The 57259-nt window shown below is 68.7% G+C and carries 58 protein-coding genes (1 of these 58 cut by a window edge); 16 read left to right on the forward strand and 42 right to left on the reverse strand.

Annotation, left to right across the window (positions count from 1 at the left end):
* On the forward strand, positions 1-1187 hold a 1187-nt coding region (locus A8G18_RS19960), incomplete at its 5' end, for a molybdopterin molybdotransferase MoeA (RefSeq protein WP_064065251.1).
* Between the two features lies 1 nt (position 1188).
* On the opposite strand, the gene A8G18_RS19965 is transcribed toward A8G18_RS19960, so the two are convergent.
* From A8G18_RS19965 to A8G18_RS20000, 8 genes are all read right to left on the reverse strand, one after another.
* On the reverse strand, positions 1189-1941 hold the full coding sequence (locus tag A8G18_RS19965; protein ID WP_064065252.1) for a sirohydrochlorin chelatase: 753 nt from the start codon (positions 1939-1941) through the stop codon (positions 1189-1191).
* A complete protein-coding gene (locus A8G18_RS19970) occupies positions 1938-3077 on the reverse strand; it encodes a uroporphyrinogen-III synthase (RefSeq protein ID WP_064065253.1) in 1140 nt (379 codons plus the stop codon). The genes A8G18_RS19965 and A8G18_RS19970 overlap by 4 nt, the downstream gene beginning before the upstream one ends.
* Complete coding sequence (gene nirD, locus A8G18_RS19975; protein WP_064065254.1) at positions 3074-3508, reverse strand: nitrite reductase small subunit NirD; 435 nt, start codon at positions 3506-3508, stop codon at positions 3074-3076. The genes A8G18_RS19970 and nirD overlap by 4 nt, the downstream gene beginning before the upstream one ends.
* Before the next feature lie 90 nt (positions 3509-3598).
* Complete coding sequence (gene nirB, locus A8G18_RS19980) at positions 3599-6115, reverse strand: nitrite reductase large subunit NirB (RefSeq protein ID WP_064065255.1); 2517 nt, start codon at positions 6113-6115, stop codon at positions 3599-3601.
* A gap of 30 nt (positions 6116-6145) precedes the next feature.
* A complete protein-coding gene (locus A8G18_RS19985; RefSeq protein ID WP_064065256.1) occupies positions 6146-7600 on the reverse strand; it encodes a nitrate/nitrite transporter in 1455 nt (484 codons plus the stop codon).
* Between the two features lie 122 nt (positions 7601-7722).
* Positions 7723-8577 (reverse strand): TIGR02569 family protein, encoded by an 855-nt coding sequence (locus tag A8G18_RS19990; protein ID WP_006550248.1) that lies wholly within the window; start codon positions 8575-8577, stop codon positions 7723-7725.
* A gap of 75 nt (positions 8578-8652) precedes the next feature.
* Complete coding sequence (moeZ, locus tag A8G18_RS19995; protein WP_064065257.1) at positions 8653-9885, reverse strand: adenylyltransferase/sulfurtransferase MoeZ; 1233 nt, start codon at positions 9883-9885, stop codon at positions 8653-8655.
* Between the two features lie 85 nt (positions 9886-9970).
* Complete coding sequence (locus A8G18_RS20000; protein WP_425337713.1) at positions 9971-11029, reverse strand: DUF3152 domain-containing protein; 1059 nt, start codon at positions 11027-11029, stop codon at positions 9971-9973.
* Between the two features lie 194 nt (positions 11030-11223).
* On the opposite strand from A8G18_RS20000, the gene fasR reads away from it, so the two are divergent.
* Positions 11224-11880 (forward strand): HTH-type transcriptional activator FasR, encoded by a 657-nt coding sequence (fasR, locus tag A8G18_RS20005; protein WP_006550245.1) that lies wholly within the window; start codon positions 11224-11226, stop codon positions 11878-11880.
* 145 nt (positions 11881-12025) lie between these two features.
* Here the strand turns inward: fasR and A8G18_RS20010 are convergent, their stop codons facing one another.
* Positions 12026-12256, reverse strand: a complete 231-nt coding sequence (locus A8G18_RS20010) for a DUF3107 domain-containing protein (protein WP_006550244.1) — start codon at positions 12254-12256, stop codon at positions 12026-12028.
* Positions 12257-12313: 57 nt separating this feature from the next.
* Entirely contained in the window at positions 12314-13018 is a 705-nt protein-coding gene (locus A8G18_RS20015) for a ferritin-like fold-containing protein (RefSeq protein WP_064065259.1), read from the reverse strand.
* 207 nt (positions 13019-13225) lie between these two features.
* Here A8G18_RS20015 and A8G18_RS20020 point away from each other — a divergent pair, with 207 nt between their 5' ends.
* Together A8G18_RS20020 and A8G18_RS20025 are read left to right on the forward strand one after the other, a co-directional pair.
* The gene (locus A8G18_RS20020; protein ID WP_064065319.1) at positions 13226-14896 is read left to right on the forward strand and encodes a DEAD/DEAH box helicase; all 1671 of its coding nucleotides are present in this window, start codon (positions 13226-13228) and stop codon (positions 14894-14896) included.
* A gap of 4 nt (positions 14897-14900) precedes the next feature.
* On the forward strand, positions 14901-16112 hold the full coding sequence (locus tag A8G18_RS20025; protein WP_064065260.1) for an Rv3212 family protein: 1212 nt from the start codon (positions 14901-14903) through the stop codon (positions 16110-16112).
* Positions 16113-16233: 121 nt separating this feature from the next.
* Here A8G18_RS20025 and A8G18_RS20030 read toward each other — a convergent pair whose 3' ends face one another.
* Positions 16234-17031: a ParA family protein gene (locus A8G18_RS20030; protein ID WP_026003545.1), complete on the reverse strand. Its 798-nt coding sequence runs from the start codon at positions 17029-17031 to the stop codon at positions 16234-16236.
* Positions 17032-17105: 74 nt separating this feature from the next.
* On the opposite strand from A8G18_RS20030, the gene A8G18_RS20035 reads away from it, so the two are divergent.
* Positions 17106-17591, forward strand: a complete 486-nt coding sequence (locus tag A8G18_RS20035; protein WP_064065261.1) for a GNAT family N-acetyltransferase — start codon at positions 17106-17108, stop codon at positions 17589-17591.
* A 5-nt stretch (positions 17592-17596) separates the two neighbouring features.
* On the opposite strand, the gene A8G18_RS20040 is transcribed toward A8G18_RS20035, so the two are convergent.
* Entirely contained in the window at positions 17597-18019 is a 423-nt protein-coding gene (locus A8G18_RS20040; RefSeq protein ID WP_371053706.1) for a hypothetical protein, read from the reverse strand.
* A gap of 47 nt (positions 18020-18066) precedes the next feature.
* Between A8G18_RS20040 and A8G18_RS20045 the strand changes: the two genes are divergently transcribed.
* Together A8G18_RS20045 and A8G18_RS20050 are read left to right on the forward strand one after the other, a co-directional pair.
* Positions 18067-19017 carry a diacylglycerol/lipid kinase family protein gene (locus A8G18_RS20045; protein WP_064065263.1) on the forward strand — a complete coding sequence of 317 codons (951 nt, stop codon included), beginning with the start codon at positions 18067-18069 and terminating at the stop codon, positions 19015-19017.
* A gap of 259 nt (positions 19018-19276) precedes the next feature.
* On the forward strand, positions 19277-19531 hold the full coding sequence (locus A8G18_RS20050) for a WhiB family transcriptional regulator (protein WP_006550236.1): 255 nt from the start codon (positions 19277-19279) through the stop codon (positions 19529-19531).
* A 91-nt stretch (positions 19532-19622) separates the two neighbouring features.
* Here the strand turns inward: A8G18_RS20050 and A8G18_RS20055 are convergent, their stop codons facing one another.
* Positions 19623-21098: a sensor histidine kinase gene (locus A8G18_RS20055; protein WP_064065264.1), complete on the reverse strand. Its 1476-nt coding sequence runs from the start codon at positions 21096-21098 to the stop codon at positions 19623-19625.
* A 34-nt stretch (positions 21099-21132) separates the two neighbouring features.
* Positions 21133-21348 carry a biotin/lipoyl-binding carrier protein gene (locus tag A8G18_RS20060; protein ID WP_026003384.1) on the reverse strand — a complete coding sequence of 72 codons (216 nt, stop codon included), beginning with the start codon at positions 21346-21348 and terminating at the stop codon, positions 21133-21135.
* Between the two features lie 95 nt (positions 21349-21443).
* On the opposite strand from A8G18_RS20060, the gene A8G18_RS23705 reads away from it, so the two are divergent.
* Positions 21444-21518: a 50S ribosomal protein bL37 gene (locus A8G18_RS23705; protein ID WP_022597109.1), complete on the forward strand. Its 75-nt coding sequence runs from the start codon at positions 21444-21446 to the stop codon at positions 21516-21518.
* 101 nt (positions 21519-21619) lie between these two features.
* Here A8G18_RS23705 and rsrA read toward each other — a convergent pair whose 3' ends face one another.
* Both rsrA and A8G18_RS20070 read right to left on the reverse strand, forming a co-directional pair.
* Positions 21620-21901, reverse strand: a complete 282-nt coding sequence (gene rsrA / locus A8G18_RS20065) for a mycothiol system anti-sigma-R factor (RefSeq protein WP_016934542.1) — start codon at positions 21899-21901, stop codon at positions 21620-21622.
* Complete coding sequence (locus A8G18_RS20070; protein ID WP_051017571.1) at positions 21898-22536, reverse strand: sigma-70 family RNA polymerase sigma factor; 639 nt, start codon at positions 22534-22536, stop codon at positions 21898-21900. The genes rsrA and A8G18_RS20070 overlap by 4 nt, the downstream gene beginning before the upstream one ends.
* Before the next feature lie 212 nt (positions 22537-22748).
* Between A8G18_RS20070 and ybaK the strand changes: the two genes are divergently transcribed.
* Positions 22749-23246, forward strand: coding sequence for a Cys-tRNA(Pro) deacylase (ybaK, locus tag A8G18_RS20075; protein ID WP_064065265.1), 498 nt, complete (start codon positions 22749-22751; stop codon positions 23244-23246).
* A 24-nt stretch (positions 23247-23270) separates the two neighbouring features.
* Here ybaK and A8G18_RS20080 read toward each other — a convergent pair whose 3' ends face one another.
* Positions 23271-24029, reverse strand: coding sequence for an SOS response-associated peptidase (locus A8G18_RS20080; RefSeq protein WP_064065321.1), 759 nt, complete (start codon positions 24027-24029; stop codon positions 23271-23273).
* Between the two features lie 79 nt (positions 24030-24108).
* Between A8G18_RS20080 and aroA the strand changes: the two genes are divergently transcribed.
* Together aroA and rsgA are read left to right on the forward strand one after the other, a co-directional pair.
* Entirely contained in the window at positions 24109-25395 is a 1287-nt protein-coding gene (aroA, locus tag A8G18_RS20085; protein WP_172506116.1) for a 3-phosphoshikimate 1-carboxyvinyltransferase, read from the forward strand.
* Positions 25362-26381, forward strand: a complete 1020-nt coding sequence (rsgA, locus tag A8G18_RS20090; RefSeq protein WP_064065266.1) for a ribosome small subunit-dependent GTPase A — start codon at positions 25362-25364, stop codon at positions 26379-26381. The genes aroA and rsgA overlap by 34 nt, the downstream gene beginning before the upstream one ends.
* A gap of 76 nt (positions 26382-26457) precedes the next feature.
* Here rsgA and A8G18_RS20095 read toward each other — a convergent pair whose 3' ends face one another.
* The 6 genes from A8G18_RS20095 to A8G18_RS20120 all read right to left on the reverse strand — a co-directional run bounded on the left by A8G18_RS20095 (position 26458) and on the right by A8G18_RS20120 (position 32704).
* Entirely contained in the window at positions 26458-27693 is a 1236-nt protein-coding gene (locus A8G18_RS20095) for a fatty acid desaturase family protein (RefSeq protein ID WP_016934711.1), read from the reverse strand.
* 63 nt (positions 27694-27756) lie between these two features.
* On the reverse strand, positions 27757-29037 hold the full coding sequence (locus A8G18_RS20100; RefSeq protein WP_064065267.1) for a fatty acid desaturase family protein: 1281 nt from the start codon (positions 29035-29037) through the stop codon (positions 27757-27759).
* Between the two features lie 30 nt (positions 29038-29067).
* Entirely contained in the window at positions 29068-30198 is a 1131-nt protein-coding gene (locus A8G18_RS20105; protein WP_064065268.1) for a ferredoxin reductase, read from the reverse strand.
* Positions 30199-30296: 98 nt separating this feature from the next.
* Positions 30297-30806, reverse strand: a complete 510-nt coding sequence (locus A8G18_RS20110; protein WP_064065269.1) for a DUF6912 family protein — start codon at positions 30804-30806, stop codon at positions 30297-30299.
* 3 nt (positions 30807-30809) lie between these two features.
* The gene (locus A8G18_RS20115) at positions 30810-32219 is read right to left on the reverse strand and encodes a WS/DGAT/MGAT family O-acyltransferase (RefSeq protein ID WP_064065270.1); all 1410 of its coding nucleotides are present in this window, start codon (positions 32217-32219) and stop codon (positions 30810-30812) included.
* Complete coding sequence (locus A8G18_RS20120; RefSeq protein WP_084421998.1) at positions 32216-32704, reverse strand: HAD-IA family hydrolase; 489 nt, start codon at positions 32702-32704, stop codon at positions 32216-32218. Before A8G18_RS20120 ends, A8G18_RS20115 begins: the two co-directional genes overlap by 4 nt.
* A gap of 325 nt (positions 32705-33029) precedes the next feature.
* Between A8G18_RS20120 and A8G18_RS20125 the strand changes: the two genes are divergently transcribed.
* A complete protein-coding gene (locus tag A8G18_RS20125) occupies positions 33030-33395 on the forward strand; it encodes an Rv3235 family protein (RefSeq protein WP_242496672.1) in 366 nt (121 codons plus the stop codon).
* A 60-nt stretch (positions 33396-33455) separates the two neighbouring features.
* Here the strand turns inward: A8G18_RS20125 and secA are convergent, their stop codons facing one another.
* From secA to A8G18_RS20205, 16 genes are all read right to left on the reverse strand, one after another.
* Complete coding sequence (gene secA / locus A8G18_RS20130; RefSeq protein ID WP_064065322.1) at positions 33456-36260, reverse strand: preprotein translocase subunit SecA; 2805 nt, start codon at positions 36258-36260, stop codon at positions 33456-33458.
* A 184-nt stretch (positions 36261-36444) separates the two neighbouring features.
* Positions 36445-37113 (reverse strand): ribosome hibernation-promoting factor, HPF/YfiA family, encoded by a 669-nt coding sequence (gene hpf / locus A8G18_RS20135; protein ID WP_064065273.1) that lies wholly within the window; start codon positions 37111-37113, stop codon positions 36445-36447.
* Between the two features lie 234 nt (positions 37114-37347).
* Complete coding sequence (locus tag A8G18_RS20140; RefSeq protein ID WP_064065323.1) at positions 37348-37992, reverse strand: ComF family protein; 645 nt, start codon at positions 37990-37992, stop codon at positions 37348-37350.
* A 75-nt stretch (positions 37993-38067) separates the two neighbouring features.
* Positions 38068-39852: an MtrAB system accessory lipoprotein LpqB gene (gene lpqB, locus A8G18_RS20145; RefSeq protein ID WP_064065274.1), complete on the reverse strand. Its 1785-nt coding sequence runs from the start codon at positions 39850-39852 to the stop codon at positions 38068-38070.
* Positions 39849-41498: an MtrAB system histidine kinase MtrB gene (gene mtrB / locus A8G18_RS20150; protein WP_064065324.1), complete on the reverse strand. Its 1650-nt coding sequence runs from the start codon at positions 41496-41498 to the stop codon at positions 39849-39851. The genes lpqB and mtrB overlap by 4 nt, the downstream gene beginning before the upstream one ends.
* A gap of 68 nt (positions 41499-41566) precedes the next feature.
* On the reverse strand, positions 41567-42244 hold the full coding sequence (gene mtrA, locus A8G18_RS20155) for an MtrAB system response regulator MtrA (RefSeq protein WP_006550216.1): 678 nt from the start codon (positions 42242-42244) through the stop codon (positions 41567-41569).
* A gap of 5 nt (positions 42245-42249) precedes the next feature.
* A complete protein-coding gene (locus tag A8G18_RS20160) occupies positions 42250-42915 on the reverse strand; it encodes a dTMP kinase (protein ID WP_064065275.1) in 666 nt (221 codons plus the stop codon).
* A gap of 31 nt (positions 42916-42946) precedes the next feature.
* Positions 42947-44416 (reverse strand): adenosylhomocysteinase, encoded by a 1470-nt coding sequence (gene ahcY, locus A8G18_RS20165; protein WP_016934217.1) that lies wholly within the window; start codon positions 44414-44416, stop codon positions 42947-42949.
* A 113-nt stretch (positions 44417-44529) separates the two neighbouring features.
* Positions 44530-45135: a TetR/AcrR family transcriptional regulator gene (locus A8G18_RS20170; RefSeq protein ID WP_064065276.1), complete on the reverse strand. Its 606-nt coding sequence runs from the start codon at positions 45133-45135 to the stop codon at positions 44530-44532.
* Positions 45136-45219: 84 nt separating this feature from the next.
* A complete protein-coding gene (locus tag A8G18_RS20175; protein WP_016694878.1) occupies positions 45220-45405 on the reverse strand; it encodes a rubredoxin in 186 nt (61 codons plus the stop codon).
* Positions 45402-45569 (reverse strand): rubredoxin, encoded by a 168-nt coding sequence (locus A8G18_RS20180; protein ID WP_064065325.1) that lies wholly within the window; start codon positions 45567-45569, stop codon positions 45402-45404. Before A8G18_RS20180 ends, A8G18_RS20175 begins: the two co-directional genes overlap by 4 nt.
* Before the next feature lie 2 nt (positions 45570-45571).
* Positions 45572-46816 carry an alkane 1-monooxygenase gene (locus A8G18_RS20185; RefSeq protein WP_064065277.1) on the reverse strand — a complete coding sequence of 415 codons (1245 nt, stop codon included), beginning with the start codon at positions 46814-46816 and terminating at the stop codon, positions 45572-45574.
* A gap of 208 nt (positions 46817-47024) precedes the next feature.
* The gene (gene manA, locus A8G18_RS20190) at positions 47025-48305 is read right to left on the reverse strand and encodes a mannose-6-phosphate isomerase, class I (protein ID WP_064065278.1); all 1281 of its coding nucleotides are present in this window, start codon (positions 48303-48305) and stop codon (positions 47025-47027) included.
* On the reverse strand, positions 48305-49390 hold the full coding sequence (locus A8G18_RS20195; RefSeq protein ID WP_064065279.1) for an SIS domain-containing protein: 1086 nt from the start codon (positions 49388-49390) through the stop codon (positions 48305-48307). Before A8G18_RS20195 ends, manA begins: the two co-directional genes overlap by 1 nt.
* 102 nt (positions 49391-49492) lie before the next feature.
* Positions 49493-50863 (reverse strand): phosphomannomutase/phosphoglucomutase, encoded by a 1371-nt coding sequence (locus tag A8G18_RS20200; RefSeq protein ID WP_064065280.1) that lies wholly within the window; start codon positions 50861-50863, stop codon positions 49493-49495.
* 77 nt (positions 50864-50940) lie between these two features.
* Positions 50941-51336: a DUF3499 domain-containing protein gene (locus tag A8G18_RS20205; protein WP_172506056.1), complete on the reverse strand. Its 396-nt coding sequence runs from the start codon at positions 51334-51336 to the stop codon at positions 50941-50943.
* 87 nt (positions 51337-51423) lie between these two features.
* On the opposite strand from A8G18_RS20205, the gene A8G18_RS20210 reads away from it, so the two are divergent.
* Positions 51424-51918, forward strand: a complete 495-nt coding sequence (locus A8G18_RS20210; RefSeq protein WP_064065282.1) for a metallopeptidase family protein — start codon at positions 51424-51426, stop codon at positions 51916-51918.
* Between the two features lie 123 nt (positions 51919-52041).
* Here the strand turns inward: A8G18_RS20210 and A8G18_RS20215 are convergent, their stop codons facing one another.
* Positions 52042-52308, reverse strand: coding sequence for a WhiB family transcriptional regulator (locus tag A8G18_RS20215; protein WP_167352118.1), 267 nt, complete (start codon positions 52306-52308; stop codon positions 52042-52044).
* Positions 52309-52642: 334 nt separating this feature from the next.
* On the opposite strand from A8G18_RS20215, the gene cofD reads away from it, so the two are divergent.
* Genes cofD through A8G18_RS20230 form a run of 3 tightly spaced genes read left to right on the forward strand, consistent with a single transcriptional unit; the run spans position 52643 to position 55556 of the window.
* A complete protein-coding gene (gene cofD, locus A8G18_RS20220; protein WP_064065284.1) occupies positions 52643-53632 on the forward strand; it encodes a 2-phospho-L-lactate transferase in 990 nt (329 codons plus the stop codon).
* Positions 53632-54999 (forward strand): coenzyme F420-0:L-glutamate ligase, encoded by a 1368-nt coding sequence (locus tag A8G18_RS20225; protein WP_064065326.1) that lies wholly within the window; start codon positions 53632-53634, stop codon positions 54997-54999. The genes cofD and A8G18_RS20225 overlap by 1 nt, the downstream gene beginning before the upstream one ends.
* A 2-nt stretch (positions 55000-55001) precedes the next feature.
* Positions 55002-55556 (forward strand): NUDIX hydrolase, encoded by a 555-nt coding sequence (locus tag A8G18_RS20230; RefSeq protein ID WP_064065285.1) that lies wholly within the window; start codon positions 55002-55004, stop codon positions 55554-55556.
* Between the two features lie 44 nt (positions 55557-55600).
* Here the strand turns inward: A8G18_RS20230 and A8G18_RS20235 are convergent, their stop codons facing one another.
* Together A8G18_RS20235 and manB are read right to left on the reverse strand one after the other, a co-directional pair.
* On the reverse strand, positions 55601-56365 hold the full coding sequence (locus A8G18_RS20235; protein WP_064065286.1) for an SGNH/GDSL hydrolase family protein: 765 nt from the start codon (positions 56363-56365) through the stop codon (positions 55601-55603).
* 14 nt (positions 56366-56379) lie between these two features.
* Positions 56380-57259, reverse strand: partial view of a mannose-1-phosphate guanylyltransferase gene (gene manB, locus A8G18_RS20240; protein ID WP_064065287.1) — the 3' portion only. The gene runs 206 nt beyond the window's last position; the window shows 880 of its 1086 coding nt (coding positions 207-1086); its start codon lies off the right edge, out of view; its stop codon occupies positions 56380-56382.

Raw genomic sequence — 57259 nt, forward strand, 5'->3', positions numbered from 1 at the left:
CGGCGCGCGCCGGATCCGCGACCGTCCAGGTCGCCACCGACCCCGGTCATGCGCGCAGGATGCTACGGGAAGCGCTGGTGCCGTTGCCGTCTCGTATCGCCGCAGTCGAGGACGCGCGGGGCACCACGCTGGCGGCGCCGCTCGTCGCGGCAGAGGCACTACCTCGGGTGCGGACCTCGGCCATGGACGGCTACGCGGTGGCCGGCGAGGGACCGTGGTTGCTGCGCAACGAGATCCGTTATGCGGGCGACGGCGGATCGCTCACGCTCCACGACGGGGAGGCGGCCCGGATCGCGACGGGTGCCCACCTGCCGACCGGCGCGACCGCCGTCGTGCGCGACGAATTCGTCCGTGTCGAGAACGGTCTCGTCTCCCGCCTGTCCGATGCGCCGATCCGCGACGACGCGCGTCGCCGCGGTGAGGACTGGGAGCCGGGAACGATTCTCGCCCCTGCCGGCACCGCTGTGAGCCCCGCAGTGGTCTCCGCGGCCGTCAGCGGTGAGGTCACGGAAGTGGAGGTGCGCGGTCCCGTGCGGGTGCACATCGCGCTCACGGGTGACGAGATCCGCCGCACCGGCCCGCTCCGCGAGGGGCAGACGCGCGACTCGCTGGGGCCGGTGCTCCCCGATTTCGTCCGCTGGTGCGGTGCGATGGTGGTCGGTGACGGGCATCTCCGCGACACCGCGGACGGATTCGACGCATTGTTCGCGGGCACCGATGCCGATGCGATGGTCATTGTGGGGGCGACGGGAGGGGGTGCCGCCGATCAGTTGCGGGGGGCGCTGGCGCGGGCCGGCGCGCAGGTGGTCGTCGAACGGGTCCGGTGCAAGCCCGGCGGGTCGCAGGTCGCGGCGACGCTGCCGGACGGCCGCGCCGTGCTGGGGTTGCCCGGAAATCCGGTGGCGGCGGTGTCGACCCTGCTGGTGATGCTGCCCGCGATCGCCGACGGCCGCACGCTCCGTACACCCGCCGCGGCCGTGACCGCGCCGCTGGCCAATGCCTCGGAGGTCGTCGGCGACATCACACGCCTGCTTCCTGCCCGCCAGGACGAACAGGGACGATGGTTGTGCGACAACATGATTCGCACAGCGCATCTGGCCGGTCTCATCGGGCGCACCGCGATCGCGGTGGTGCCGCCGGGAGCCGCGGACGGCGATCCCGTCGAGTTGTTACCGCTCCCCCACTGAGTCAGACGCGTGGCGAGCCGATCCCACATGCGCGGCGCGGCGCCTCGTTCGGCGCGACCGCGCGCAGCGCGTCGACCGCGGAGCGGTAGCGCCGGACGACGAGGTCGACGACGGGTTCGGCCACTCCGATCGGTGCGGCGACACCGTCTGCACCGACCTCGGACAGGCGACGATGGAACAGGCCGTCGGCGAGCAGACAGGACGCCACGAACACGCGGCGTGCGCCACGTGCGCGGACCTCGTCCACCACGGTCGCGACCCGCGGTTCGCCGGTGGCGATCCATCCGACCCGCACCGGGGTGCCCACGAGCGCGGAGACCATGCGAGCCGTGACATGGATATCGTGGCGGGCACGAGGATCCGACGAACCGGCTGCCGCGAGGACCACGTCGTCGCCCTCGGTCCAGCCGGCCTGCCGCAACCGCTCGACGAGAACGCGGGCGAGGGCCGGGTCGGGACCGAGTGCGGGGGTGATCGTCACCGCGTCGTTCCCACCCGCCGCGACCTCGCGCGGAACGTCGGTGTGCACGTGGTAGCCGGAGGCGAGGAAGGCCGGAACGAGCACGGTCGGACGGTGGGTGTCGCGCAGGACCTCGGACGGCGACGGCCCGAGGACGTCGACGAAGGCGACGCGGGTGGAACCGACGCGGGAGGAGACGGCGTCGGCGAGCGCTGCGATCATGTCGACACCGCGCGGATTGCGGGTGCCGTGGGCGACGAGCAGCAGGGCGGGGTCGGTAGGTGTACCGGTCACGGGTGCATTCCTTCCGGGTCGACGGCGAGGCGGTAACCGCGCTTGACGACGGTCTGCACGATCGCCGGTGCTCCGAGCGCCGAGCGCACCCGCGCGATCGCAGTTTCGACGGCGTGGGTGTCGCCGCCCCCGCCGGGCAGCGCCGCGAGAAGTTCCTCCCGGGAGACGACGAGGCCGGCGCGCGCGACGAGCGTGCGCATCAGGGCCATCCCGGCAGGGGGAAGGCACCGGACGGTGCCGTCGACGATCACGCAGCGTCCCCGCGGGCTGAGCACGTGGCCGCCGGCCTCGATGCGCACGGCCCGCCGGGGTAGTTCCTCGGCGATGTGCCGGGCGAGCGAACCCAGCCGGGAACGGGTGGGCATGCTCACGGGGACGTCGAGTTCGATGAGCGGTGCCGCGGTGACGGGACCGACGCACACGGCCGTGACGCCGGTGCGCAGCGACCGCAGCATCGGTTCGAGCCAACCGGTCTCCTTGGCCCGCATGAGCATCGACGCGACGGCCGGTGCGCTCGTGAAGCTCACGGCGTCGAGTCCGTGTTCGACGATCTGCTCGATCATCCGGTCGAGCGCCGTGAGATCCTCGGGGGGTGTCCACCGGTAGACCGGGACGGGGACGACGTCGGCACCCGCGGCGCGCAGTGCCTCGCACACATCGGTCCCGGGCTCCCATTCGGTGCGCTCACCGTGCAACTGCACGGCGATGCGGCGGCCGGTGACTCCCTCGTTCAGCAGGAGCTCGAGCACCTCGGCGGACGATTCCGAGGAGGGAGACCACTCCTCCCGGAGTTCGGCGGCCCGGATCGCGCCCGTGACCTTCGGGCCGCGGGCGAGGATCCGGCTCGTGCCGAGTGCCTGCGCGAGGCCGTCGGCGAGTCCCCATCCCTCCGCTGCGCCCATCCAGCCGCGGAATCCGATCGCCGTGGTGGCGATCGTGATGTCCGGGGGTTGCGCGACGATGCACCGGGTGACGCGTTCGAGTTCGTCGTCGTCGGACAGCGGGATGATGCGGATGGCGGGAGCATGCACGACCTCGGCCCCGCGCCTGGTGAGGAGAGTGGCGAATTCCTCGGCGCGTCGAGCCGCCGTCACGCCGATGGTGAATCCCCGCAACGGTGGGGTGTCGTCGTTCACGAACCCTCTCCGGTCGCGCCCTCGTGCCGCCGGTCGCGCGGGACGAGGCTGTGGATCTGGACGACTCCCGCCCACACGCGCACCTCGTAGACGGGCAGACGCACCGACGGATCGTCGAGGCAGCGACCGTCGTCGAGGGAGAAAACCTGCTTGAGCAGCGGCGACGCCACGGTGGGCTCGCCGGCACGGTCACCGACGATTCCGCGCGACATCACCGCGGCGCGGCCGAACGGATCGATGTTGCCCACCGCGCGCAGCGTTCCGTCGTCGAGCAGGAACAGGGCAACCTGCTCGCCGCCGCGCAGCAACACCGCAACTCCACGGCCCGGAATGAGATGGCTGAGCGGACAGGCCGAGGTCCATTCCAGTCGCCCGTCGAACACGCTCTCGCGCGTCGATCCCCCTACGGTGTACGTCTCGATGACGGTCATCGCTGTCCTCCCTTGACACTGCTGTCCTGAAGTGTGGGTGTCCGGTGTTTCGAGCGCATTACCCGCTCGTTCCCTCGGGGTAAGCGGTCGTCATGCCCCGGTTCCGGGTCCGATACCCGGCATACCCACGAGAACGGGGACCTTGCGCGGGCCGCTGTCGTCGAAGCGGACCGTGGGGTCGGGCTGCTCGGGCGCGTTGACGAACGACACGAACCGTGCCAGCTTCTCCGGGTCCTCGAGGACGCCGGCCCACTCGTCCTTGTAACCGCCGACATGCTTGGCCATGGCGGCCTCGAGGTCGTCGGCGATCCCGAGGGCATCGTCGCACACGACCTCCTTCAGGTGCTCGAGCCCGCCCTCGAGCGCCTCGAGCCAGGGGGCGGTGCGCTGGAGCCGGTCGGCGGTGCGGATGTAGAACATGAGGAACCGGTCGATGTAGCGGACGAGGGTCTCGTCGTCGAGACCACCGGCAAGAAGCTGCGCGTGCTTGGGCGACTGGCCGCCGTTGCCACACACGTACAGGTTCCAGCCGTTCTCCGTCGCGATGACACCGACGTCCTTGCCGCGCGCCTCGGCGCATTCACGGGCGCAGCCCGACACACCCATCTTGAGCTTGTGGGGCGATCGCAGTCCTCGGTAACGCAATTCGAGGGCGACGGCCATCCTGACCGAGTCCTGCACGCCGTATCGGCACCAGGTGGAGCCGACGCAGCTCTTGACGGTGCGCAGCGACTTGCCGTACGCCTGGCCGGATTCCATGCCGGCGTCGACGAGACGCTTCCAGATCTGCGGGAGCTGTTCGACGCGTGCACCGAACAGGTCGACGCGCTGACCGCCGGTCATCTTCACGTAGAGGCCGAAATCGCGTGCCACCTCACCGATGACGATGAGCTGCTCGGGCGTGCATTCGCCGCCGGGCATGCGCGGCACGACCGAGTAGGTGCCGTTCTTCTGGATGTTGGCGAGGAAGTGGTCGTTCGTGTCCTGCAGGCCGGCCTGCTTCGGGTGCAGGATGTGGTCGGAGTCGGTGGAGGCGAGGATCGAGGCGACCACCGGCTTGCAGATGTCGCAACCGTGCCCGGTGCCGTACTGCGCGATGAGCGCGGAGAAGGTACGGATCCCGGTGGCCTGGACGATCTGGAACAGCTCGGCGCGGGACTGTTCGAAGTGCTCGCACAGGGCCTTGGACATCTGCACACCCGACCGGGCGAGGAGCTGCTTGACGCTCGGGAGGCAACCGCCGCAGGTGGTGCCGGCGCTCGTGCACGACTTGATCTGTGCGATGTCGCAGGCCCCTTCGGCAATCGCGTCGCAGATCGCGCCCTTGGTCACGCCGTTGCACGAGCACACCTCGGCGTCGTCGGGCAGCGAACCGGCGCCCGGTTTCTCCCCCGCCGGAGAGATCAGCGTTGCCGGGTCACCCGGCAGCTCGCGGCCGACCAGCGGTCGCAGCGTGCCGTAGGCCGAGGCGTCGCCGACGAGGATGCCGCCGAGCAGGGTCTTCGCGTCGTCGGAGACGACGAGCTTGGCGTAGGTGCCCTTCGCGGAGTCGGACAGCACGACCTCGAGGGCGCCGGGCGTCGTCGCGTGGGCGTCGCCGAAGCTCGCGACGTCCACGCCGAGCAGCTTGAGCTTGGTGGACATGTCTGCGCCGGGAAACTCGGCGGTGCCGCCGACGAGCCGGTCGGCGACGACCTCGGCGGTGCTGTAGCCCGGGGCGACGAGTCCGTAGCAGGTGCCGTCCACGGCGGCGCATTCGCCGATGGCGTAGACGGCCGCGTCCGCGGTGCTGCGGCAGGAGCGGTCGGTGAGCACACCGCCGCGACCACCGAGTTCGAGTCCGGCCTCCCGGGCGAGTTCGTCGCGGGGACGGACACCGGCGGAGAAGACGACGAGACCCGCTTCGATGACGCTTCCGTCGGACAGGTTCACCTGCAGCCCCTCCGGCCCCGATGCGATCTTCGCGGTGCCCACACCGAGGTGGGTGACGAGTCCGAGGTCGGTGACGAGACGGTCCAGGACACGGCCACCGCCCTCGTCGACCTGGGCGGGCATAAGCCGGTTGTTGTACTCGATCACATGCGGGGTCACGCCCAGTAGGCGCAGCGCGTTGGCGGCCTCGAGCCCGAGCAGACCGCCGCCGATGACGACACCGGCGCGGCCGGTGGCCTCGGCGCGTCGGGCCGCGGCGCGGATGCCGTCGAGATCGTCGAGGGTGCGGTAGACGAAGCAGTCCGGCAGGTCGTGTCCGGGCACCGGCGGGACGAACGGATACGAGCCGGTCGCGAGGACGAGGCTGTCGTAGCGCAGAACGTCACCGCCGGCGGTGGTGACGGTCCGGGCCGCGCGGTCGATGCCCACGGCGCGGGTGCCGACCCGCAGGTCGACGAGATCGTCTGCTGCATAATCGTTTCCGGCCAGGGCGAGTTCTTTGCGGTTCCAGGACCCCACGTAGGACGACAGTCCCACGCGGTCGTAGGCGGCGTCGGTCTCCTCGCCGAGCACGGTCACCGACCAGTCGCCCTGCTCGTCGCGGACACGCAGGGCTTCGACGAAGCGGTGGGCGACCATTCCGTGTCCGACGACCACGACGTTCTTGCGGCTCATGATGTTCTCTTCCTTCGTGCCGGGGATCGGTCAGACTGCGACGCGCGCCGGGGCGGGAGCCTCGGTGGACGGTTCGCTCGTGGCGGTCGGATGGGGACGGCGGAGGAAGACGAACCAGGTCACGACGATGCACGCGAGGTAGAAGATCGCGAAGACCCAGAAGGCCATCGTCGCGGACTGGGCCTGGCCGCCGTAGGAGGCGCGGAAGACCAGGTTGATGCCGACGCCGCCGAGGCCGCCGATGGCACCGGCGAAACCGATGAGGGCACCGGACATGCTGCGCGACCAGGCGGCCTTCTCGTCGCGATCCAGGTCGTCGAGATCCTGCGCACGGGCCTCGAAGATGGACGGGATCATCTTGTAGACCGAACCGTTGCCGAGTCCGGAGAGCAGGAACAGGGCGATGAAGCCGAGCACCATGGCGGTCAGCACACCACCGGTCGCTGCGCCGGTGGCGCGGTCGTCGAGGGTGCCGGCGACGATGAGCACCGCGGCGGCCAGGGCCATCGCGACGAAGGTGTAGAGGGTGATCCTGCCGCCGCCGATGCGGTCCGCGAGCTTTCCGCCGAGCGGCCGCGAGATCGATCCGAGGAGCGGGCCGATGAAGGCGATCTGCGCGGCGTGCAGGGCGGCCTGGGCGGGGGTGTCGCCGCCGGCGAGGAAGTTGATCTGCAGGACCTGACCGAAAGCGAAGCCGAAACCGATGAACGAACCGAAGGTGCCGATGTAGAGGAAGGAGATGATCCACGAGTCGCGGAACTTCAGCGCGGCGCCCATGGCCCGCAGGTCGGCCTTCTGATCACCGAGGTTGTCCATGAACAGTGCGGCGCCCAGGGCTGCGACGGCACACAGGACCAGGTAGACCGCGCACACGATCCAGGGCTCGGTGTTGCCGACGGTGGCGATGACGAGCAGACCGATCAGCTGGACGGCCGGGACACCGATGTTTCCGCCACCGGCGTTGAGTCCGAGTGCCCAGCCCTTCAGGCGCTGCGGATAGAAGGCGTTGATGTTGGTCATCGACGACGCGAAGTTGCCGCCGCCCACGCCGGCGAGTGCTGCGACCAGCATGAAGGTGGTGTATGAGTGGCCCGGGTTCAGCATCAGGTACAGCGCCCCGAGGGTGGGTATCAGCAGTACCAGGGCGCTGAAGATGGTCCAGTTGCGGCCACCGAAGCGGGCGGTGGCGACGGTGTACGGGATGCGCAGGATCGCGCCGACGAGTGTGGGCACCGCGACCAGGAAGAACTTGCCGGCGGCGTCGATGCCGTACACCTCGGTGGGCATGAACAGCACCATGACCGACCAGATCGACCAGACGGAGAAGCCGACGTGTTCGGCGATCACCGACCAGATCAGGTTGCGCTTGGCGACCTGCCTGCCGCCCGTCTCCCACGCCTCGACATCCTCGGCGTCCCACCGTTCGATATTGTGCCTCCGCGCGAATTTGTCTCGGAGACTTTCTTTTTCGATGAAGATCGTCATCGCCGTTCCTCCTCGGGTCCGTGTCGATCCCCAAGGTAGGAAACGGGTGTTGCTACGGTGCTGCCCGCGGTGTCCGTCGCGTCAAGAGTTGCTCACCCCGGCGCCCGCCGCCCTGTGAGGTGTTACAGGAGGAACCGCACGAGGTCGGCGGTGTGCGCGAGGCCCGGGAAGGCGTCCTCGGTCGAACGCGGGTGCAGCGCGTGCACGGCCAGCCGGAAGATCACCGCGCGCAGCAGCATCTGCGGCCATTCCGGCAGGTCCTCCCACCGGCCGATGAGTCCTTCGTCGGCGCCGCCCCACGACAGTGCGTCGACGACGGCGACGGCGGCCGCCCACGAGGCCGGACGCCAGTAGGGGGTGATGTCGGTCAGCCCGGGGGCCGCGCGCCCGGCGAACAGGACGGTGCCGAACAGGTCGCCGTGGACGAGCTGGTCGGGCAGGTGCACCGGCTTGCGGAAGGTCGCGAGCTGGTTGATGAGGTCGAGGCTCTTGCGGCCGTCGGGTGTCACCGTCTCGGGCGCACCGGCCGCGCGGGCGCTGCGCAACGGCACGGTCTCCCAGGCCGCGCGGTCGGCCGCGACGAAGACGTCGACGTCCTCCCAGGGTGCGACCGGAGGCTGCATGAGGAAACGGGGGCGTTCGAGCTGCGCTGTGGCGGTGTGCAGCCGCAGCGACAGCGAGACCACTTCGTCGTGCCTGGGCTCGGACGTACCGACGATGTAGGTGTCGGCGCGCCATCCGGAGACCACGTAGCGACCGTCGGTGGACCGCACCGGACGGGCCAGCCGCACTCCGTCGACGGTCAGGGTCTCCCGCACTTTGGCGGACCAGGCCGCGCGAGCATGATCGGCGACTCGGGACAGCACCACGTCCCCACACCGGAAACCGCCGTCCCAGTCGGGCCCGAGCGGGACCGGTTCGACGTCGCGGAGACCGAATGTGGAGCACACGTGCTGAGGCGGTTCGAGTGAGCTCACGCAGCTCAACCTACCGCCGCACACCGCCCGGATCGGGAAGGCACTCCGCTGTTTCAGGTCACAACGAGGTCACCGTCAGTACACCGGTAGCGAGGGATCCACCTGCTGCGCCCACGCGATCACCCCGCCGTGCAGATGTGTCGCGTCCGAGAATCCGGCTCGCACAAGCACTTCGAGCGCCTCGGCCGATCGGATTCCCGTCTTGCAGTACAGCACGATCGGCGTGTTCTGCGGCAGGTCGGCGAGGACCTCACCGGAGAGGATGCGGTCCTTCGGCACGAGCCGGGCACCGTCGATGCGGACGATCTCCCACTCGACGGGTTCGCGCACGTCGATCAGCGCGATGTCGCGGCCCTCGTCGAGCATCCGGCGCAACTCGCTGGGGGTGACGGCCGAGCGAGCCGACGCGGCGGCATCGGGAACGATCCCGCAGAAGGCCTCGTAGTCGACGAGTTCGGTGACGGGCACCCGTCCCGGATCCCGGCGCAGGGTCACCGTCCGGAACGACATCGCGAGCGCGTCGTAGATCAGGAGGCGACCGAGCAGCGGCTCGCCGATCCCGGTGACGAGTTTGATCGCCTCGGTCGCCATGACGGTGCCGATCGTGCCGGGCAGGACGCCGAGTACCCCGCCCTCCGCGCAGGAGGGAACCATCCCCGGTGGCGGTGCCTCGGGGTAGAGGTCGCGGTAGTTCAGGCCGCGTCCGTCCGGGGCGTCCTCCCAGAACACCGATACCTGGCCTTCGAAACGGAAGATCGATCCCCACACGTAGGGCTTGCCCGCGAGGACCGCGGCGTCGTTGACGAGATAGCGGGTCGCGAAGTTGTCGGTGCCGTCGAGGATGAGGTCGTACTGCTCGAACAGCTGCACGGCATTGCTCGACTCCAGGCGCGTCTCGTGCAGGCGCACGGTCACACCGTCGTTGATCGCCAGGATGCTGTCGCGGGCACTGTCCGCCTTGGGCCGTCCGACGTCGGAGCGGCCGTGGATCACCTGGCGCTGCAGGTTGGACGTCTCCACGTCGTCGAACTCGACGATGCCGATCGTGCCGACCCCCGCCGCCGCGAGATACAGCAGGGCGGGCGAACCCAGGCCGCCGGCGCCGATACACAGCACCCGCGCGTTCTTCAGGCGACGCTGGCCGGTGACCCCGACATTCGGGATGATCAGGTGACGGCTGTACCGGGCGACCTCCTCGCGACCGAGCTCCGCGCCGGGCTCCACGAGCGGCGGAAGAGGTCGTCGCGTCGACGGTGTCGTTGCGGTCACGGGTTCTCCTGTCGCGATGCGTCGTGCGTCACCGTCCATCGTGCCATTCGCGGAAGCCTCCCCCGACAGCCCTCCCGACGGTTGTGCCCCGGCGGTTGTGCCCCCGACAACTGTGCCCCGGCGGCTATGCCCGCGGGTACGGCCAGGGATTGAACCGGCACCGCAGTCCGTCGGCCGGGACGGCGCCGTCCGGGTCGAGGCGGGCGATGTCGTCGTTGGCGGTTCCGAAGGTCTGCTGCATCATGATCGGCGCCAGACCACCGTCGATGGTGCAGGCGTCGTGCTGCGCCAGGCCGATGGCGTGACCGACCTCGTGATTGACGAGGTATTGGCGGTACGACCCGATATCTCCCTGGAAGGCGACGGCCCCGCGCACCCATCGCGCCTCGTTGAGGAACACCCGCTCCATCGAGGGGTTGAAACACGAACCCTCGAGCGGGATGTCGTAGCCGCATCCTTCGCGGATGGTCATCTGCGAGGTGAGGGAGATCCGGAAGTCCGGCTCACCGGTGTCGATCCGGCGGAAGGCCAGGGCCTCGTCGCCGATCCAGCTGCGCGGATCGGCGAGGGTCCGATCCACCATCGTCGCGAAGGCCGCGTCGCCGCCGTAGCCGGTGGTGCCGATCCCCTCCTCCACTTCCACCGTGTAGGTGAACACGCGGGTCTGTCCCGCCCCTGCCTGTCCGGTGGTGCCGGGAAGGATCCGCCACTGCCGGGCACCGGCCGCCGTGAACGGGCCACCGGCCGGCAGGGCGCCGGACTCGAGCGACTCGGGGAAGGTTCCCTCTGCCCGCGGCGCCTCGACGACGATGTCGGTGACCTCGCCCGCCACGGCCGTCTCGGCGGGCATGTTCTCGCCTCCCCCGCGCACGGCGTCCCACAGCACGACCAGGGTCACGACGGCGAGGATCGGCACGGCATAGGCACGCCAGCCGTAGGTGGCGACGAACCTGCCCACGCGGGTCTGCTTGCGGACGTCCCGTTCGGGTCGCGGTCGGCGCGGCGGCCGGTCCGGCCGTCCCACCGGGTCCCACACGGCACGCAGGGGCTGGTGCGACCGGCGACCCGCCTCGGGTCGCTCCGTTCCTCGCGACCGGGACGAACCGGGCAGCGTCGGGGAAGGATCTGTCGGCGAGGAGCCCTGCGGGCCCCTGCTCTCGCGCACTCCTCCACGCTCGATCACGGATGTCAGGATGTCATATCGAGACCATTTCGATATCCGAAGCGCCGAACCTGCGCCCCCATTCGTGCACCGGGAACGGATACTGGGCGGTAGGCCGATCCGTTCGACACGCGACTTCACCTGTAACGTGCAGAGACGAGGAGCGCCGAGGTGGTACAGGCCACGTTCGGAAGTAGTGCAGATTGGGAGTAAGCATGACCGACGTCACCGAACGAGCATCCGGCCGGGGTTCCAACGGCAAACGGGGCGCCCGGATGCCGCGTGACGAGCGTCGTGCCCAGTTGCTCGAGGCTGCCAGCGAGGTCTTCGTCACACGCGGTTACCACTCGGCCGGCATGGACGAGATCGCCGAGTGCGCCGGAGTGAGCAAGCCCGTCCTGTACCAGCACTTCCCCGGCAAGCTCGAACTGTATTGCGCCGTGCTCCAGAACTATGTGGACACCCTCATCAACGGCGTACGTCAGGCCCTGCGGTCCACCACCGACAACCGTCAGCGCGTGCGCGCCGCGGTGCAGGCCTTCTTCGATTTCGTCGACAACGACAGCCAGGGATTCCGGCTCGTCTTCGAATCCGATCTGATGGGCGAACCGCAGGTGTCGCGGCGGGTGGAGCAGGCCACCGAGGCGTGCGTCGACGCCGTCTTCGACCTCGTCAGCCACGACTCCGGTCTCGATCCGTACCGGGCCCGCATCCTCGCGGTCGGCCTGGTGGGAACGAGCCAGTTCACCGCACGCTACTGGCTCGACGCCGCACGCCCGATCCCCAAGGAGGACGCGGTCGACACCACGGTCGCTCTGGCCTGGGGCGGTCTCAAGCACGTGCCGCTGCAGCCCGAACTCCGTCGGCGCTGACGACACAGCGAACACTGTCGGCGCTGACGACACAGCGAACACTGTCGGCGTTGACGAGAGAGCGAACACCGTCGGCACTGACGGCACCGTACGAACGACGAACGGGCCGGGGCGACAAGCCCCGGCCCGTTCTCGTCGGTCGCTCTCAGTTGGCGGCGAAGCCGACCTTGCCCAGCGTGGCAGGACCGATGTCCACGTAGCTGATCTTGGCGGCCTGCACGAGAACCTTGCGGCCCTTCTCGTCGACGAGGGCGAGCACTCCGTCGTCGGCGCCGTTCAACGCGGCCCGGACGAGCTTCTCCACCTCGTCGGGCGTCTGGTCGCTGACGACGACAACTTCGCGCGGGCTGTCCGCGACGCCGATCTTGACCTCCACGGTGGACCTCCGAATCTCATGCATGAAAACCGAGCGGGTACTGCTGTCCGCCCCAGGCTAATGCAGTCCGAGCACCGACATCCGTTCGGCGTGCTCGACCTGCATACGATCGAACAGTGCCGCGATGTTCGTCAGGTCGCCGGACGCGAGAATCACCAGTTCGGCGAGTTCCTCGTTCTGGGCGAGCACGTACTGCGCCTGGGTGATGGCCTCACCGAGCAGCCGGCGTCCCCACAACATCAGACGGTCCTTCTGCAGCGGACTCCGCTCGACGACCTCGCGGACCTCCTGCACCACGAACTCCGAGTGCCCGGTCTCGGCGAGGACCTCCCGGACCACCGTGGACACCTCCGGCGCGAGCATGTCGGCGATCTCACAGTAGAAATCGGCGGCGATGCCGTCGCCCACATACGCCTTGACGAGCACCTCGAGCCAGGTCGAGGGGGTGGTCGACGCGTGGTACGCGTCGAGCGCCTTGCGATAGGGCTCCATCGCCGCGTAGATCTCCGCTCCGCGCTCGGTGAGGGCGGTATGGAGCGTCTCGAAATGGCTCATCTCCGCAGCTGCCATGCTTGCGAGCGCGACCCGGCCGCGCAGGGACGGGGAGAACCGGGCGTCCTCGGCGAGCCGGTAGAACGCCGAGATCTCGCCGTACGCGAGCACGGCGAACAACTCCGACACACCGGGATGATCGGCGGGGACTGCGGCCTCTTCCGGCGCCCGGCCGGGCTCTGCTGTGGACGGCGACTTTTCGGCTCCCATGACGACGAAGCGTAGTACTACCTCGTGGAATGCGCTGGAACCGGTACAATGGTCCGGGAAGCCCGCGCTTCGAGCCGCCGACCGTGGCCCGCGAGCTTCCCAGATAATGTGCGCGCACCCGAACTGCGGATCGCTGCCGCGCTTCGCCGAGCCTGGTTCGACACCGCTCGTGCTGAGGTGCAGGCCGGTCGCCTTTCCCCCTCGTGCGTGCGTGCCGAGACCAGGAAGGCCAGACCCCTGAGCAAGATCACCATCGACCACGAAGACGACGCGAGCGAGACGACCGTCTCCGCGCAACTCGACTCCACCCACGTACCCCCCACCTTCGGTGAGCTCGGTGTCCGCGACGAGATCGTTCGCGCCCTCGCCGAAGTCGGCATCGAACGTACCTTCGCGATCCAGGAACTCACCCTGCCGCTCGCCCTCGCCGGCGACGACCTCATCGGTCAGGCCCGCACGGGTATGGGCAAGACGTTCGGCTTCGGCGTTCCCCTCCTGCACCGCATCGCCACCGAGGGATCCGGCACGACCACGCTCGACGGCACCCCCCGTGCCCTCGTGATCGTCCCCACCCGCGAACTGTGCATCCAGGTCACGAACGACCTCGTGAATGCCTCCAAGTACCTGCCCGGCAGCCGCAAGTCCGGCCTCGAGGTCCTGTCGATCTACGGCGGTCGCCCCTACGAGCAGCAGATCGACGAGCTGAAGAAGGGCGTCGACGTCGTCGTCGGCACGCCGGGTCGTCTGCTCGACCTCGCCAACCAGGGTCATCTCATCCTCGGCAAGATCGGTGTCCTCGTCATGGACGAGGCCGACGAGATGCTCGACCTCGGATTCCTGCCCGACATCGAGCGCATCCTCACGATGGTCCCCGACCGCCGTCAGACGATGCTGTTCTCGGCCACGATGCCCGGCCCGATCATCACCCTCGCCCGCACGTTCCTGAACCGCCCGACGCACATCCGCGCCGAGGAGGCCGAATCGTCGGCCGTGCACGAACGCACCCAGCAGTTCGTCTACCGTGCGCACGCCCTCGACAAGGCCGAACTCGTCGCCCGCGTGCTGCAGGCCGAGGGCCGCGGCGCCACCATGGTCTTCACCCGCACCAAGCGCACGGCGCAGAAGGTCGCCGACGATCTCGTCGAGCGCGGCTTCGCATGCGGCGCGGTGCACGGCGATCTCGGTCAGATCGCGCGCGAGAAGGCACTCGACAAGTTCCGCAGCGGCAAGATCGACGTGCTCGTCGCGACGGATGTCGCCGCGCGCGGTATCGACATCGACGACGTCACCCACGTCATCAACTACCAGTGCCCCGAGGACGAGAAGACCTACGTCCACCGCATCGGCCGTACCGGTCGCGCCGGCCGTACCGGTATCGCGATCACCCTCGTCGACTGGGACGACGTGCCGCGCTGGCAGCTCATCGACAAGGCGCTCGATCTCGGCATCCCGGAGCCGATCGAGACCTATTCGAGCTCCCCGCACCTGTTCGAGGAACTGAACATCCCGACCGACGCCACCGGGCGTGTCCGCAAGGCCGCCCCCGCCGCCGCTCCCGCCGAGGACGGCGAGAAGCGCGAGCGCGCCGGCCGCGAGGCGGGATCGCGACCGAAGCGCAACCGGGTCCGCCGCCGCACCGTGCGCGGCAGGTCGGCCGACGGTTCCGCGACGGACGCCGCTCCTACCGGTGCCGACGACTCGGCGGCGACCGAGGCACAGCCGGCCGCATCCGAGACGGGCGAGGGCACCGGGGCGGAGACTCCGGCCCGCCGTCGCCGTCGTCGCCGTCGCACCCGTTCGGGCGAGGGCCCCGCCGGTCGCGCAGAGCAGCAGGACACGTCGAGCGTGGAAGCAGTCTCGACGTCGTCCGCACGATAGCCACGTGCTCGCGCCCGAGCGCCGCACCCGCACCGACCTTCTCGTCGCAGCCGCACTCGTCGTCACCGCTCTGGTGGCGGCGAGTGTCGTCTGGCTGACGTCGGATGCGCGGGGCACCACGTCGACGACCTGGGACGGACCCGTCCCCACTCCCGCGACCGCACAGTCGCTCCCCCTGACCCTCGCCGAACTGTGGCGTGCTCCGAGCGCCGCGACGACCGCACCGGTGGTGTCCGGGGGCACGATCGCCACGGCCGACGGTGGTGCGGTCGTCGGCCGCGACCCGCAGTCGGGTGAGGAGCGCTGGCGGTACGACCGCGACCGGGCGTTGTGCGCGGCCACCGAGGCCTGGGGCGATGTGGTCTCCGTCTACCGCGACCCGCGGGGATGCGGTCAGGTCACCGCACTCGACGCCGGTAGCGGCGCCCGGGGCGCGCAGCGGTCGAGCGACGCCGACGATCCGATCCGGCTGGTCGACACCGGTTCACACCTGATCGCTCTCGGCGACACGCGCCTCGAGATGTGGCGTTCCGATCTGGTGCGCACCGTCGAGTACGGGCGGGTCGACGCCCCGGTGAACCCGAACGCCCAGCCCCGCTCGGGGTGCGAACTGCGCTCGGCGGATGCGGGAGCCGAGGTGCTGGCCGTCCTCGAACAGTGCGCGAACGAGCCGACCACTCGGCTCACCCTGCTCGAGCCCACCCCCGACGACAGTCAGAAACCCGAGGAACTCGCCTCATCGGTGCTTCCGGATGCCGACCGTGACTCCCAGGCCAGGGTCGTCGCCGTGGTCGGCGACCGCACGGCGGTCTACCTGGCGCCCGACGACACCGCCGGGCCGCGCATCGAGGTCTTCGACAGCGCGGGCACCCTCGTCGACACCCACATCCTGCCGCGTCCGGCCGGAGCATCCGAGGATCCCGCACTCGAACGCGGCGGTGTACTCGTGTGGTGGACCGGCCGCGACACCGTCGCACTGTCCACCACCGATTTCGCTCCGCAATGGACCGTCGAGGACACACTCGGAACCGGCGACATCATGGCCGGTTCACTGTTGCTCCCCGTCGAGGACGCCCTGCTGGGAGTCGACTCCCGGACCGGGGAGCGCGGGCCGCGCATCGATGTCGAGCGCGGTGCAGTGTCGTCGGTGAACATCGCCGTCGCAGGGGACGTCGTCGTCGAGCAGCGCGGCGACGAACTCGTCGCGCTGCGCTGACGGCGGGGCCGCCTCGGTCGGCACCGACGGCAGGGCCGTCCCGTTCAGCACCGACGGCGGGGCCGTCCCGTTCGGCACCGACGGCGGGGCCGTCCCGTTCGACACCGACGGCGGGGCCGTCTCAGTCCGTAACGGTCTCGAAGGTCACGAGTTCCGCCTCACCCGACCAGTAGCGCATCAGGTTCTCGGCGAGAGCGCGGTAGGCTGCGGCCCCCTTGTTCCTCCGTCCCGCCAGCACCGTGGCACCCGACGCAGAGGCTTCCGCGAAGCGGACCGTGCGCGGCACGGGCGGCGCCAGCACCGGCAGGTCGTACCGATCGGAGACGTCGGCGAGCACGTCGCGGCTGTGCGTGGTGCGTGAGTCGTAGAGGGTCGGCAGCGCGCCGAGCAGCTCGAGATCCGGATTGGTGATCTGTTTCACCTCGTTCACCGTGCGCAGGAGCTGCCCGACTCCCCTGTGCGCGAGCGTCTCGCACTGCAGCGGAACGAGCACGGACCGCGCCGCGGTCAGCCCGTTGAGGGTGAGGACGCCCAGAGAGGGCGGGCAGTCGATGACGACGACGTCGTAATCGTCCTCCACCGACGCGAGCGCCCGCTTCAGGGTGTATTCACGCCCCGGCTTCATGAGCAGCATCGCCTCCGCGCCCGCGAGGTCGATGGTCGCCGGGAGCAGCGACATCCCTTCCGCTGTCCCGAGCAGGACGTCCTTCGTCTCGACACCGCCGACGAGCACCTCGTGCACGGATTGTTCGAGCTTGTCGGGGTTGTGTCCGAGCGAGAAGGTCAGACATCCCTGGGGATCGAGATCGACGACGAGCACCCGCCGGCCCAGCGCCGACAGTGCGGCACCCAACGACGCGACGGTGGTCGTCTTGGCGACGCCACCTTTCTGATTTGCCACTGCAAGTACCGTTGCCACGACCCCGATCCTCGCGCACTCGACGGCGCGACGCGAGGTGAATCTACGCACGAGACCACAGGAGGCAGCCCGTCGTGATCCGCAGAGCCATACCCGAGGACGTCCCCGCGATCACCGGCCTGATCTACGACCTCGCCGAATACGAGAAGGCCCGGCACGAGTGCACGGTGGTCCCCGAGCAGATCCACGAGGCCCTGTTCGGCCCGCGACCCTCCGTCTACGCGCACGTCGCCGAGGAACCGGGTGAGAACGGCGGACCGGCGCGTGTCGTCGGCGTGGCGCTGTGGTTCCGGAACTTCTCCACCTGGGACGGCGTGCACGGCATCTACCTCGAGGATCTGTTCGTCCTACCCGAGCACCGCGGCAAGGGGCACGGACGTGCGCTGCTCGCGGCACTCGCCCACGAATGCGTGGAGCACGATTACACCCGTCTGTCCTGGTCCGTACTGAATTGGAACGAGCCGTCGATCGGTTTCTACCGCTCGCTCGGAGCCGTCGCGCAGGACGAGTGGACGACCTTCCGGCTCAGCGGACCCGCGTTGCGCGCCCTCGGGAGCTGAGCGGCTCACTCGTCGGCGTCGGGCGCGTACTCGTGCGCCAGCCACCGCGAGGTGGGCGGGCTGAACAGCAGCACGAGCGTGGGCACCACCACGAGCGCCAGCACGGTGCCGATGACCGGCTGGTGCGAGTCGGTCAGCAGCGACCACACCACGGGCAGCAACAGCAACTGCGCGAGCACCGCCACGGCACGCCCCCAGCGCACACCGCGCACGAGTGCGATCCCGCCGGCCAGGACTCCGCCGAACAGAACGAACAACCACAGCGCGAAGCCGTAGCCGTTGGTCACCGACTGATCGTGCTCGCCCGAGGCGGCACGGATGATCGAGTACACCGCGAACCCCATCGCGACGAGCCCCTCGAGGACGACGAGCCAGCCGGCGGCACGCACGGTCGACGGAACGCTGCTGCGAGGTGTTTCGAGAGGCACCCGTCCAGCGTAGTGGACCCGCCGGGTACCACTTAGGCTGATGTTCCGTGCGCGCCCTTCTGATCGTGAACCCGAATGCGACGACGACCACTCCTGCCGGTCGCGACCGCCTCGCTCACGCACTGAGGGGCCGGCTCACGTTGACCGTCGCGCACACCACCCATCGGGGGCACGCCGCCGAACTCGCGCGCTCGGCGCACGGCGACGGGATGGACGTCGTCGTCGCGCACGGGGGTGACGGCACCGTCAACGAGATCGTCAACGGTCTGCTCGGCCCGTCCCCGAATCGCTCCGCCGATCCGACGCTCCCCCGGCTCGCGGTGGTGCCGGGTGGCTCGGCGAACGTCTTCGCGCGCTCCCTGGGCCTGTCGGCCGATCCACTCGAGGCGACCGGACAGGTGCTCGAGTCGTTGCGGGAGGGCAGGAGCACCCGCATCGGTCTCGGTCACTGCGACGGGCGATGGTTCACCTTCAATGCGGGGCTCGGTCTCGATGCCCAGGTGTGCGAGGCCATCGACCTCAGCCGCGCGGAGGGCAGGAAGGTGACCACGGCGCGCTACGTGCGGCATGCGGTGACCCGGTTCTTCGCGGCGAAGCGGGACGAGCCGACGCTCACGCTCGAGCTGCCCGGATCCGATCCGATTCCGGGTGTGCACTATGCGTTCGTGTCGAACTCGAGTCCGTGGACGTATCTCGAGTCCCGTCCGGTGCACACGAATCCCGGTACGTCGTTCACCACCGGACTCGGGGTGTTTGCCATGACCACCACCCGGGTATCTCCGAGCCTGCGGGTGGTGAGGCAACTCCTGGCCACCCGTGGCGAGCCGGCGTCCCCGTACCTGGTGCGTGCGGACGACATCGCGTGCGTCCGCGCCCGGGCGTCGCGCCCGATCGGACTCCAGGTGGACGGCGACTATCTGGGACTCCGCACCGAGGTCGAGTTCGTGGCCGTACCGTCGATCCTCGATGTCGTCGCGCCTCGTCCACAGTCCCTGTAGCGGGGCAGCGGCCGAAAGAGAAGCACGAATTCTGTGATTACCACTACCTTCTCGGCCGAAAGGGAGTAGGAAGAGGGGTCGGCGAACTCGAAACTCACACCAGCGTGAGCTTCCCCACGATCATGGTCGATTCTATTGACTCCACGCTCGTTCGTGAAAGCATTCACAAGTAACCGCGCGGAAACACTCCGTGCCGCAGGCGTGAACACGCATTGACCGATCAGCCGGTGCGCACGCACCATCGAAGGAGAGTAGAAGCATGGACTGGCGCCACAAGGCCATCTGCCGCGACGAGGATCCGGAACTGTTCTTCCCCGTGGGGAACAGCGGCCCGGCTCTCGCGCAGATCGCGGATGCCAAGCTCGTGTGCAACCGTTGCCCCGTCACCGCCGAATGCCTTTCGTGGGCACTCGAGTCCGGCCAGGATGCCGGCGTGTGGGGCGGAATGAGCGAGGACGAGCGCCGCGCTCTCAAGCGCCGCAACGCTCGCACCCGCGCTCGCACGGCGGTCTGAGCGGACTCCGACATACGTTCGAAGGCCCGGTCTCCTCACGGAGGCCGGGCCTTCGAACGTCGGGCTTACACACATCGGGACGCCGGACGCCTCAGGCGACCGGCACCTTGCCCAGCGGCAACTGCAGGCGCGCATCGGTTCCGCCGGTGTCGTTGGCCGTCAACTCCAGCGATCCGCCGAGTTCCGCGGCCACCAGCGTCCGGACGATCTGCAGACCGAGCCGGTTCGACGCCTCGAGGCTGAAGCCCTCGGGAAGACCCTTCCCTTCGTCGCGTACCACCACGTCGAGCATGCGGGCCGAACGCTGGGCATTGACGGTGACCGTGCCGTTGACGCCCGGATCGAAGGCGTGCTCGACCGCGTTCTGGACGAGCTCGGTCAGCACCATCACCAGCGGCGTCGCGCGGTCGGCGGGGAACACACCGAGATTTCCCTCCCGCACCACCCGGATCTGACTGCCCACCGTCGACACGTCGACGACGATCGGGATCAGCTGGTCGAAGACACCGTCGAGATCGACCTCCTCGTCCACCGACATCGACAGGGCCTCGTGCACGAGGGCGATGGATGTGACGCGACGGACCGCCTCCCCGAGGGCCTGCTGGGCCTCCGTGTTACCGGTTCGGCGCGCTTGCAGACGCAGCAGAGCGGCGACCGTCTGCAGATTGTTCTTGACGCGATGATGGATCTCCCGGATGGTCGCGTCCTTGCTCAGCAGGGCGCGGTCGCGACGCTTGACCTCCGTGACGTCGCGGACGATCACCGCGGCGCCCCGGATCTTCCCCCCCGGATTCAGGACCAGCGCACGGATCAGGACCGTGGCACCGCGTGCCTCGACCTCCATACGCTGACCGAGACGACCCTCCACGGCCCCGCGGAGGTAGTCGGTGACGTCGCGGCTCTCGAAGGGGTCGGTGACCAGCGCGCGGGTCGTCCCGACGAGATCCTGGCCGATCAGGTCGGAGTTCAGACCCATCCGGTGGTAGGCCGACAGCGCGTTGGGGCTGGCATAGACGACCTTGCCCGCCCGGTCGAGACGGATGAACCCGTCGCCTGCCCGCGGACTCGACTTGGTGTCGGAGCGCGCTTCGGGCGTGGGGAAGGTGCCCTCGCTGATCATGCGATAGAGGTCGTCGGCGCATTCGAGATAGGCCGTTTCGAGAGCGCTGGCCGACCGCCGCGACACGCGCGCGGCGTCGCGACTGAGCACCGCGACGACCCGGCCGTCCCAGCGCACGGGCACGGCCTGCCGGATGTTGATTCCGGCGCCCGGGGACGACTTGACGTCGACTATCGTGCCGGTCTCGAAAGCCTCACGCACGTAAGGATGTTCGTTGTCGGAGACGAGGGTGCCGACAGCGTCCTCCGGGATGACCGTGGACGCGGTGGTGGGCCGGCACTGCGCGACGCACACGATTCCGGACGGCGCGGCATCGACCCAGAGGAGAACGTCGGCGAACGACAGATCGGCGAGCAACTGCCACTCGCCCACGACCCGCTGCAGGTGATCGACGGCCGCGCCCGGAAGATCGGTGTACCTCGCGAGCAACGAGCTGAGTGTGGACACGGGAACCGCTTTCGTACTCAGGAGATATCCGTCGTCAGGAGATGACGGCGATGAGGTCGCCCTGCTGGATGACGTCCCCGACCGTGACGCCCACGGAGGTCACCGTGCCGGCCGTCTCGGCAAGCACCGGAATCTCCATCTTCATCGACTCGAGGATCACCAGCGTGTCGCCCTCGGCCACCACGTCACCCTCTCGCACGACGACCTCGAACACGGTCGATACCATCTCCGCGCGTACGTCTTCCGCCATCGAACACCTCGTTTCACGCTCCGGCGGCGGACCTGCCGACAGGACCACTCGACCGCACGTGAAACACTGTAATGAACGAGAAAGGAGATCCCACCATGGGTAAGCGAGGTCGCAAGAAGCGCAGCCGCAAGGGTAACGCCGCCAACCACGGCAAGCGTCCCAACGCCTGAGACGCGAACAGGGGCCGGAAAGCAGCAGCTTTCCGGCCCCTGTCACGTTCGGACCTGTCGTGTTCGGCGCCGTCCCGAACGGGAGCCCGTGCGTCGTCCCGCTACGACTCGGTGATGTCGGTTTCGGTGATCACCACGGTGCGGCGGATCTGCAACATCAGCCGCTCCCGCAGCCCCTCGGGGGCGTGTTCGCCGCCGCACTTGCGACCGAGCAGCGACTTGATCTTCTCCTCGATCCCGTAGGCCTCGAGACACGTGCCGCACTCGTCGAGGTGCCGTTGCAGCTTCTCCCGGGAACCGGCGTCGCACTCGGAGTCGAGCAGCAGATAGACGTCCGCGATCACCGCCGAGCAGTCGAGTCGATCGAAGTCGGGTTCGCTCACTGCGCTGCTCCCTTTCCGCTCTCGGCCGGATCGGTTGTTCCGGTTGCCGCGTCCACGGCCTTCCCCCGCATGAATCCACGATCGCGCGCAACGTCGGCCAGCAGGCCGCGCAGCTGCTTGCGTCCCCGGTGCAGTCTCGACATCACGGTGCCGATCGGCGTGCCCATGATCTCTGCGATCTCCTTGTAGGGGAATCCTTCGACATCGGCGTAGTAGACGGCCATGCGGAACTCCTCGGGAAGTTCCTGCAACGCCGCCTTGATGTCGTCGTCGGGAAGCGCGTCGAGCGCCTCGACCTCGGCGGACCGCAGACCGGTGGACGAATGCTCGGCCGTGGCGGCGAGTTGCCAGTCGGTGATCTCGTCGGTCGGATACTGCGCGGGCTGCCGCTGCCGCTTCCGGTACGAGTTGATGTAGGTGTTGGTGAGGATCCGGTACAGCCACGCCTTGAGGTTGGTTCCCTCCCGGAACGACCGGAAGGCGGAGAACGCCTTGATGTACGTCTCCTGCACCAGATCTTCGGCGTCGGAGGGGTTGCGGGTCATCCGCAGCGCAGCGCCGTAGAGCTGATCGAGCAGGGGAAGCGCATCCCGCTCGAACCGCTCCGTCAGTTCTTCCACAGACTCCTCGACCACACCGATCCCTTCATCGACGCCTGTCGAGAAGGCTACCGGTACGACGGCGTCCGGATCGGGGGGACGCCGGACGGCGTCCGGTCGAGGCGGGCACAGCACTGCCACGAATTCTCCGATCGTCGGGTGTCGGGTGGCCGGTGGACCCACCCGTCGGAATGCAACGCCGCACCCACTGCGCTTGTTCCCCACCTCCGGTTTTCTAGAGTGATCGGATGGCCTCGACATCCACTCCCGCGACGGTGTTGCTGAAACGCGAGAAGGTCGCGCACCGGGTCCACGAGTACGCGCACGACCCGAGGGCCGCGTCCTTCGGCGCCGAGGCCGTCGAGGAACTGGGCGAGCGCCTCGGGGTCTTCCCCGAGCAGATCTTCAAGACGCTGGTGGTGTCGCCGGCGGACGGCAAGCTCGCCGTCGCGGTGATCCCGGTACCGGCGACGCTGTCGCTCAAGGCCGTGGCAGGGGCGCTGGGCGGCGGCAAGGCCGTGATGGCCGATCACACCGCCGCCGAACGCGCGACCGGCTACGTCGTCGGCGGCATCTCACCGCTGGGGCAGCGCAGGCGTCTACGCACCGTGATCGACGTCTCCGCCGAGCAGTGGGACCGGGTGCTGTGCAGCGCGGGTCGGCGCGGGCTCGAGATCGAACTGGATCCGCACGATCTGATCCGGCTGACCGGCGCGGTCGTGGCACCGATCACGGCCGGTCCGTAGGGCCCGTCCGCTCCAGCGGCGCGCCTACAACAGCACCATCTGATCGCCGGCGCCGTCGTCGGGTTGCAGCAGTTCGGGACCATTGTTGCGGATGCTGTTGACCTTCGCGGACACGCGGCGGATCTCGATCGCCGAGATCGCCTCGACGCTCGGCACGATCAGCTCCGGGTGACCGAGGCTGTCGGGGTCGAGCCACGCGTCCCATCGCTCCGGCGGGAGGATCAGCGGCATCCGCTCGTGCACGTTGCCGAGTTGCTCGACCGACTGCGCGGTGAGGATCGCCGTGCTCGACAACGGGGGCGCCTTCGGGTTCCGCGGGTCGCGCCACTCGGCCCACAGTCCGGCCATGCAGATCCGCGATCCGTCGGCCGGCGACATGAAGTACGGAACCTTGCGGGGCTTGCCGTCCGGTGCCGGCTCGACCTGCCATTCGTACCAGCCGTCCATCGGGACGAGACACCGTTTGCGGCGCAGCGACCGGGCGAAGCTCGGCTTGGTCGCGACCGATTCGGATCGAGCGTTGATCAGCGGAGCGGACCGTCCGATCTCCTCGGCGAACGGAGGCACGAGGCCCCAGCGCATGCGGCGGAGACGACGACGGACCGGGCCGTCGGGATCCTCACCGTCGTGCCTGGCGACGACGGTGAGCACCTCGCTGGTCGGCGCGACGTTGTAGTCGGGTCCCCGCTCGTCCCCGCCGGTGTCGTCGCCGGTCTCGTCGAGTGCGTCGAGTTCGACGGCGAGCATCGCCGGGTCGGCCGTGGAGACATACCTTCCGCACATGCCGTCGAGTGTGGCATCGGGGGGTGACGGAACCGACACCGGCGCACACGGGTGGGCGAGGGTGCCCGCACCGGTCCGGATGGGCGAAGATGGTCGGGTGAGTCTGTGGAGAGCACCCCGCGCCGTGTCCCCGGTTCGAGCGTCGGTGACGCTGCCGGGATCGAAGTCGATCACCAACCGTGCCCTGATCCTGGCCGCACTCGCCGACGGGCCGTCCACCGTGACCGGCGCGCTGCGCAGCCGCGACACCGATCTGATGATCGGAGCCCTGCGCACGCTCGGCACGACCGTCACCGAGCGGGACGGCGGCACCACTCTCGACGTGACCCCCGGGCCGCTACGCGGAGGCGACGTCGCGTGCGGACTGGCCGGCACGGTCATGCGATTCGTGCCGCCGCTGGCGGCGCTGGCCGACAGCGACGTGCGGTTCGACGGCGACGAACAGGCACGCGTCCGCCCGATGAGCACCGTGCTCGACGCGCTGCGCGCGCTCGGTGCCGACATCGACGGCGACCGGCTCCCCTTCACCGTGCACGGCCGCGGGGGCCTCGAGGGTGGTGCGGTGACGATCGACGCGTCGGCCTCGTCGCAGTTCGTCTCGGGTCTGCTCCTCTCGGGCGCCGCCTTCGACGAGGGAGTGGTGGTGCACCACGACGGCAAGCCGGTGCCGTCCATGCCGCACATCGAGATGACCGTCGAGATGCTCCGGGCGGCCGGAGTCCCCGTCGACACGTCCGAGGCGAACACCTGGCGGGTGCCGCCGTCGACGATCGAGGCACTCGATGTCACCGTCGAACCGGACCTGTCGAACGCCACCCCCTTCCTGGCGGCCGCGGCCGTCACCGGCGGTGTCGTCTCGGTACCGCTGTGGCCGGAGTCGACCACGCAGGCCGGTGACGCGATCCGCGGGATCCTCGAGCAGATGGGCGCGGAGGTGTCGTGGGCCGACGGGACGCTCACCGTGCGAGGCCCTCACGAGCTGACAGGCATCGACGTGGACCTGCACGACGTCGGTGAGCTCACGCCGACCGTTGCGGCCCTTGCGGCGCTCGCCACCTCGCCGTCGAACCTGCGCGGTATCGCGCATCTGCGCGGTCACGAAACCGATCGGCTCGCCGCTCTCGCCACCGAGATCGGCCGCCTCGGCGGTTCGGTCACCGAGACCGAGGACGGCCTGCACATCGAACCGGCTCCGCTGCACGGCGACGTCTGGCACTCCTACGCCGACCACCGGATGGCCACCGCCGGCGCGATCCTCGGACTCGTCGTCGACGGGATCGAGGTCGAGGACATCGGCACCACCGCCAAGACCCTGCCCGATTTCGAGGCATTGTGGGAGTCGCTGCTGACGAGGAGCGACTCCTGAGACGGCGCGAGTACGACGAGTCCGACGTCCGGGTCCGCCCCGGGCGCGGCTCGCGGCCGCGCACGAAGGACCGCCCCGCCCACCGCAACGCGGAGGAGGGCATGGTCGTGTCCGTCGACCGGGGACGGTGGGGTGTCGCACTCGGCGGCGATCCCGAGCGGATCGTGACGGCGATGCGGGCACGCGAGCTCGGCCGGACCCCCATCGTGGTGGGCGATCGGGTGGGGGTCGTGGGTGATCTCTCCGGCCGTCCCGACACGCTCTCGCGCATCGTGCGGGTCGAGGAGCGCAGCACCGTCCTGCGACGCACCGCCGACGACACCGATCCGTTCGAGCGCATCGTCGTCGCCAACGCCGAACAGCTGCTCATCGTGGTCGCGTTGGCCGATCCCCCGCCCCGGACCGGACTCGTCGAACGCGCACTCGTGGCGGCCTACGCCGGCGGGCTCACTCCCCTGCTGGGGCTCACCAAGAGCGACCTGGCCGATCCCGACGAGTTCGCCGCGCACTTCGCGGATCTCGACATCCCGGTACTGCTGGTCGGGCAGGACGACGATCTCACCGCCCTGCACGACCGGATCGACGGTCGTCTGACCGCGCTGATCGGGCACTCCGGGGTCGGCAAGTCGACGCTGGTGAACCGGCTCGTCCCCGACGCCGACCGGGCCACCGGCGAGGTCTCCGGGGTGGGCAAGGGACGGCACACCTCCACCCAGTCGGTGGCGCTGCATCTCCCCGAAGGCGGCTGGGCGGTCGACACCCCCGGCATCCGGTCGTTCGGGCTCGCGCACATCGGCCCCGACGATGTCGTCGCGGCGTTCGCGGACCTGTCCGAGGCGGTCGAGGACTGCCCGCGCGGATGCACGCATCTCGGGCCGCCGGCCGACCCCGAATGCGCCTTCGACGCCCTGGAGGGCAAGTCGCACCGCCGGGCGACGGCCGTGCGCGAACTGCTCACGGCTCTGGCTTCCAACGACGCCTGGTGATCGAACCCGGGTGACCGAACGAACGAACCCCGGCACCTTCTCCGGGTGCCGGGGTTCGTTCTCGTTCTCGTGACCGCTAGCGCATGCCGAGCGCGCGGCGGATGAATCCGCGCTTGCGGGTCTTCTCGATGGTGGTGGCCAGACCCATGCGGCGACCGGTGACCGGATCGATCTCCGGCACTCCGCCGAAGCCCCGCTCGGAGGCGGTCTCCGGGGCGGCGTCGCGATCGTCCTTGAGGTACTTGTCGGGCAGCGACAGCTTGGCGATGGTGCGCCACGACTTCCAGTACTGCACCGCGAGCGGACCCGTGGTGTACGGCAGGTCGTACTTCTCGCACAGCTCGCGCACGCGCACCGCGATCTCGGCGTACCGGTTGGACGGCAGGTCGGGGTAGATGTGGTGTTCGATCTGGTAGCTCAGGTTGCCGGTCATGAAGTCCATGACCCGGCCGCCGGAGATGTTCGCGGAACCGAGCATCTGACGCAGGTACCACTGGGCGCGCGTCTCGTTCTCGATGTCCTGCTTCGTGAACTTCTCCGCACCGTCGGGGAAATGGCCACAGAAGATCACCGCGTTGGTCCAGATGTTGCGCACGAAGTTCGCCGTCGCATTGGCTTTCATCGTGGACTTCCACGACTTACCGCTCAGCGCCGGGTAGACGACGTAGTCGCGCAGGTGCTGCTTGCCGAGCTTGGCGAGCACCTCCTTGCCGCGCGCCTTGGTCAGCTCGCGGTCGTCGCGTCCCTGGACGACCTTGCCGAGCTCGAGGAGCTGGATGGCGATGCCGTACTGGAACAGCGCCGCGAGAATCGCGTTGTAGGCGACGTTGCCGAGATAGAACGGCTTCCACCGCTGGTCGCGGGTGACGCGCAGCAGGCCGTATCCCACGTCGTCGTCCATGCCGAGGATGTTGGTGTACTTGTGGTGCAGGTAGTTGTGGGTGATCTTCCAGTGCGCCGACGGGTCGACGTTGTCCCACTCCCAGTTGGCCGAGTGCACCTCGGGGTCGTTCATCCAGTCCCACTGCCCGTGCATCACGTTGTGCCCGAGCTCCATGTTCTCGATGATCTTCGACAGGGAGAGCATGCCCGTGCCCAGCAGCCACAGCGGGCGTTTGTTCGAGCCGAGCAGCACGAGGCGCCCACCGATCTCGAGGCCACGCTGCAACCGGATCGTGTTGCGGACGTATCGAGCGTCGCGCTCACCGCGGGACTCCTCGATATCGCGCCGGATGGCGTCGAGTTCGCGGCCGATGGCCTCGACATCCGCATCCGTCAGGTGTGCGTACTCCTTGACATCCGATATCGCCATGGGAGCTACTCTACCGTAGGTTACGGCTCCGTAGGTTAGCCGAAATCGGACCTGTGACGCGAATCACACAGTCGCGGAACGTCGTCGACGACCCGATTCACCACGGCGACGCCGACGCTCTGCTACCGCATGCTCGGCATGGACACGGAGGGCCGTGAGCAATCCCCGGCGCCGGCCGGTGGACGCCTCGGTCGCCGGCGCCTCCGGGCGCCACCGGTCGAACTTGCGCTCGGAGGAGGTTTCCGGGGCGTCGTCGGAGGTCGCCTTCAGGAATCGGTCGGGCACCGCGAGCTTGTGGATCGTGCGCAGGGCGAGCCAGTACTGCCGGGCGAGAGAGCCGGTGGTGTACGGCAGGTCGTACTTCCCACACAGCGCCCGCACGCGCGCGGCGATCTCCGGGTAGCGGTTGCTCGGCAGATCGGGGAACAGATGATGCTCGATCTGGTAGCTGAGATTCCCGGTGAGGAAATCCATCGCGCGCCCACCCGAAATGTTTGCGCTGCCGAGCAACTGGCGCAGATACCACTCTCCGCGGGTTTCGTTCTCGTAGTGCTCCGTGGTGAATTTCTCGGCGCCGTCCGGAAAGTGGCCGCAGAAGATCACAAGATACGCCCAGATGTTGCGGATCACGTTGGCGGCGAGGTTCGCCGACAGCGTGCTACGCCAGGCCGGGCCGGTGAGCGCCGGGAAGAACACCAGATCCTTCACGACCTGCCGACCGGCCTTCACCGCGAATTCCTTGTCGGGCCCCGAGATCCACTGCGTGGGCGGGACGCCTTCGAGTTCCTTCTTCGCCGAGAGATCGTGCAGCGCGATCCCCCATTCGAAGGTCAGGGCGAGGATGATGTTGGCGATCGGCTGCGCGAGATTGCGCGGACGCCACTTCTCGTCGCGCGTCATCCGCAGGATCCCGAATCCCACGTCCTCGTCCATGCCCACGATGTTCGTGTAGGTGTGGTGCGCGTAGTTGTGGGCGCGCTTCCAGTGCTCGGACGGGCCGGTCTGGTCCCACTCCCAGGACGTGGAGTGGATCTCCGGATCGTTCATCCAGTCCCACTGCCCGTGCATCACGTTGTGCCCGAGCTCCATGTTCTCGATGATCTTGGCGAGCGACAGCGCGGCGGTACCGACGATCCAGCGCGACCGGCGGCGGGAACCGAACAGCGCGCAGCGTCCGACCACCTCCAGCACACGCTGCAGACGGATGACGGAATGGATGTAACGCGCGTCCCGTGGGCCGCGCGAATCTTCCACATCCCGCCGAATCGCGTCGAATTCGTTTGCGAGAGCAACGATATCGTCTTCGGTCAGATGCGAGAACGCGCGGATGTCGGTGATGGCCAAGCGGGATCCTTCGGAGGTTGCTGTCGGTGTCTACACGTCCAGTGTGCAGTCGCCGGCCGCGGCGGCGATGCAGGTCTGGACGCGTTCGCCCTCTGCGTGTTCCTTGCCGGATCGCAGATCGACGACGTGCCCCTTCTCGAGCGGCACCACACAAGTCTGACAGATTCCCATGCGGCACCCGAAGGGCATCAGCGCGCCGACGCTCTCACCGGCCTCGAGAATCGTCGTGGCACCGTCCACGGTGACGGTCTTACCGGACTTCGCGAACGTGATCGTTCCGCCCGACCCCGAGGTATCGGCGCGGCTGACGGCGAACCGCTCGAGATGGACCCGATCCTCGAGTCCCTCCGCGGCCCAGTGCGCGGTGATGTCGTCGAGCATCTGCTGCGGACCGCACGCCCAGGTCTGGCGCTCACGCCAGTCGGGGCACACCTCGTCGAGCTCGGACAGCGCGAACTTGCCCTTCTCGCGCGTGTGACGCACGTGCACCCGGAAGCGGTCGTGGGTGGCGTCGAAGCGTTCGAGCTCCGAGCGGAACATCACGTTCTCGGCCGTCGGCGCCGAATGGATGTGCACGACGTCGGGCAGATCGAGTTCGCGCTCGATCGCGCGCCGGTCGAGCGTGCGCAGCATCGACATGATCGGCGTGATGCCACTACCGGCCGTCAGGAACAGGATCTTCGCCGGCGGCGGATCGGGCAGGACGAAATCGCCCTTCGGGGCCGCGAGGCGCACGACGGTCCCCTCCGGGACACCGCCGACGAGGTGGCTCGACAGGAACCCCTCGGGCATCGCCTTCACGGCGATGGAGATGACCTTGTCGTCCCAGGTGGGCGAGGAGGTCAGCGAGTAGGAGCGCCAGTGCCAGCGACCTTCGATGTGCAGGCCGATCCCGATGTACTGGCCGGGGGCGTATCCGAAGTCGAAGCCCCAACCCGGACGGATGACGATCGTCGCGGAATCGGGTGTCTCCTGGCGCACCGACACGATGCGCCCGCGCAGTTCACGGGCGGACCACAGCGGGTTGACCAGATGCAGATAGTCATCGGGAAGCAGAGGGGTGGTCAGCCGGGCCACCGCGCCGCGCAGGACGTTGGAGAGCGATTTCTCTCCCGGCGCGACGTGTGCCGCAGGCTTCTCGATCCATTCCTTCAGACCCATCCGACCGTTTCTCCTCACTCCGGTTACGCCTCCGTAGGTTATCAGAGGTTACGGAAGCGTAGGTTGCGGGCGAGACGGCCGTCACACCGAAGGCGGGGTCAGAGCAGGTCGAGCAGAAATGGCAATTCCTGGGTCGCGTACCAGGCCAGTTCGTGGTCCTCCGCGTCGCCGAGGACGAACTCCGCCTCCTCGTCGCCCAGTTCGGCCGCATCGACGACCTCACGCGCCCGCGCGACGTCGGTCTCCGCTTCCTGCAGGTCGATGTGCACCGAGGCCACCGCACTCATCGGGATCGGCCCGGTGAGCCGCACGACCGCATCGTCGAGATCCGGCCGCGGCTTCACCTCGTCGACATCGGCCGCGATCACCACACGGCGGGACGCGAAGGACGGATGATCACCGGGCTCCTCCGAGGCGAGCAATCGCAGCGACGCACGTGCCGCCTCCGCCATCGCGACCTCGGCGAGCTCTTCGTCGTCACCCGCCGTGTAGGCCTCCCGCAACATGGGGGTCACCGCGAAGGCCGTCCTGCTCACCGGATCGACCTCGTCGTCGGCGACGAGTCGCTGCACCATCGCGAGCGTTGCCGGTACATAGACACGCGTCACTTCTCACCTGCCGGCATCCGTCAACTCCTCGAGAGATTCCTGGATCAGCGTCGCTGCCACGTCCACATCGGGCATCGCATCACGATCCGCATTCAAACCGTAGTAGATCTTGCCGTCGTAGGACGTCAACGCGATGCTCAGGGCCTGATTCTTCAGCAACGGCGAGACCGGATAGATCTCCAGGAGACGGGCCCCGGTCAGATAGAGCGGGTGCTGGGGACCCGGGGCGTTGGTGATCATGAGGTTGAACATCCGCTGCGAGAAACCCATCGCGACCCGGGTACCCACCGCGTGCATCGTCGCCGGGGCGAAGCCGGACAACCGGACCATCGTCTGGGCCGCCACCCGCCGCCGTTGCCGCGAATAGGCCTCGCCGGCGTGCGCGATGTGCGAGAGCCGGACCACCGCGTTCGGCTCCCCCACCGGCAGGTCCAGCAGGAAGGACGACACCTCGCCCTGCGGATGGACCTGGATCGTGTCGTTGCCGGCGCCGTCGTCCGGATCCTGGGTGTACACCGACATCGGGACCATCGCCCGCACGACGGTGGCCTCGGTGACCGGTTCCCCGCGGGAGAGCAGCCAGTAGCGCAATGCCCCGGCGAGAACCGCGAGTACGACGTCGTTGATCGTGCAGCCGTAGCGCGAGTGGATCTTGCGGTACGGCGCCAGATCGGACCGCACCACGGAGAATCGGCGGCTCCTCGAGATCTGCGTGTTCAGCGGCGTCTCGGGTGCCGACTGCGCAGCCGTGCGGGCGAGGCGGCCGACGGCGTCGACGGTCTCGGTGAGGGTCGCCGTGAGGTCGCCCACGGCCGAGCGGAGGGCGGCGACCCCCTCCCCTGGGCGCGCGACGAGTTCGGCGAGCGCCCCGACGAGCAGCGCGGATTCCGACGGTTCGCGTTCGGGCATCCACAATTCCTCGGGAACCTCACGCGGCACCGGCTCCTGGTCGAAGAGCACCTGCACGATGTCGAGGGCCTCCTCACCGTCGACGAGCGCCGAATGCGACTTCGAGAACAACGCGACCCGATCGTTCGCGAGCCCCTCGACGAGGTACATCTCCCACAGCGGCCGTGTGCGGTCCAGCGGCCGCGAGACCAGGCGCGCGACGAGGTCGTGCAGCTGTTCGTCGGAGCCGGGTCTCGGCAGCGCGGAGCGCCGCACGTGATAGGTGATGTCGAAGTCGCGGTCGTCGACCCAGACGGGGCGGGACAGCCCGAATGCGACCTCCCGCACCTTCTTCCGGTAGCGGGGCACCTCGGGCAGCCGCTGCTCGACCAGCCGGAGCACGCTCTCGTAGTCGAGGCCGCCTTCGGGAGGTTCGAGGATCGCGAGCGAACCGACGTGCATCGGCGTGTTGCTCGTCTCCAAGTAGTAGTACGACGCGTCCTGCGCCGTCATCCGGCTCGTCATCGACCCCGCTCCCCCTCCTGACCCGAACCTGCCGAGCATCGCCACCACGGCTCGGCGCCGCCCGCAGCTCCGCCCCCGATCTCCTCGGGATCGAGATCGAAGAGTACGGCCAGTTCGCCCGGCGCGTCGTGTGAACCATCATGGTGGACGCCGACCATCCCCGCAGCGGCAGCACCTCGCACGTTGCCGACCGCATCGTCGACGAAGACGCACTCGCCCGGCCCGAGGTCGAGCAGTCGCGCGACCAGCAGGTAGCTCTCGGGGTCGGGTTTGGCGACGCCCGCATCACCCGAGAGCACCACGCGGTCGACGAAGGCACCTTCGAGATCGCGCAGCCACTGCGCGCCGGGGCCACCGGGATCGTTGCTGAGCAGAGCGGTCCGCACGCCCCGCGCACGCAGGAACGCCACGACCGCACCGAACGCGCCGGGGTCGCTTCCCGGCCCGACCAGGACGCCACCGACATCGAGCACGAGTCCTCGCAGCACGACACCACCGTATGTCCCGGGCACCCCGATCGCGTCCTATCGCGCCGGCGCCCCGCAGGTGTGGCATCATGTGCGCGGTTCGTCCTCTCCCGAACCGATTCCTCGGCACCGGTCCACCCGTGCCGCCGATTCGCCGTCACGACTTTCGGGAGAGCTCATGCCGCATCACACCGGGCGCTACGTGCGCCGCCTCACCTGCCTCGAACCCCCCGCCGAGGAGAACTGCGGTCGCTCCCGCAGCCACGCGACCCGCCGGGCCACCCCGCACGATGGTCGCTCCGGGAGAATCCCGTTCCGGCACCAGGGAATCGGGAGTACCGGCGTGGCCGCGAACACGGACGACCGGCCCGATCTCCCCGTCGATCCGGCAGTCGGACGGGTGGCGGAGTCGGCCGTGCGCCTCGTCCTCGAGGTGGTGGACGGGCGCCGTCCTGCCGTGCAGTCGGCGACCGTCCTCGACCCACGGCTCGTCTCCACGATCGTCACGGGCCGCACGCCACGCGCAGGTCGCAGCACCGCGGTCCTGTTGCGCACACGCGTGCGCCCCGTCGACGCGGACACCGTCGAACTGTTCGGCAGCTACGCCCGGGGGGAACGGGTGTTCGCATTCGCCGGGCGGATGGTGTGCAAGCGTCCCCGTCCACGCGCGCCGCATCGCTGGACGATCACGACCCTGTGGCTCGGGTGAGCCACAGGGTCGTGAGGTGGTCCGGCGCCGGCCGCGCAGTACGCGCCCTACCGGGCGGGGTCAGCGGTGCCGGTTGGTCTTCGCGTCGCGCCGGGCGGCGGCACGACGTTCCTTGCGGGTGCCCGCCTGCTTCGGTGCGGATCCCGCATCGGAACCGGCGGTCGTCCGCGCGACGTGGGCGCGGCCGTCCTCGTCGGGACCGGTGTAGGTCAGGCGCCGTTCGGTCTCGTCGAGACCCTTCGCCTGCAGCGCGGCCGGCGCGGGCTGCGCCGCATGTGCGGGCCGGGCGGACTGCGCCGGAGCAGGACGTGCGGCCTGCACGGGAGCCGCCGCGGCCAGGCTCGGAGCCGCCTGTGCGGCCGCTGCCGCCGAGGCCGCGGTGACCGCCACACCCGGCTGCTGTTGCTGCTGCGCAGCCTCGACCTGGAGGTTGAACAGGAATCCGACCGACTCCTCCTTCAGACCCTCGAGCATCGCGGTGAACATGTCGAAACCTTCGCGCTGGTACTCGACGAGGGGATCGCGCTGCGCCATCGCGCGCAGGCCGATGCCTTCCTTGAGGTAGTCCATCTCGTAGAGATGCTCGCGCCACTTGCGGTCGAGGACCGACAGCAGCACGCGACGCTCGAGTTCGCGCATCGCGTTCTCACCGGCGATGGCCTCGAGTTCGGCCTCGCGACGCGCGTAGGCGGCGCGGGCATCCTCGAGCAGGGCCTCGAGCAGACCGTCGCGGTCGAGGTCCTCGTTCTCGGCGACGAGCGTCTTGTGGTCGACACCCACCGGGTAGAGGGTCTTGAGCGCCGTCCACAACTGCTCGAGATCCCAGTCCTCGACGTATCCCTCGGCGGTCGCGCCGTCGACGTAGGCGGTGACGACGTCGGTGAGCATGTGCTGCACCTGACCCTCGAGGTCCTCGCCGCGCAGGATCCGGCGACGCTCCTCGTAGATGACGGTGCGCTGCTGGTTCATCACCTCGTCGTACTTGAGCACGTTCTTGCGGATCTCGAAGTTCTGCTGCTCGACCTGTGTCTGGGCGCTCTTGATGGCCTTGGAGACCATCTTCGCCTCGATCGGCACGTCGTCGGGCAGGTTCAGCCGGGTCATGATCGATTCGAGGGCCGCACCGTTGAAGCGCCGCATCAGTTCGTCGCCGAGCGAGAGGTAGAACCGCGACTCGCCCGGGTCGCCCTGACGGCCGGAACGGCCGCGCAACTGGTTGTCGATGCGACGGGACTCGTGCCGCTCGGTACCGAGGACGTACAGACCGCCGGCGGCACGGACCTTCTCGGCGTCGGCCTTCGACTCGGCCTTGATCCGCTCGAGGGTCTCGTCCCAGGCCGCCTCGTACTCCTCCGGAGTGTTCACCGGATCGAGACCACGCTGACGCAGCGCGATGTCGGCGAGGATGTCGGGGTTGCCACCGAGCACGACGTCGGTACCACGACCGGCCATGTTGGTTGCGACGGTCACCGCACCGGAACGACCGGCCTGCGCGATGATCTGCGCTTCCTGCTCGTGGAACTTCGCGTTGAGCACGCTGTGGGGCACACCACGCTTGGTGAACTGACGCGACAGGTACTCGGACCGCTCGACGCTCGTCGTACCGATGAGGACCGGCTGCCCCTTCTCGTGACGCTCGACCACGTCGTCGACGACGGCCGCGAACTTCGCTTCCTCGGTCTTGTAGATCAGGTCGCCCTGGTCGACACGCACCATCGGACGGTTCGTCGGGATCGGGATGACCCCGAGGCTGTAGATCTGGTGGAGCTCGGCGGCCTCGGTCTCGGCCGTACCCGTCATGCCCGACAGCTTGTCGTACAGGCGGAAGTAGTTCTGCAGCGTGATCGTGGCCAGCGTCTGGTTCTCGGCCTTGATCTCGACGCCTTCCTTGGCCTCGATCGCCTGGTGCATGCCCTCGTTGTAGCGGCGGCCCGACAGCACACGACCGGTGAACTCGTCGACGATGACGACCTCACCGTTGCGGACGATATAGTCCTTGTCCTTGGCGTAGAGCTCCTTGGCCTTGATGGCGTTGTTCAGGTAGCTCACCAGCGGGGAGTTCGCCGCCTCGTACAGGTTGTCGATGCCGAGCTGGTCCTCGACGAATTCGACACCGGCCTCGTGCACACCGACGGTCCGCTTCCGGATGTCGATCTCGTAGTGCACCTCGGGCTTGAGCAGCTTCACGATGCGGGCGAACTCGGAGTACCACTTGCTCGACGCGTCGGCGGGACCCGAGATGATCAGCGGCGTCCGGGCCTCGTCGATGAGGATCGAGTCGACCTCGTCGACGACCGCGAAGTTGTGTCCGCGCTGCACGAGGTCGTCGAGCGAGTGCGTCATGTTGTCGCGCAGGTAGTCGAAGCCGAACTCGTTGTTGGTGCCGTAGGTGATGTCGGCGGCATAGGCTGCGCGGCGCTGCGCCGGGGTCATCCCGGACAGGATCACGTCGGTCTCGAGCCCGAGGAAACGGTGCACACGGCCCATCCACTCGGCGTCGCGCTTGGCGAGATAGTCGTTGACCGTGACGACATGGACGCCGTCGCCGGAGATCGCGTTGAGGTAGGCCGGCAGCACGCAGGTGAGGGTCTTGCCCTCACCGGTCTTCATCTCGGCGATATTGCCGAAGTGCAGCGCCGCGCCACCCATGATCTGGACGAGATAGTGCTTCTGCCCGAGCACCCGGAAGGACGCCTCCCGGGCGGTCGCGAAGGCCTCCGGGAGCAGATCGTCGAGCGTCTCGCCGTCCTGGTAGCGGCTCCGGAACTGCTCCGTCATGGCCCGGAGCTCGGCGTCGGTCAGGGCCTCGAAGTCCGGGGAGAGGGAATCGACATGCTCGGCGATGTGCTTGAGCCGCTTGACCATGCGACCTTCACCGATCCGGAGCAGCTTCGTCAGCGACAGCACTGGTGTGTTCGTCCTCAATCTCGGGTACCTGCACGGACAAGAAATCCGGCCGAGGCCTTGTCGGACCCCGGCCGGATTCCATGGTAGGCGCTGCGCGGGAGTGACCGCGATGGCGAGGTGCCTCAGGTCACTCCCGGCAGTGTCACACGAGCCTGATCAGACCGTAGTCGAAGGCGTGTCGCCGGTAGACCACGGACGGCTTGTCCGTCTCCTTGTCGTGGAACAGGTAGAAGTCGTGACCGACGAGTTCCATCTCGTAGAGGGCGTCGTCGACGGTCATCGGCGCAGCGTTGTGTTCCTTCGTCCGGACGATGCGACCGGGACCGTCCTGGGATTCCTTCTCGCTGTCGCCGAGCGACAGATCGGGCGAGATCGCGAGCTCGTCGTCACGGGCGAGAGCCGCGGTGGCTTCCGCCACGGACACGGGCGTCTTCTCACCGTAGGAGACCTTGCGGCGCTCCTTCGTCCTTCGCAGGCGCGATTCGAGCTTGCTGATCACAGACTCGAAGGCAGCGTAGAAACTGTCGGCGCTGGCCTCGGCCCGTACGATCGGTCCCTTCCCGCGGGCAGTGATCTCGACCCGTTGGCAACTCTTCTTCTGACGCCTGTTGCGTTCGTGCTGCAACTCGACGTCGAAGAGGAAGATCGTCGGATCGAAGCGTTCGAGCCGAGCGAGTTTCTCGGAGACGTAGATCCGGAAATGATCGGGGACCTCGACGTTGCGTCCTTTCACGACAACATCGGCACGGGGGCCTTCCGTGGCGGCATCGGCCTCTGCAACGGAACCTCTGGACTTCGAAGGGGTCGTCACGCGTACCTCCCGAGTTACGGCCGGCGCAGCCCGCGCGCCGGCATGATGAATGAGCGCGAGAGCGCACTCGCCCGGAATCGGAAGAACAAGCGTTTCCACCCGTCTACCTTGTTGTTTCCGGGTCTGATGGCGACGTTAGTACGTAACTCGAAGGTCTGCCACCGTTCCCACCCGATTTCACTTCGCGTCGCATTCCGGTCCTGGACGGGGCCCTGCCCGGACCCGTCGGAGTACTCACGCGTGGGCGATCACGAGCACTCCCACCGGGTACAATCCTGCGCGCCGGAGAGCCCGTACCGACTCGCGGGCGGTGGTTCCGGTGGTGAGCACATCGTCGACCACGAGTACCGGGATCGTCCGCGGCAGCCCGTCGGCGCTCACCGTCACGCGGCCGGCGAGGTTGCGTTGCCGGTCGGCCGCGGTGAGCCCCACCGAGTCGCGCACACCCGCCGCCACACCCAGGATCGGATGCACGTGGAGGTGACGGTCGTGCGCCACGGCGGCCCGGGCGGCACGCGCGACGGGATCGCCTCCGCGTGCCCGCGCGGCCCGCGCCCGGGTGGGGGCGGGCGCCACGATCAACGGCCCGCCGGGCAGCTCGCCCCATCTCCGCAGCCGCGTGATCGCGACCGCCCACGCGAGCCCGAGAGGCTCGGCGAGATCCCGCCGGGCGCGTTCCTTGGCGACGATCACCGCGCGACGCCGGGGACCGGAGTACGGGCCCAGACTCCACACCGGGACCCCGGGCTCGACGCGGGGCGTCACCGTCCCGGGATGGTCGCCGAGTTCCCGCGCGCACTCTCGGCACCAGTTCACCCCGGGGTCGGCGCATCCCCCGCACCGGGCGGGCAGGACGAGATCGAGCAGGGCCGTCAGCACACCGCGAGTGTGCCGGATGTCACCGACAGCCGGGGTCGACGGCAGCACCGACAACCGGTGTCACCGGCACCGCGCTCAGCCCGGCAGGACGGGAATCGCGGCCATCCCGGCGAGGCCGGGCACCTCCCGCCAGTACCGGTCGCCGGCGGGGTCGCGGTTGTTGAGCTGGAAGACCGTCCGGGAATCCGCGACGAACTCGCTCGCCGTGGACGCCTCGACCGCCACCACCGGGGGCGTGAGATTGCGGCTCGGCAGTGCGTCGATGCGTGAGCCGTCCACCGCGACCTGCACGACGGGCACGTCGGCCGACGCGCGGGAGACGACGATCGTGTCGGCCGTGCTCCAGTCCAGGGCGAGCGCGGGACCACCGAGACCGAAGCCGATCTCGCGCGGATTGGTGAGCGAGTACTCGCCGGTCGTGGTCGGCACGACGGTCGCGACGAAGACCCGCCCGTCGATGATCATGGCGGCGCGGACACCGTCGCGCGACAGGCGCAGTTCGGTGATGCGGCCGCCGAGACCGCGGACCGCGCCCGCCTCCACCCCGACGACGGTGACCCGCCCGGTGCCGGGTTCGCGCACCGCGCGCACCACCGAGGTCCCGTTGACGACCGCCCACACCGAATTGTTGTTGGGCGACCAGGACGGCCGGGTGATCGACTCGCCGTCGACCGCCGGCTCGGCACCGCCCTCGCTGTAGGCCCCCACCATGAGTTGCACGGCCGGTTCCGGTGCCGGTTTGCCGGTGTTCTCGACTGCGGCGACGAGCTCTCCGTCCAGCGACAGGGCGACCGACTGCAGGTCGTCGGACGCACCGAAGAAGCTGCGTACGGGGGTCACACCCGTCTCTGCGACGCTCACCAGCGCGCCGTCGAGCAGCGCGTGCAGACCCACCGTCACGCTCGACGCGGCGAGGGGGTTCATCGACGCCACGTCCGCGGTGGTCCACCCGTTCGGGAAGCGTTCGTCGAGCGGCTGGCCGTCGGCGAGGAGCTGGTACGGGCCGCTGATGTCGGCATTGGCGAGGGTCCAGATCACCTGTGCGGCGAGCAGTTCGCGATCCTGCCGCCCCATCGAGCCGACCCCCTGGAAGTCGATGCGGATGCCGCCGAGCCCGACGCCCACGTCGGTCGTGCGGCCGTCGGCCTTCGTCACCGATCCGATGACGGTGACGTCCTCGAGCAGATTCTTGACCGCAGGTGCCAGGACCTGCTTCGGGCCCTCGACGAGCAACCCCATCAGCTGGGAGGCCGTCTGCTCGGGTGTGCCCGTGATCCAGCGCGGATCCGGGACGACGGCGTTGCCCGTCGGGTCGAGGAAGTACAGCGAGCGCCGCTGATAGGTGTTGAGGAAACGGGGGCGGTCCATGATGACGCCGGCCGGCAGCCGGTCGATGCGCCACTCCCCGTCGGTGCGGACGAGTGAGAACCGCGCCTCGAACTCCCCGTCGGCGGGGCGGTAGATGCCGCCCTCCTCGAGAAAGCCGACGGTACTCGCCCGCACCACATAGGTGGCGCTGTCGCCGTCGCGTTCCTCGACGAGGACGTCGACCTTGTCGACGATCGTCGCGCTCGCGGCGTCGTCCCAGGTGTCGGACATCGTGGGCGTGAGGAACTGGCGGGCCGCGCGATGGCGGTTGGTCGGATCGGTGCTGGCCTGCAGGAAGTCGCGCAGGAGCAGATCGGGTTCGCGACCCGGCACCGGTGCGGCGACCTCCGTGGTCGAGGGACCGCGTTCGAGGGTTCCGATGGCCTGCGGGGAGGACGAATCGGGCAGCGTGGCACATCCCGACAACACGAGTCCGGCCACCGTCAGGAGGACGACGAGCACGCCCGCTGCACGCGGAGTCGAGCGGCTCATGTACTGGCTCCTTCGGACGGCGTGCTCGCAGGGTCGGTCGGGGACTCTCCGGTCGACGGCTGCTCCGGGGTGTCGTCGTCCGGTGGGGGCTTGCCCTGCACGGCCTTCGCGGCGCCGGGCACGAGAGGGAGGGGGCTGCGACCCACTTTACGTCCGCGTTCGCGGGGCAGGGTCAGCCGGAAGCTGGCACCTCGTCCCGGTTCGCCCCATGCCTCGAGTTTGCCGTTGTGCAGGTTTGCGTCCTCGACGCTGATGGCGAGTCCGAGACCGGTGCCACCGGAACGCCGGACCCGCGACGGATCCGAACGCCAGAACCGGTTGAAGACGAGCTTCTCCTCCCCCGGTCGCAGACCCACACCCTGATCGCGCACGACGAAGGCCGCGGCGGTGTCGTCGGCGCGCAGCCGCAGCAGGATCGGTTTGCCCTCACCGTGATCGATCGCGTTGGCGAGGAGGTTCCGCAGGATGCGTTCGACACGACGCGGATCGACGTCGGCCTCGACGGGTTCGTCCGGCATGTCGACGATGAGTTCGGTCGCGGTCTCGCGGGCCAGGTGACGCACGGTCGAGACGGCGGCACGCGCACACATCCGCAGGTCGAGACGCTCGGAGGCGAGCTCGGCGACACCGGCGTCGTGCCGGCTGATCTCGAGCAGGTCGTTGAGCAGACTCTCGAAGCGGTCGAGTTCGGCGACGAGCAGTTCGGAGGACCGTTTGAGGACGGGGTCGAGGTCGTCGCTGCCGTCGTGGATGAGGTCGGCGGCCATGCGTACCGTCGTCAGCGGGGTGCGCAGTTCGTGGCTCACGTCGGAGGTGAACCGCTTCTGCAGGTTGCCGTACTCCTCGAGCTGGGTGATCTGGCGCGACAGGCTCTCGGCCATCTCGTTGAACGACATCGCGAGCCGGGCCATGTCGTCCTCGCCGCGGACCGGCATGCGTTCCTTGAGCCGCCCGTCCGCGAAGCGCACGGCGATCCGGGAGGCCGACCGGATGGGCAGCACGACCTGCCGGGCGACGATCATGGAGATCGCCGCCAGCAGGACGAGCAGAACCACGGCACCGACGAGCAGGGTGCCGCGGACGAGGGCGAGGGTGCGTTCCTCACCGCCGAGCGGGAAGACGAGATACAGCTCGAGCGTCGAGATGTCGGAATCGGTGGGACTGCCCATGATCAGGGCCGGCCCGGTGTAGCCCTCGGGATCGGCGACGGTCGCGAACTGGTAGGCGATCTGCCCGTTCTGGACGAAGGCGCGCAGGTTCTGCGGGATCTGGTCGGCGGGCCCGCTCGAGGTGGGGGCCCGCGGACCGTCACCGGGGACGATGAGGACGGGGTCGAAGGTTCCGGCGACGCCGGTGTCCTGTCCCCCGTCGCTGCCGCGGCTGGTGAGGATCGCCGCGGCACCGTCGAGACGGACCGCGAGCGAGCCCGAGTCGTCGGCGCCCGCGAGCTGTCCCTCGACCAGCGCGCGCGAGCGATCCATCTCCTCGGTCGCGGCATCGATCTTCACTTCGAGCAGACGGTCGGTGATCTGGCTCGTGAGTACCACTCCGAGCACGAACATGACGATCAGCGACAGCGTGAGGGTCGAGGTCACGACCCGCAGCTGCAGCGATCGTCGCCAGGTGTGCGCGAGTCGGCTGCTCATCGACCGCGACCACCTCACCAGCGGCAGCGTCCTACGCGTGATACGCCGCCGAAGCCGGTAGGTTCGGATCACGGCGGTCCGGCCTTGTAGCCGACCCCCCGCACCGTGAGCACCGCCTCGGGATTCTCGGGATCCTTCTCGACCTTCGCGCGCAAGCGCTGGACGTGGACGTTCACGAGCCGGGTGTCGGCGGCATGCCGGTAACCCCAGACCTGTTCGAGCAGGACCTCACGGGTGAACACCTGGCGCGGCTTGCGCGCGAGGGCCACGAGCAGGTCGAACTCGAGAGGCGTGAGCGAGATCGCCTCGTCGCCGCGGGTGACCTTGTGGGCGGGGACGTCGATGGTGATGTCACCGATCGTCAGGACCTCGGCCGGTTCCTGCTCGGTGCGGCGCAGACGGGCCCGCACGCGTGCGACGAGTTCCTTCGGCTTGAACGGCTTGACGATGTAGTCGTCGGCGCCGGATTCGAGGCCGAGGACGACGTCGACCGTGTCGGACTTGGCGGTGAGCATCACGATCGGCACACCCGAATCCGCGCGGAGCACGCGGCAGACGTCGATGCCGTTCATGCCGGGGAGCATGAGATCGAGCAGGACGAGGTCGGGCCGGATCTCACGCACGGCACCGAGCGCCTGCGTGCCGTCCCCCACCACGAACGGTTCGAATCCCTCGCCGCGCAGCACGATCGTGAGCATCTCGGCCAGCGCGGTGTCGTCGTCGACTACCAGAATCCTCGGCTTCATAGCCTCTATCGTGTCACCCCTTCACCGTCGTGAAGCAGATTTGAGATGTGAACGGCGAGTTGTGGCGCGGAGGTCTGCGGGCCCGCGACCTCCCACGGAGACATCCACTGCTGCTGCGCGAGCCCGTCGTACACCGCACCCGTGCGTTCCTGTAGACCGCCGTCACGCTCGTAGGCGTCGCGGTCGCGGTCCGTCTCGGTCGCAGCGCGGTGACGGGCGCGCTCCGCGGCCAGTTCGACGGGAACGCGGAGCAGCACCTGCAGATCGGGTACCGGAAGCCCGAATCGTTCGAACTCGAGCCGGCGGATCCACTCCACCGCCGGGCCGGTCGCGTCCTCGTTCCGGCGCGCCGCGGTGTACGCGGCGTTGGACGCGACGTACCGGTCGAGCAGCACGATGTCGTTGTCGGCGAGCAGTTTCCGCAGTTCGTCGGCCGCATCACGACGGTCGAGGGCCCACAGCAGGGCCATCGCCTCGACGCTCGAGGCGGTGTCGCCGTGGTGCCCGCGCAACGCCTCCGCGCCCAGATCGGCGTGGATCGACTTCCCGTAACGCGGGAAGGCCAGCGTCGCGACCTTCCGTCCGGCCTCGCGCCAGGTCTCGACGAGACCGGCGGACAACGTCCGTTTGCCGGCCCCGTCGAGACCTTCGACGACGATCAGATCACTCATGCGCTCCGCGTTTCCCGTCGAGTGCCCGGGATCAGTAGCGGTAGTGCTCGGGCTTGTACGGGCCCTCGACGTCGACGCCGATGTACTCGGCCTGTTCCTTGGTCAGCTTCGTGATCTGCCCGCCGAGCGCCTCGACGTGGATCTTCGCGACCTTCTCGTCGAGATGCTTGGGCAGGCGGTAGACCTCGTTGTCGTACTCGTCGGGCTTGGTCCACAGCTCGATCTGGGCGATCACCTGGTTCGCGAACGAGTTGCTCATCACGAAGGAAGGGTGACCCGTGGCGTTGCCGAGGTTGAGCAGGCGGCCCTCCGACAGGACGATGATCGAATGACCGTCGGCGAAGGTGAACTCGTCGACCTGCGGCTTGATGTTGATCCGCGTGACGTCGGCTGCGCGCTCGAGGCCGGCCATGTCGATCTCGTTGTCGAAGTGGCCGATGTTGCCGAGAATGGCCTGGTGCTTCATCGCCTTCATGTGCTCGAAGGTGATGATGTCCTTGTTGCCCGTCGCGGTGATGACGATGTCGGCCCGGCCGATGAAGTCCTCGACCGTCACGACGTCGTAGCCGTCCATCATGGCCTGCAGCGCGTTGATCGGGTCGACCTCGGTGACCGACACGCGTGCACCCTGGCCGCGCAGCGCCTCGGCGCAACCCTTGCCGACGTCGCCGTAACCGCACACGAGCGCGGCCTTGCCGCCGATGAGCACGTCGGTGCCGCGGTTGATGCCGTCGAGCAGCGAGTGCCGGGTGCCGTACTTGTTGTCGAACTTGCTCTTGGTGACCGAGTCGTTGACGTTGATCGCCGGGAACGCGAGTTCGCCGGCCGCCGACAACTGGTACAGGCGCAGCACGCCGGTGGTGGTCTCCTCGGTGACGCCCCGGACGGACTCCGCGACGGTGGTCCACTTCTTCGAATCGGCGGCGAGCGAGCGGCGCAGCAGTTCGAGGAAGACCTTGTACTCGGCGGAGTCCTGCTCCTCGTCGATCGGCGGGACGACGCCGGCCTTCTCGAACTGGGCACCCTTGAGCACGAGCATCGTGGCGTCGCCACCGTCGTCGAGGATCATGTTGGCGGGCTCACCAGGCCAGGTGAGCATCTGCTCGGCAGCCCACCAGTACTCCTCGAGAGTCTCGCCCTTCCACGCGAAGACCGGGACACCCTCGGGCTCCTCGGCGGTACCGTGCGGGCCGACGACGATCGCCGCGGCGGCGTGGTCCTGGGTGGAGAAGATGTTGCACGACGCCCAGCGCACCTGCGCACCGAGGGAGACGAGCGTTTCGATGAGCACAGCGGTCTGGACCGTCATGTGCAGCGAGCCGGAGATCCGTGCGCCCTTCAGCGGCTGCACCTCCGCGTACTCGCGGCGCAGCGCCATCAGGCCCGGCATCTCGTGTTCGGCGAGCCGGATCTCCTTGCGCCCGAATTCGGCGAGGGACAGATCGGCGACCTTGAAATCGAGACCGTTGGCCCGGTCGGCGACGAGCGTGGTGTCGGACACGTGCAGATGCCTCTTCCTGTCGGCAGACAATGGTGGTTCCAGGCTATACAACCTGAGCAAGGATCGACCGAGCAGATCGTCCACCGACGGTTCCGCCCCGGCCGACCGGCCGGTCAGCCGCGGACGGCGGCCCGTTCGACGAACGGCACGAGCAGATCGGCGAGGTCGGCGGCGACGTCGCGCCCCGAAGCCGGAGGCATGGAGACGAAACTCAGCGCCACCCGCACGACGGCCCGCGCCAGGATCCCGGCGTCGGATTCGGACGCCGCGATCCAGCTGTGATGGAAGGTCTCGGTGAGGCGGCCCGCGCCCCGCTCGAGGATGGGGGCGGCGTCGGTGGTGATCAACCGCAGCAGGTCGGGCTTGGCCTCACCGCTCAGCAGCGACTGCACGAGGGGGTCGGCGGCGGAGGCCTCGAAGAAGAACGCGAAGCCGTCGACGAGCGCGGCGCGCGCATCCCCGACGTGCGCGTACACCGAATCGGCCACGGCGTCGACGAACTCGTCGACCAGCCGCAGCGCGTAGCCCTGCGCCAGGCCCTGCCGGGAAGAGAATTCCTTGTAGAGGGTCTGCCGGCTGATGCCGGCGGTCCGGGCGACGTCGCTCATCGTGACGGCCGACCAGTCGCGTTCGAGCAGCAGCTCCCGCATGGCGTCGAGGATCGTCGAGCGCAACAGCACCCGACTGGCCTCGTGGAAGGGAACCCGCGCGTTCGGCATGGGAGGAACGCTCTCACGCACGGATGTGCTCGTCAAAGCAACGCGAACCGTGATCCACCGTGCTGTGATTCACCGCACAGGGGTTCACCGGCGGACGATCTCCACCATCTCGAAGTCGGCCTTGGCAGCACCGCAGTCCGGGCAGGACCAGTCGTCGGGGATGTCCTCCCACCGGGTGCCGGGCTCGATGCCCTCGTCGGGCCATCCCTCGGCCTCGTCGTATTCGAAACCGCACACCAGACAACGGAACAAGCGGTAATCGGTACTCACGGGGTGTACTCCTCGAAATCGATCTTCTCCCGGACTCCGCAGTCGGGGCACGGCCAGTCGTCCGGCACCTCGGACCACGCGGTGCCGGGCGGGAAACCCTCCCGCGGGGCGCCGGCACTCTCGTCGTAGGTGAATTCGCAGACGGGACAACGGTAGGACGCCACGATCACTTCCCTTCCGCGGCAGCGTGATCCACTACTCCGTAGCGGGCGAGGATCTTCTCGCGGCGACGCGGCTCGATGTTCGCGCGGGTGATGTCGCCGTCGTAGTGGTCGAGCACACGATGATCCATGACCTTGCGCCACAACGGTGGGATGTAGGCGAGGGTGATCATCGTCGCGTAGCCGGCCGGCAACTGCGGCGAGACCTCCATGCTTCGCAGGGTCTGGTAGCGCCGGGTGGGATTGGCGTGATGGTCGCTGTGCCGCTGCAGGTGGTAGAGGAAGATGTTCGTCACCAGATGGTCGCTGTTCCAGCTGTGCGCGGGCGAGCAGCGTTCGTAACGCCCCTTACCGGTCTTCTGCCGGAGCAGGCCGTAGTGCTCGAGATAGTTCACGACCTCGAGCAGCGAGAAGCCGAAGATCGCCTGGATCACGAGATACGGCGCGATGGAGAGACCGAAGACGCCGAGGAGCACCGCGTACAGGGCGACGGAGATCGCCCACGCGCTGAGGACGTCGTTGTGCACGCTCCACACCGGCTTGCCGAGCCGTTCGAGGCGGGCCCGCTCGAGACGCCATGCCGAACGCAGACTGCCGACCACGCTGCGCGGCAGGAAACGCCAGAAGCTCTCCCCGAACCGCGCCGAGGCGGGATCCTCCGGAGTCGCGACGCGCACATGATGCCCGCGATTGTGCTCGATGTAGAAGTGGCCGTAGAAGGCGGGGGCGAGAGCCCACTTCGACAGGCGCCGTTCGAATTCGACCTTCTTGTGACCGAGCTCGTGCGCCGTGTTGATCCCGATGCCCGCGACCACGCCGACCGAGATGGCAAGACCGATCTTCGACACCACGCCGAGGCCGCCGTCGATGCCGAGCCAGGACAGGTCGTCGGCCGACCACAGATAGCAGGCGAAGATCAGCGACGCGAACTGGAAGGGCAGATACAGGTAGGTGCAGTAGCGGTAGAAGCGGTCGTTCTCGAGTTGTTCGAACAACTCGTCGGGAGGGTTCTCCCCGTCGGGCCCGACGAACAGGTCGAGCAACGGTACGAGGACGTAGATCAGCAGTGGGCCGATCCACCACAGGACCGGGGTGACACTCTGCAGTCCGAGCTGGTTACCGCCCCACACCAGCGCGGTGGCGACGAACAGGGCCGTCGGAGGCACCAGCCCCAGAAGCCACAGATGGCGTTTGCGGTCGCGCCATGGGAGATCGGGCCGGGCCACCGAATCCGCCGATGCCGTACTCATGTCGGGTCTCCTCATCACCGTCGATAACGCAGAGCACGCCAACCCTTTGGTGACGCACACCACTCATAGCTTGACTCTAGAACGGTATTCGTCCGACGTCTAGACATTTGACCGAATTTGTAAATCTCGCGAGTGGTGGCGGGAAACGACGAAGGCGAGCCCGTGCGGGCTCGCCTTCCGTTCGAATCGGTCCCGATCGGGACCCGGCTCAGGACTCGTCGACCACCGATGCCGACACCTCGCCGAGGCGGGCCCGGAAGACCTGCGTGTCCGCGGCACAACCGTGGACGGCCGGCCGCCGATCGCAGGCCGACAGCCACGCCGAGTCGCCGGGCTTCAGCGTCACCGACTCGCCCTCGCATTCGACCCGCACATCGCCCGCGGTGCACAACAGGATCTGGGGGCCGTCGGCACCGACCTCGAGGGCGTCGCCGGCGCCGAGGTCGATGCGCGACAACGCGAACTCCGGCGCCGGAGTGCGGTAGCGGCGTTCGGCCGGGCCGAGCTGCCCCGGATCGGTCGCTGCCGAGATCTCCGGGACGGCTTCGAGGATCGGCACCGACGCCGCGCCGAAGTCGAGCACGCGCAGCAGTTCGGGCACGTCCACGTGCTTGGGAGTGAGACCGCCGCGCAACACGTTGTCGGAATTCGCCATGATCTCGACGCCCATGCCGTGCAGATAGGCATGCAGATTTCCCGCGTCGAGATAGAGTCCCTCCCCCGGCTGCAGAGTGATGCGGTTGAGCAGCAGGGACGCCAGCACCCCGGCATCGCCCGGGTAGAAATCCGCCAGCTGCAGAGCCGTACGCACCTCCGGAACGAAGTCGCGTTCACCGTCCCGGCCGGTGGCGAGATAGGTCACGCAGCCGTCGAGCACGCGCGGCAGCAGCGCCGCGAGAGCGGGCGGAGGCAACGTGATCCAGGTGGTGAACAGCGCCCGCAGACCACTCGAATCGGGTTGTCCCGCGAGCAGTCCCACATAGGGGTCGAGCTCCGGGACCGCCAGCGCCTCGAACAGCTCCACCGTCCGCTTCGGATCGCGGAAACCGGCGAGCGCCTCGAATCGCGTCAGCGCCACCACGAGTTCGGGCTTGTGGTTCGCGTCCTTGTAGTTGCGAACGGGCGAGTCGATCGGGATTCCCAGCGCTTCCTCGCGAGCGAACCCCTCGGCCGCCTGGCGGGCACTGGGATGCGCCTGCAACGACAAGGGCTCCTCCGCTGCCAGGAGCTTGAGGAGGAAGGGCAGCCGGGGACCGAACGCCCCCACAGCGCGGTAGCCGAGATGTCGCTGAGGCTCGGCCGACAGCAGATCGAGCAGCGAGTGCTCGTCGCCGTCCGAATCCACCAGCCTGGCAGGATCTGCCGGATGCGCACCGAGCCACAACTCGGCCTCGGGGTGATGGGACGGCACAGTGCGGCCACGCAAGGTGGCGATCGCGGTTCGCGATCCCCACGCGTACGAGCGCACCGCACCTTCGAGTCGGTGCACTATCTCCCCCCTGCCAATCCGAGATATGCAGCCGCCATCTCTGTGCGGACGGTCAACACTGCCACCTGTTCCAGCACGGTCGGCACCGTGCTCGACTCGAATTCTCCGACCACGGACATCACTTCCACATCCGGTAGTGCCGCCGTCCTCCGCTGCGCCGCCGACCGGTCGGGGTCCGTGCTGAGCACGAACACCCGCGCCGGTGCGATCGGCGCCGGTCCGTCCAGTTCCTCGTCGTGGAAGAACGGGTCGTAGTTCTCACCGCTCGCGGTGACGACGGCCATGAGCCGATCGCGCGCGACCAGAACGTCGCCGAGCGCCGCGGCACCCGAGACCACCCCCGCCTCCTGCAGCAAGGATTCCGACGCGTGCCGGGCGAGCACCGTCGTCGCGGCGGAATCACCCGCGAACACCACTCGGCGCGATTGCATGCGCACCGCGAGCGACTTCGCAGGATTGTGGAAGACCTCGTTCTCCGGATGATTGCGCGCCGCTTCCTCGTCGGCCGTGTCGGCCACGTCGGCGAGCGGTGGCACACCGGCGATCCGCACGGCGCGCTGCAGCACACCGAGCACAGCGCAGAACACCGCGACGTGCCGGGCGAGCACGTACCGCGTCCGGACGCGGATCCGGGGCGGCAACGACATCGCGCGGCCGGCCGCGACCGCCCGCACCGGACCCTCGTCCGGCGCGTCGACGACGACCTCCGCGCTGCGCCGCAGTCCGGCGTCGATGCTGCGGGCCAATTCCGGATCGCCGGCATCGTTTCCCGAGACCACCACGACGTCGAGCGCACCCACCCAGGGCGGGGTGGCCGGTGCGGCGACCAGCGGTACACCGGCCCGGTCCCCGAACAACGCGACGACCAGTTCGGCGGCCGATCGGGCGCGGGCATCGGTGCCGACGAAGACGACACTGCGAGGATGCATGTCGGTGAGCCGACCGAGCACACCTTCGTCGACCGCCGCGGCGACCGCACGGATCTGGGCACCGCCGAGGGCCGCGCTCCTGAGGATGCCGTCGACATCGGCGGCGAGCAGACCGCCCGCATCGTCGAAGTCGAACAGCGGTGAGGGTGCCGTCACGACCGCATCACCTTCCTTCCGCCGCCGCGACCTCGGCGAGCCACCTGACCGAGCCCGGCACGCCATGCACCGGCACTTCGATTATTCCTGTTGTCCCTCCGTCTACGCACGAACGACAGAAAGGATCTCCTTCACCAATGCCTCGACCTCACCGTCCGTGCGCGCCTCCACGTTGAGTCGCAGCAGCGGCTCGGTGTTGGACGCGCGCAGGTTGAACCACGCGTTGTCGGGCAGGTCCACGGTGACACCGTCGAGCCGGTCGACCGACACCGCGCGATCCTCGAACGCCGCGACGACCGCCTCGGTGCGCTCGGCCGCGTCGACGACCGTCGAATTGATCTCTCCCGACGCCGCATACCGGTTGTAGGAGCTCATCAACTCGGAGAGCGGGCCGTCCTGCGAGGCCAGCGCGGCGAGTACGTGCAGTGCCGCGAGCATGCCCGAGTCGGCGCCCCAGAAGTCGCGGAAGTAGTAGTGCGCCGAGTGTTCACCGCCGAAGACGGCGCCGGTCTCGGCCATCTGCTGCTTGATGAACGAATGCCCGACCCGGGTGCGGACGGGCTTGCCGCCCTGCTCGGTGACGAGTTCGGGCACCACCCGCGACGTGATCAAGTTGTGGATGATCGTGGAGCCGGGTTCCTCGGCGAGTTCGCGGGCTGCGACGAGCGCCGTCACCGCCGACGGCGTGACCGGCTCGCCGCGCTCGTCGACCACGAAGCAGCGGTCGGCGTCGCCGTCGAAGGCCAGGCCCACATCGGCGCCGGACTCGACGACCAGACGCTGGAGGTCGACGAGGTTGGCGGGGTCGAGGGGGTTGGCCTCGTGATTGGGGAAGGTGCCGTCGAGTTCGAAGTACAGCGGGACGAGGTCGACGGGCAGGGCGCCGAAGACGGCGGGGACGGTGTGGCCGCCCATCCCGTTACCGGCGTCGACCGCCACCGTGAGCGGTCGCATCTGCGCAAGGTCGACGAGACCGCGGACGAACGAGGCGTAGTCGTCGAGGACGTCGCGCTCGGTGATGCTGCCGCGCTCGCCCTCGTAGGCGGGAACACCTTCGACGAGATCGGCCGAGATCTGCGCCAGACCGGTGTCCTGACCGACGGGCTTGGCACCGGCACGGCAGAGCTTGATGCCGTTGTACTTCGCAGGGTTGTGGCTCGCGGTGAACATCGCGCCGGGTGCGTCGAGCAGACCCGACGCGAAGTAGAGCTGGTCGGTGGACGCGAGTCCGATGAGCACCACGTCGAGTCCTCGGGAGGTGACCCCGTCGGCGAAGGCCTGGGACAACGAGGGGGACGAGGCGCGCATGTCGTGCCCGATCACCACGCGGTCGGCGCTGCCCTCGCTGCGCAACAGGCGTGCGAACGACGCTCCGACCTCGCGGACGAACTCTTCGTCGATCTGCTCCCCGACGACTCCCCGTACGTCGTACGCCTTGATGACCGCTGACACCGACTCGGCAGCTCTCGCCACTGTATTGACTCCTGAACCTCGACTCGTGCGATGCCGTCCTCCGCGACATCGCACTCGCTCAGCCTAGTGCGAACGGCTCAGGACGTGGGATCGGGAAGCACACGCAGGTGCCCACGTCGGCCGGTGCGCGTGGTCGGCGGCACGACGGCCCGCTGGGGTTCCTCGGCATCGTCGTCGGCCGAGTCGGAGCGGGAACGCTCACCCAGTCCGGCCTCGCGTACGGCCTCGGCGAGGGCGGTCAGATCGTCCTCGTCGGGGGTGCCCGACGAGAACGCTCCCTCGTACCGGACGAGTTCCCATCCCTTGGGGGCCGTGATACGTGAACCGTGCATCTCGCAGAGATCCCACGAGTGCGGTTCCGCGACGGTCGCCAGGGGGCCGACGACGGCGGTGGAGTCCGAGTACACGTAGGTCAGCGTCGCAACAGCAGGGTTCTTGCACCCAGGCCGGCAGCATCGACGCAGTGTTCTCACGACTGGGAGCGTAGCGCGCCGAGCGCTCCAGGACTATTCGGACACACCGAAACGGGCGGCGGATTTTCGTGTCGTAGTGTCCATGGCATGGTCCGCGCACGACGTTCCCGCCCTGTGTCGTCCCGTTCCGTGGCACGCCGCGGCAGAGGAATCCGCGGTCCCCTGTTCCCGCAGAGCCTGCCCGCCTGGAAGACCCGCGCCGAGAAGTTCGACCTGCTCGTACTCGGGGCGTTCGCGCCGATCGACGCGCGCTGGCACGACCGCCTCACCAAGCTCGACATCGCCGTGGACGAGGTCCCGAAGATCCGGGCGCGCGATCCCGACTCGGTGAACTGGCCCGACGAAGTGGTCGCCGACGGGCCGGTGCCACTGTCCCGGCTCGTGCCCGCCGGGATCGATCGACGAGGGGCCGCCACCCGGGCGCGGATCGTGCTGTTCCGTCGCCCCCTCGAGGTGCGAGCGAAGGATCCGGACGATCTGACGGATCTGGTCCACGACGTCCTCGTGCACCAGGTGGCCACTTATCTCGGCGTCGAACCGGAAGTGGTGGATCCGACACTCGACGAGGACGACGAGGACTGAGAAACGTTCCGGACACATGACGAAGGCCGGGTTGCTCGTCCCCCACGGCCGCAACCCGGCCTTCGTCATCCGATTCGGTGTTTCACTCGGTCCCGTACTCCCCGTACCGGGCCGAACTCCTCGTCAGACTATTCCGCGCTTGAGGCGACGGCGTTCCCTCTCGGAAAGCCCGCCCCAGATACCGAACCGCTCGTCGTGAGCGAGGGCGTATTCGAGACATTCGTCCCGGACTTCACACCCCATGCAGATGCGCTTGGCCTCTCTGGTGGATCCCCCCTTCTCGGGGAAGAATGCCTCCGGATCGGTCTGCGCACAGAGCGCACGCTCCTGCCACTGCTCCTCGCCATCCGCAGGGTCGCCGAATCCCGAAATCACACTCAGGACGGGCACCCCGACGTCCGGGTAGTCACAGACAGCCTCGACTGCAGTATCGCTTCGAATGAGCTCGAAGCTGTCGCGCTCGCCGGCCATTGTCCCTCCTCACCTGCAGCGCCGAATCATGACCGGGGATCAACCCGCTGCCATCCCTCGAATACTCGTTCGAATGCGGGTTCACCGCAAGGAATCTCGAATTCGATTATCGAATGACATGTATGTGATTAGACACTTCGGGTGTGTCGCGGTCAAGCGGAGCGGCGTTGTTCACATATCATCGGCCGCTTTGCCGAAACGCGTTTCGGACGGCGCGCGACCGGGTAGATGACGCACCGCTTAGGCTTGGGCCGTGAATGTGACTGTATTGGTCGGAGGTGTCGGTGGGGCGCGTTTTCTCTCAGGTTTGCGCCGACTTCTCGATATTTCCCCCGGCGTCGAGCCGAATCCGGACGCGGCACACGGCATCACCGCGATCGTCAACGTCGGCGACGACGTCTGGATGCACGGTCTGAGGATCTGTCCGGATCTCGACACCTGCATGTACACCCTGGGGGGTGGGATCGACACCGAACGCGGCTGGGGCCGTGCGGGCGAGACCTGGAACGCGAAGGAGGAACTCGCCGCCTACGGTGCGATCCCCGACTGGTTCGGTCTCGGCGACCGCGACATCGCCACGCATCTCGTCCGCACGCAGATGCTGCGGACCGGCTATCCGCTCTCCGCCGTCACCGAAGCACTGTGCACCCGGTGGAAACCCGGCGTGACCCTGCTGCCCGTCTCCGACGACCGCAGCGAGACACACGTCGTCATCACCGATCCCGAGGACGGTGAGCAGCGCGCCGTGCACTTCGAGGAATGGTGGGTCCGCCACCGCGCCCAGGTGCCGACCCACAGCTTCGCGCACATCGGCGCGGAGGAGGCGAAGCCGGCTCCCGGAGTGGTCGAGGCGATCGAGAACGCCGACGCCGTCCTGCTGGCCCCGTCCAATCCTGTCGTGAGCGTCGGCGCGATCCTCGCGATCCCGGGTATACGGGGTGCATTGCGCACCACGTCCGCGAAGATCGTCGGCCTCTCCCCTGTCATCGACGGCAAGCCCCTGCGCGGGATGGCCGATGCGTGCCTGGACGTCATCGGGGTGGAGACCACCGCCGAGGCCGTCGGCCGGTACTACGGTGCCCGCTCCGGCACGGGCATTCTCGACGGGTGGCTCGTGCACTCGACCGACCGCGCCGAGGTACCGGGCGTCGAGGTCCGGTCCGTTCCCCTGCTCATGACCGACACCGACGCGACGGCCGACATGGCCCGCGCCGCCCTCGAGCTCGCCGGAGTGAACCTGTGATGCCGGACGCCGTCGCCGACCCCTCGGTGCGCGACCACGCGCCGGGCGGTCCGATCGAGATCCTGCCCGTCCCCGGGCTTCCCGAGTTCCGCCCGGGAGACGACCTGGCTGCGGCCGTCGCCCGGGCCGCACCGTGGCTGACCGACGGGGACGTCCTCGTCGTCACGAGCAAGGTGGTCTCGAAGGTCGAGGGACGGATCGTCGCCGCGCCCACCGATCCCGATGCCCGCGACGCACTGCGCCGGCGTCTCGTGAACGAGGAGGCCGTGCGCGTGCTGGCCCGCAAGGGCCGCACCCTCATCACCGAGAACAAGCTGGGCATCGTGCAGGCGGCCTCCGGGATCGACGGGTCGAACGTCGACAGCGCCGAACTCGCGCTGCTGCCCGAGGATCCCGACGCGAGCGCCTCGGCCCTCCGCGAGCGGATCGGTGCGCTGCTCGGCGTGCGGGTCGCCGTGGTGGTCACCGACACGATGGGTCGCGCCTGGCGCAACGGGCAGACCGACGCCGCGATCGGATCGTCCGGGCTCCCCGTCCTCCACGGCTACGCGGGCTCGCACGATTCGCAGGGCAACGAACTGCAGGTCACGTCCGTGGCGGTGGCCGACGAGATCGCCGCGGCCGGTGATCTCGTCAAGGGCAAGCTCGGCGGTGTGCCCGTCGCCGTGGTGCGCGGACTCGACCTGCCCGACGACGGCTCCACCGCCCGCGCCCTGATCCGCAGCGGCGAGGACGACCTGTTCTGGCTCGGCACCGAGGAGGCCCTCGAACGCGGCCGGCGCGAGGCACTTCTGTTGCGCCGGTCGGTGCGGCAGTTCGCTGCCGAACCCGTCGACCCCGAGGATCTGCGCGAGGCGATCGCCGAGGCCCTCACCGCCCCCGCACCCCACCACACCCGCCCGGTGCGGTTCGTGTGGGTGCGCACCGAACAGGTCCGTCGGCGGCTCCTCGACCGCATGCGCGAGAAGTGGGCCGAGGATCTTCGCGGCGACGGACTCGACCCGGTGGCCGTCGAACGCCGCCTCGCCCGCGGCGCGATCCTCTACGACGCGCCCGAGGTGATCGTTCCGTTCCGGGTGCCCGACGGCGCACACCACTACCCCGACGCGCGTCGCACCGCCGCCGAGGCCACGATGTTCACCGTGGCCGCCGGCGCCGCGGTCCAGGGCCTGCTCGTGTCCCTGGCCACCCGCGGCCTGGGGAGCTGCTGGATCGGTTCGACGATCTTCGCGCCCGAAGTGGTCCGCGGGGAACTCGGGCTGCCCGCCGAATGGTCGCCGCTCGGAGCGGTCGCCGTCGGCTACCCGCTCACCGAACCGGAACCGCGCGAACCCGCGGATCCGGGCGACGCCCTCGTGGAGCTGTAATCGTGTCGGCGCGTTCCCTGCACGCCTCGGCGATCGACCGGCTCACCACCTGGCACACCAACTCCGAGGACGCCGAGTCGCTGCGGCACACCATGCTGGCGTTCCTCGATTCGGCGCCCGACGGGTGTCTGCGCGAGCACGTGCCGGGGCACATCACGGCGTCGTCGATCGTCCTCGACGCCGATCACCGCAACGTGCTGCTCACCCTGCATCCTCGGGTGGGGCGGTGGATCCAGCTCGGCGGTCACTGCGAGACGTCGGACGAGACCGTCGTCGCCGCGGCACTGCGCGAGGCCACCGAGGAATCGGGCATCGCCGATCTGGTGATCGATCCGGATCTGCTCTCGGCGCACACCCATCCGATCACGTGCTCGCTCGGAGTACCCACCCGGCACCTCGACCTGCGGTTCCTGGTGACGGCACCCGTGGGCGCCCGGCCGGTGCGCAGCCACGAGTCCACCGACCTGCAGTGGTGGCCGGTCGACGCGCTGCCACCGGAGGCCGAACACGAGACGATCGCGCACCTGGTGCGGCTCGCGGCCGCCCGACGGGCCTGAGACACCCGCGCTCGTCCCGGCGGGACCGCCGGGACGAGCGGAGGTCAGAACCGGATCGGTCCGAGCTCGGGATATTTCGGGGTGATGCCGTCGCCGGAGGAGACTCCGCGCAGTCGCCGCCCGATCCAGGGGACGAGGAACCCCCGCATCCATGCGCGGTCCGCGGCACGTTCCTGGGCCCGGGTGAGGACGGGTGCCTCGTCGAACTCCACCGGTCCGAGATCGTGTTCGACACCGAGCAGGTCGAGAACGCGGATCGCCATGTTGTGGTGGCCGGCCGCGGACATGTGCAGCCGGTCGAAGTCCCACATGCGCAGATCCCGGTACTCGTCGAAACGCCAGAAGTCGACGATGGTCGCGCCGTGCCGGTCGGCGATCGCCCGGACGAGCTCGTTGTACACGGCCCAGCGGCCGCGCAGGATCCCGAAGACCGGCGCCCAGCTGCCGTCGTAGGCCGTCCACATCAGGACGCGGGCGCCGGTCGCGGCGAGCTTGCCGACCGCCTCGTCGTATTCCGCCGCGAGCGCGTCGAGGTCGAGTTTCGGACGCATGAGGTTGTTGCCGCCGGCGTAGATCGTCACGAGATCGGGACGCATCGCCACGGCGGTCTCGAGCTGCTCGTCGATGATCGGTCGCAGCAACCTGCCCCGGATGGCGAGGTTCGCGTACGCGAAGTTCTCCGACCGGCGCGCCAGCTCACCGGCGACGAGATCGGCCCAGCCGCGTACCCCGTTGGGACGCGCCGGATCCGGATCACCCACACCCTCGGTGAACGAATCACCGAGGGCCACGTACCTTTCGAAACCCACTTCGACCTCTCGACTCACACGTCGGTACTGAACCGGATACCGCCGTCGGGGATCTTCACTCCCGGCCACACCCGGGCACCGCGCAGCAGCTCGCATCGCGCACCGATGTCGGCGCCGTCACCGATCACACCGTCGCGGATCAGGGCCCGCGGACCGACCCGTACACCGAAACCGATGATGCTCCGTTCGACCACCGCACCGGCCTCGACCCGCGCACCGTCGAAGATCACCGCGCCGTCCAGGCGGGCACCCGCACCGATCTCGGCGCCGCGGCCGACGACCGTGCCGCCGATGAGCAGGGCGCCCGGGGCCACGGAGGCACCCGGATGCACGAGCGACTCGCCGCGCTGCGGCGGGAGCGCCGGGGACGGAGCGATACCGCGGACCAGATCGGCCGAGCCACGGACGAAGTCCTCCGGGGTTCCCATGTCGCGCCAATAGGCCGCGTCGACGTGCCCGTACACCTTCTTGCCCTCGGTCAGCAGCGTCGGGAACACCTCGCGCTCCACCGACACCGGACGGCCCTCGGGGATCTGCTCGATGATCTCGCGGCGGAAGACGTAGCAGCCGGCGTTGATCTGATCGGTCGGCGGGTCCTGAGTCTTCTCGAGGAAGGCGGTCACCCGGCCGTCGTCGTCGGTGGGGACGCAGCCGAAGGCACGCGGATCGCTCACCCGCACCAGGTGCAGGGTCACGTCCGCCTCGGTCCGCACGTGGGTGTCGAGCACCGCACCGAGATCGGTGCCACCGAGCACGTCGCCGTTGAAGACCATCACGTTGTCGGCGCGCAGCTTCGGCAGCACGTTGCGGATACCGCCGCCGGTGCCGAGCGGCTCGGTCTCGGTGACGTATTCGATCTCGAGGCCGAAGTCGGAACCGTCGGCGAAGTGCTGC

The sequence above is a fragment of the Rhodococcus gordoniae genome (assembly GCF_001646655.1).
GTDB lineage: Bacteria > Actinomycetota > Actinomycetes > Mycobacteriales > Mycobacteriaceae > Rhodococcus > Rhodococcus gordoniae.

What these genes read in the sequence shown, in the direction of transcription:
- A8G18_RS20170 (WP_064065276.1), bottom strand. Translation starts at nt 45,135, where the DNA reads ATGCCGAACGCGCGGGTTCCCTTCCACGAGGCCAGTCGGGTGCTGTTG.
- ybaK (WP_064065265.1), top strand. Translation starts at nt 22,749, where the DNA reads ATGGCCTCGACATCCACTCCCGCGACGGTGTTGCTGAAACGCGAGAAG.
- lpqB (WP_064065274.1), bottom strand. Translation starts at nt 39,852, where the DNA reads ATGAGCCGCTCGACTCCGCGTGCAGCGGGCGTGCTCGTCGTCCTCCTG.
- secA (WP_064065322.1), bottom strand. Translation starts at nt 36,260, where the DNA reads ATGGTCAAGCGGCTCAAGCACATCGCCGAGCATGTCGATTCCCTCTCC.
- mtrA (WP_006550216.1), bottom strand. Translation starts at nt 42,244, where the DNA reads ATGAAGCCGAGGATTCTGGTAGTCGACGACGACACCGCGCTGGCCGAG.
- A8G18_RS20060 (WP_026003384.1), bottom strand. Translation starts at nt 21,348, where the DNA reads ATGGCGGAAGACGTACGCGCGGAGATGGTATCGACCGTGTTCGAGGTC.
- A8G18_RS20160 (WP_064065275.1), bottom strand. Translation starts at nt 42,915, where the DNA reads ATGAGTGATCTGATCGTCGTCGAAGGTCTCGACGGGGCCGGCAAACGG.
- A8G18_RS20015 (WP_064065259.1), bottom strand. Translation starts at nt 13,018, where the DNA reads ATGGGAGCCGAAAAGTCGCCGTCCACAGCAGAGCCCGGCCGGGCGCCG.
- aroA (WP_172506116.1), top strand. Translation starts at nt 24,109, where the DNA reads ATGGGCGAAGATGGTCGGGTGAGTCTGTGGAGAGCACCCCGCGCCGTG.
- A8G18_RS20185 (WP_064065277.1), bottom strand. Translation starts at nt 46,816, where the DNA reads ATGAGTACGGCATCGGCGGATTCGGTGGCCCGGCCCGATCTCCCATGG.
- A8G18_RS20095 (WP_016934711.1), bottom strand. Translation starts at nt 27,693, where the DNA reads ATGGCGATATCGGATGTCAAGGAGTACGCACACCTGACGGATGCGGAT.
- A8G18_RS20050 (WP_006550236.1), top strand. Translation starts at nt 19,277, where the DNA reads ATGGACTGGCGCCACAAGGCCATCTGCCGCGACGAGGATCCGGAACTG.
- nirD (WP_064065254.1), bottom strand. Translation starts at nt 3,508, where the DNA reads ATGACCGTCATCGAGACGTACACCGTAGGGGGATCGACGCGCGAGAGC.
- moeZ (WP_064065257.1), bottom strand. Translation starts at nt 9,885, where the DNA reads ATGGACGGTGACGCACGACGCATCGCGACAGGAGAACCCGTGACCGCA.
- nirB (WP_064065255.1), bottom strand. Translation starts at nt 6,115, where the DNA reads ATGAGCCGCAAGAACGTCGTGGTCGTCGGACACGGAATGGTCGCCCAC.
- A8G18_RS20115 (WP_064065270.1), bottom strand. Translation starts at nt 32,219, where the DNA reads ATGACGAGCCGGATGACGGCGCAGGACGCGTCGTACTACTACTTGGAG.
- A8G18_RS19985 (WP_064065256.1), bottom strand. Translation starts at nt 7,600, where the DNA reads ATGACGATCTTCATCGAAAAAGAAAGTCTCCGAGACAAATTCGCGCGG.
- A8G18_RS20225 (WP_064065326.1), top strand. Translation starts at nt 53,632, where the DNA reads ATGCCGGACGCCGTCGCCGACCCCTCGGTGCGCGACCACGCGCCGGGC.
- fasR (WP_006550245.1), top strand. Translation starts at nt 11,224, where the DNA reads ATGACCGACGTCACCGAACGAGCATCCGGCCGGGGTTCCAACGGCAAA.
- A8G18_RS20210 (WP_064065282.1), top strand. Translation starts at nt 51,424, where the DNA reads ATGGTCCGCGCACGACGTTCCCGCCCTGTGTCGTCCCGTTCCGTGGCA.
- A8G18_RS20080 (WP_064065321.1), bottom strand. Translation starts at nt 24,029, where the DNA reads ATGTGCGGAAGGTATGTCTCCACGGCCGACCCGGCGATGCTCGCCGTC.
- mtrB (WP_064065324.1), bottom strand. Translation starts at nt 41,498, where the DNA reads ATGAGCAGCCGACTCGCGCACACCTGGCGACGATCGCTGCAGCTGCGG.
- A8G18_RS20105 (WP_064065268.1), bottom strand. Translation starts at nt 30,198, where the DNA reads ATGGGTCTGAAGGAATGGATCGAGAAGCCTGCGGCACACGTCGCGCCG.